This is a genomic window from Streptomyces sp. NPDC059679, from assembly GCF_042734105.1.
Lineage (GTDB): Bacteria > Actinomycetota > Actinomycetes > Streptomycetales > Streptomycetaceae > Streptomyces.
The window spans coordinates 1-54,792 of record NZ_JBHWES010000058.1 but is presented as its reverse complement, the minus strand read 5'-3'; the positions used below and the strand labels follow the sequence as shown (position 1 = coordinate 54,792).

Annotated in this window: 57 protein-coding genes, 2 tRNA genes and 1 pseudogene; 36 read left to right on the top strand and 24 right to left on the bottom strand. The window is 70.1% G+C overall.

Annotated features, from left to right (window positions below; translation table 11 throughout):
* Positions 1-166: 166 nt before the first annotated feature.
* From ACFV2X_RS41435 to ACFV2X_RS41415, 5 genes are all read left to right on the top strand, one after another.
* On the top strand, positions 167-1,267 hold the full coding sequence (locus tag ACFV2X_RS41435) for a tetratricopeptide repeat protein (protein WP_385626478.1): 1,101 nt from the start codon (positions 167-169) through the stop codon (positions 1,265-1,267).
* A complete protein-coding gene (locus ACFV2X_RS41430; RefSeq protein WP_385626477.1) occupies positions 1,264-2,379 on the top strand; it encodes a polyprenyl synthetase family protein in 1,116 nt (371 codons plus the stop codon). The genes ACFV2X_RS41435 and ACFV2X_RS41430 overlap by 4 nt, the downstream gene beginning before the upstream one ends.
* Before the next feature lie 117 nt (positions 2,380-2,496).
* The gene (locus ACFV2X_RS41425; protein WP_385626476.1) at positions 2,497-2,775 is read left to right on the top strand and encodes a ferredoxin; all 279 of its coding nucleotides are present in this window, start codon (positions 2,497-2,499) and stop codon (positions 2,773-2,775) included.
* Complete coding sequence (locus tag ACFV2X_RS41420) at positions 2,762-4,192, top strand: NAD(P)/FAD-dependent oxidoreductase (protein ID WP_385626475.1); 1,431 nt, start codon at positions 2,762-2,764, stop codon at positions 4,190-4,192. Before ACFV2X_RS41425 ends, ACFV2X_RS41420 begins: the two co-directional genes overlap by 14 nt.
* Before the next feature lie 30 nt (positions 4,193-4,222).
* On the top strand, positions 4,223-5,479 hold the full coding sequence (locus ACFV2X_RS41415) for a cytochrome P450 (RefSeq protein ID WP_385626474.1): 1,257 nt from the start codon (positions 4,223-4,225) through the stop codon (positions 5,477-5,479).
* Positions 5,480-5,501: 22 nt separating this feature from the next.
* Here the strand turns inward: ACFV2X_RS41415 and ACFV2X_RS41410 are convergent, their stop codons facing one another.
* Positions 5,502-6,917: a cryptochrome/photolyase family protein gene (locus ACFV2X_RS41410; protein ID WP_385626473.1), complete on the bottom strand. Its 1,416-nt coding sequence runs from the start codon at positions 6,915-6,917 to the stop codon at positions 5,502-5,504.
* 30 nt (positions 6,918-6,947) lie between these two features.
* The gene (locus ACFV2X_RS41405) at positions 6,948-8,480 is read right to left on the bottom strand and encodes a DUF2867 domain-containing protein (RefSeq protein WP_385626472.1); all 1,533 of its coding nucleotides are present in this window, start codon (positions 8,478-8,480) and stop codon (positions 6,948-6,950) included.
* Between the two features lie 179 nt (positions 8,481-8,659).
* Between ACFV2X_RS41405 and ACFV2X_RS41400 the strand changes: the two genes are divergently transcribed.
* The 4 genes from ACFV2X_RS41400 (at position 8,660) to ACFV2X_RS41385 (ending at position 10,792) form a co-directional block, all read left to right on the top strand.
* Entirely contained in the window at positions 8,660-9,016 is a 357-nt protein-coding gene (locus ACFV2X_RS41400) for a PRC-barrel domain-containing protein (protein WP_385626471.1), read from the top strand.
* 33 nt (positions 9,017-9,049) lie between these two features.
* Positions 9,050-9,217: a hypothetical protein gene (locus ACFV2X_RS41395; RefSeq protein ID WP_385626470.1), complete on the top strand. Its 168-nt coding sequence runs from the start codon at positions 9,050-9,052 to the stop codon at positions 9,215-9,217.
* 455 nt (positions 9,218-9,672) lie between these two features.
* On the top strand, positions 9,673-9,969 hold the full coding sequence (locus ACFV2X_RS41390; protein WP_003986294.1) for a type II toxin-antitoxin system VapB family antitoxin: 297 nt from the start codon (positions 9,673-9,675) through the stop codon (positions 9,967-9,969).
* A gap of 136 nt (positions 9,970-10,105) precedes the next feature.
* Positions 10,106-10,792 carry a LytR C-terminal domain-containing protein gene (locus tag ACFV2X_RS41385; RefSeq protein WP_385626469.1) on the top strand — a complete coding sequence of 229 codons (687 nt, stop codon included), beginning with the start codon at positions 10,106-10,108 and terminating at the stop codon, positions 10,790-10,792.
* Positions 10,793-10,857: 65 nt separating this feature from the next.
* Here the strand turns inward: ACFV2X_RS41385 and upp are convergent, their stop codons facing one another.
* Positions 10,858-11,493, bottom strand: coding sequence for a uracil phosphoribosyltransferase (upp, locus tag ACFV2X_RS41380; protein ID WP_385626468.1), 636 nt, complete (start codon positions 11,491-11,493; stop codon positions 10,858-10,860).
* A gap of 304 nt (positions 11,494-11,797) precedes the next feature.
* Between upp and ACFV2X_RS41375 the strand changes: the two genes are divergently transcribed.
* From ACFV2X_RS41375 to ACFV2X_RS41360, 4 genes are all read left to right on the top strand, one after another.
* On the top strand, positions 11,798-12,337 hold the full coding sequence (locus ACFV2X_RS41375; protein WP_385626467.1) for a hypothetical protein: 540 nt from the start codon (positions 11,798-11,800) through the stop codon (positions 12,335-12,337).
* Positions 12,338-12,362: 25 nt separating this feature from the next.
* On the top strand, positions 12,363-12,869 hold the full coding sequence (gene tadA, locus ACFV2X_RS41370; RefSeq protein WP_385626466.1) for a tRNA adenosine(34) deaminase TadA: 507 nt from the start codon (positions 12,363-12,365) through the stop codon (positions 12,867-12,869).
* A gap of 42 nt (positions 12,870-12,911) precedes the next feature.
* Positions 12,912-12,998: transfer RNA gene (locus tag ACFV2X_RS41365), tRNA-Ser, on the top strand.
* Between the two features lie 189 nt (positions 12,999-13,187).
* On the top strand, positions 13,188-13,895 hold the full coding sequence (locus ACFV2X_RS41360; RefSeq protein WP_385626465.1) for an RDD family protein: 708 nt from the start codon (positions 13,188-13,190) through the stop codon (positions 13,893-13,895).
* Positions 13,896-13,928: 33 nt separating this feature from the next.
* Here the strand turns inward: ACFV2X_RS41360 and ACFV2X_RS41355 are convergent, their stop codons facing one another.
* From ACFV2X_RS41355 to ACFV2X_RS41345, 3 genes are all read right to left on the bottom strand, one after another.
* On the bottom strand, positions 13,929-14,153 hold the full coding sequence (locus ACFV2X_RS41355) for a hypothetical protein (protein ID WP_385626464.1): 225 nt from the start codon (positions 14,151-14,153) through the stop codon (positions 13,929-13,931).
* Between the two features lie 52 nt (positions 14,154-14,205).
* The gene (locus tag ACFV2X_RS41350; RefSeq protein ID WP_385626463.1) at positions 14,206-15,438 is read right to left on the bottom strand and encodes an amidohydrolase family protein; all 1,233 of its coding nucleotides are present in this window, start codon (positions 15,436-15,438) and stop codon (positions 14,206-14,208) included.
* 154 nt (positions 15,439-15,592) lie between these two features.
* Positions 15,593-16,012 (bottom strand): Hsp20/alpha crystallin family protein, encoded by a 420-nt coding sequence (locus ACFV2X_RS41345; protein WP_385626462.1) that lies wholly within the window; start codon positions 16,010-16,012, stop codon positions 15,593-15,595.
* Positions 16,013-16,168: 156 nt separating this feature from the next.
* On the opposite strand from ACFV2X_RS41345, the gene ACFV2X_RS41340 reads away from it, so the two are divergent.
* Positions 16,169-17,047, top strand: a complete 879-nt coding sequence (locus ACFV2X_RS41340; protein WP_385626461.1) for a universal stress protein — start codon at positions 16,169-16,171, stop codon at positions 17,045-17,047.
* A gap of 29 nt (positions 17,048-17,076) precedes the next feature.
* Here the strand turns inward: ACFV2X_RS41340 and ACFV2X_RS41335 are convergent, their stop codons facing one another.
* Entirely contained in the window at positions 17,077-18,102 is a 1,026-nt protein-coding gene (locus tag ACFV2X_RS41335; RefSeq protein WP_385626460.1) for a 6-phosphofructokinase, read from the bottom strand.
* A gap of 153 nt (positions 18,103-18,255) precedes the next feature.
* On the opposite strand from ACFV2X_RS41335, the gene ACFV2X_RS41330 reads away from it, so the two are divergent.
* The 4 genes from ACFV2X_RS41330 (at position 18,256) to ACFV2X_RS41315 (ending at position 21,434) form a co-directional block, all read left to right on the top strand.
* On the top strand, positions 18,256-18,420 hold the full coding sequence (locus ACFV2X_RS41330) for a hypothetical protein (protein ID WP_179285724.1): 165 nt from the start codon (positions 18,256-18,258) through the stop codon (positions 18,418-18,420).
* A gap of 207 nt (positions 18,421-18,627) precedes the next feature.
* Positions 18,628-19,461 carry an RNA polymerase sigma factor SigF gene (locus ACFV2X_RS41325; protein WP_089514418.1) on the top strand — a complete coding sequence of 278 codons (834 nt, stop codon included), beginning with the start codon at positions 18,628-18,630 and terminating at the stop codon, positions 19,459-19,461.
* Positions 19,462-19,649: 188 nt separating this feature from the next.
* Complete coding sequence (locus ACFV2X_RS41320; RefSeq protein WP_385626459.1) at positions 19,650-20,480, top strand: RNA polymerase sigma factor SigF; 831 nt, start codon at positions 19,650-19,652, stop codon at positions 20,478-20,480.
* A 111-nt stretch (positions 20,481-20,591) separates the two neighbouring features.
* Positions 20,592-21,434 carry a hypothetical protein gene (locus tag ACFV2X_RS41315; RefSeq protein WP_385626458.1) on the top strand — a complete coding sequence of 281 codons (843 nt, stop codon included), beginning with the start codon at positions 20,592-20,594 and terminating at the stop codon, positions 21,432-21,434.
* 20 nt (positions 21,435-21,454) lie between these two features.
* Here ACFV2X_RS41315 and ACFV2X_RS41310 read toward each other — a convergent pair whose 3' ends face one another.
* Positions 21,455-21,664, bottom strand: a complete 210-nt coding sequence (locus ACFV2X_RS41310; protein WP_385626457.1) for a hypothetical protein — start codon at positions 21,662-21,664, stop codon at positions 21,455-21,457.
* A gap of 220 nt (positions 21,665-21,884) precedes the next feature.
* Between ACFV2X_RS41310 and ACFV2X_RS41305 the strand changes: the two genes are divergently transcribed.
* The 3 genes from ACFV2X_RS41305 to ACFV2X_RS41295 all read left to right on the top strand — a co-directional run bounded on the left by ACFV2X_RS41305 (position 21,885) and on the right by ACFV2X_RS41295 (position 26,199).
* Positions 21,885-22,370, top strand: coding sequence for a MarR family winged helix-turn-helix transcriptional regulator (locus tag ACFV2X_RS41305; RefSeq protein ID WP_385626456.1), 486 nt, complete (start codon positions 21,885-21,887; stop codon positions 22,368-22,370).
* Positions 22,371-22,377: 7 nt separating this feature from the next.
* Positions 22,378-25,017: an MFS transporter gene (locus ACFV2X_RS41300; protein WP_385626455.1), complete on the top strand. Its 2,640-nt coding sequence runs from the start codon at positions 22,378-22,380 to the stop codon at positions 25,015-25,017.
* 306 nt (positions 25,018-25,323) lie between these two features.
* Positions 25,324-26,199 carry a YceI family protein gene (locus tag ACFV2X_RS41295; RefSeq protein WP_385626454.1) on the top strand — a complete coding sequence of 292 codons (876 nt, stop codon included), beginning with the start codon at positions 25,324-25,326 and terminating at the stop codon, positions 26,197-26,199.
* Between the two features lie 16 nt (positions 26,200-26,215).
* On the opposite strand, the gene ACFV2X_RS41290 is transcribed toward ACFV2X_RS41295, so the two are convergent.
* The 6 genes from ACFV2X_RS41290 to ACFV2X_RS41265 form a co-directional block, all read right to left on the bottom strand.
* Positions 26,216-27,037: a TetR/AcrR family transcriptional regulator gene (locus ACFV2X_RS41290; protein ID WP_385626453.1), complete on the bottom strand. Its 822-nt coding sequence runs from the start codon at positions 27,035-27,037 to the stop codon at positions 26,216-26,218.
* A gap of 77 nt (positions 27,038-27,114) precedes the next feature.
* Positions 27,115-28,641: an MFS transporter gene (locus tag ACFV2X_RS41285; protein ID WP_385626452.1), complete on the bottom strand. Its 1,527-nt coding sequence runs from the start codon at positions 28,639-28,641 to the stop codon at positions 27,115-27,117.
* 179 nt (positions 28,642-28,820) lie between these two features.
* Positions 28,821-31,112 carry an ArnT family glycosyltransferase gene (locus ACFV2X_RS41280; RefSeq protein ID WP_385626451.1) on the bottom strand — a complete coding sequence of 764 codons (2,292 nt, stop codon included), beginning with the start codon at positions 31,110-31,112 and terminating at the stop codon, positions 28,821-28,823.
* The gene (locus ACFV2X_RS41275) at positions 31,109-32,449 is read right to left on the bottom strand and encodes a glycosyltransferase (RefSeq protein WP_385626450.1); all 1,341 of its coding nucleotides are present in this window, start codon (positions 32,447-32,449) and stop codon (positions 31,109-31,111) included. The genes ACFV2X_RS41280 and ACFV2X_RS41275 overlap by 4 nt, the downstream gene beginning before the upstream one ends.
* Positions 32,450-32,475: 26 nt before the next feature.
* Positions 32,476-34,089: a sensor histidine kinase gene (locus ACFV2X_RS41270; protein ID WP_385626501.1), complete on the bottom strand. Its 1,614-nt coding sequence runs from the start codon at positions 34,087-34,089 to the stop codon at positions 32,476-32,478.
* A 207-nt stretch (positions 34,090-34,296) separates the two neighbouring features.
* Positions 34,297-35,034 (bottom strand): response regulator transcription factor, encoded by a 738-nt coding sequence (locus ACFV2X_RS41265; RefSeq protein WP_385626449.1) that lies wholly within the window; start codon positions 35,032-35,034, stop codon positions 34,297-34,299.
* A 199-nt stretch (positions 35,035-35,233) separates the two neighbouring features.
* Between ACFV2X_RS41265 and ACFV2X_RS41260 the strand changes: the two genes are divergently transcribed.
* Both ACFV2X_RS41260 and ACFV2X_RS41255 read left to right on the top strand, forming a co-directional pair.
* The gene (locus tag ACFV2X_RS41260; RefSeq protein WP_385626448.1) at positions 35,234-36,196 is read left to right on the top strand and encodes an LLM class F420-dependent oxidoreductase; all 963 of its coding nucleotides are present in this window, start codon (positions 35,234-35,236) and stop codon (positions 36,194-36,196) included.
* A gap of 331 nt (positions 36,197-36,527) precedes the next feature.
* Positions 36,528-37,154: a hypothetical protein gene (locus ACFV2X_RS41255; protein WP_385626447.1), complete on the top strand. Its 627-nt coding sequence runs from the start codon at positions 36,528-36,530 to the stop codon at positions 37,152-37,154.
* A gap of 43 nt (positions 37,155-37,197) precedes the next feature.
* On the opposite strand, the gene ACFV2X_RS41250 is transcribed toward ACFV2X_RS41255, so the two are convergent.
* Positions 37,198-37,271: transfer RNA gene (locus ACFV2X_RS41250), tRNA-Met, on the bottom strand.
* Between the two features lie 235 nt (positions 37,272-37,506).
* Here ACFV2X_RS41250 and ACFV2X_RS41245 point away from each other — a divergent pair.
* Entirely contained in the window at positions 37,507-38,133 is a 627-nt protein-coding gene (locus ACFV2X_RS41245) for a hypothetical protein (RefSeq protein ID WP_385626446.1), read from the top strand.
* Between the two features lie 84 nt (positions 38,134-38,217).
* Here the strand turns inward: ACFV2X_RS41245 and ACFV2X_RS41240 are convergent, their stop codons facing one another.
* The gene (locus ACFV2X_RS41240) at positions 38,218-39,186 is read right to left on the bottom strand and encodes a zinc-binding alcohol dehydrogenase family protein (RefSeq protein ID WP_385626445.1); all 969 of its coding nucleotides are present in this window, start codon (positions 39,184-39,186) and stop codon (positions 38,218-38,220) included.
* Between the two features lie 147 nt (positions 39,187-39,333).
* Here ACFV2X_RS41240 and ACFV2X_RS41235 point away from each other — a divergent pair, with 147 nt between their 5' ends.
* Positions 39,334-39,948, top strand: coding sequence for a TetR/AcrR family transcriptional regulator (locus ACFV2X_RS41235; protein WP_385626444.1), 615 nt, complete (start codon positions 39,334-39,336; stop codon positions 39,946-39,948).
* A gap of 79 nt (positions 39,949-40,027) precedes the next feature.
* Positions 40,028-40,669, top strand: a complete 642-nt coding sequence (locus ACFV2X_RS41230; RefSeq protein WP_385626443.1) for an isochorismatase family protein — start codon at positions 40,028-40,030, stop codon at positions 40,667-40,669.
* Here ACFV2X_RS41230 and ACFV2X_RS41225 read toward each other — a convergent pair.
* The gene (locus tag ACFV2X_RS41225; protein ID WP_385626442.1) at positions 40,613-41,197 is read right to left on the bottom strand and encodes a class I SAM-dependent methyltransferase; all 585 of its coding nucleotides are present in this window, start codon (positions 41,195-41,197) and stop codon (positions 40,613-40,615) included. The genes ACFV2X_RS41230 and ACFV2X_RS41225 overlap by 57 nt on opposite strands.
* 212 nt (positions 41,198-41,409) lie before the next feature.
* On the opposite strand from ACFV2X_RS41225, the gene ACFV2X_RS41220 reads away from it, so the two are divergent.
* Positions 41,410-41,988 carry a hypothetical protein gene (locus ACFV2X_RS41220; RefSeq protein ID WP_385626441.1) on the top strand — a complete coding sequence of 193 codons (579 nt, stop codon included), beginning with the start codon at positions 41,410-41,412 and terminating at the stop codon, positions 41,986-41,988.
* 62 nt (positions 41,989-42,050) lie between these two features.
* On the opposite strand, the gene ACFV2X_RS41215 is transcribed toward ACFV2X_RS41220, so the two are convergent.
* On the bottom strand, positions 42,051-42,464 hold the full coding sequence (locus ACFV2X_RS41215) for a hypothetical protein (protein ID WP_385626440.1): 414 nt from the start codon (positions 42,462-42,464) through the stop codon (positions 42,051-42,053).
* 326 nt (positions 42,465-42,790) lie between these two features.
* Here ACFV2X_RS41215 and ACFV2X_RS41210 point away from each other — a divergent pair, with 326 nt between their 5' ends.
* The 6 genes from ACFV2X_RS41210 to ACFV2X_RS41185 all read left to right on the top strand — a co-directional run bounded on the left by ACFV2X_RS41210 (position 42,791) and on the right by ACFV2X_RS41185 (position 49,450).
* Complete coding sequence (locus ACFV2X_RS41210; protein ID WP_385626439.1) at positions 42,791-44,284, top strand: FAD-binding oxidoreductase; 1,494 nt, start codon at positions 42,791-42,793, stop codon at positions 44,282-44,284.
* Positions 44,285-44,484: 200 nt separating this feature from the next.
* The gene (locus tag ACFV2X_RS41205; protein WP_385626438.1) at positions 44,485-44,823 is read left to right on the top strand and encodes a hypothetical protein; all 339 of its coding nucleotides are present in this window, start codon (positions 44,485-44,487) and stop codon (positions 44,821-44,823) included.
* A gap of 150 nt (positions 44,824-44,973) precedes the next feature.
* The gene (locus ACFV2X_RS41200) at positions 44,974-46,110 is read left to right on the top strand and encodes a hypothetical protein (protein WP_385626437.1); all 1,137 of its coding nucleotides are present in this window, start codon (positions 44,974-44,976) and stop codon (positions 46,108-46,110) included.
* Between the two features lie 248 nt (positions 46,111-46,358).
* Positions 46,359-46,691 carry an Lsr2 family protein gene (locus ACFV2X_RS41195; protein ID WP_385626436.1) on the top strand — a complete coding sequence of 111 codons (333 nt, stop codon included), beginning with the start codon at positions 46,359-46,361 and terminating at the stop codon, positions 46,689-46,691.
* Between the two features lie 1,453 nt (positions 46,692-48,144).
* Positions 48,145-48,459, top strand: coding sequence for a hypothetical protein (locus ACFV2X_RS41190; RefSeq protein WP_385626435.1), 315 nt, complete (start codon positions 48,145-48,147; stop codon positions 48,457-48,459).
* A 301-nt stretch (positions 48,460-48,760) separates the two neighbouring features.
* A complete protein-coding gene (locus ACFV2X_RS41185; RefSeq protein ID WP_385626434.1) occupies positions 48,761-49,450 on the top strand; it encodes an HAD family hydrolase in 690 nt (229 codons plus the stop codon).
* Between the two features lie 11 nt (positions 49,451-49,461).
* On the opposite strand, the gene ACFV2X_RS41180 is transcribed toward ACFV2X_RS41185, so the two are convergent.
* The 5 genes and pseudogenes from ACFV2X_RS41180 to ACFV2X_RS41160 form a co-directional block, all read right to left on the bottom strand.
* Complete coding sequence (locus ACFV2X_RS41180) at positions 49,462-49,989, bottom strand: transposase (RefSeq protein WP_385626500.1); 528 nt, start codon at positions 49,987-49,989, stop codon at positions 49,462-49,464.
* The gene (locus tag ACFV2X_RS41175) at positions 49,986-50,525 is read right to left on the bottom strand and encodes a winged helix-turn-helix domain-containing protein (protein ID WP_385626433.1); all 540 of its coding nucleotides are present in this window, start codon (positions 50,523-50,525) and stop codon (positions 49,986-49,988) included. Before ACFV2X_RS41175 ends, ACFV2X_RS41180 begins: the two co-directional genes overlap by 4 nt.
* A 53-nt stretch (positions 50,526-50,578) precedes the next feature.
* Positions 50,579-50,989 carry a hypothetical protein gene (locus ACFV2X_RS41170; protein WP_385626503.1) on the bottom strand — a complete coding sequence of 137 codons (411 nt, stop codon included), beginning with the start codon at positions 50,987-50,989 and terminating at the stop codon, positions 50,579-50,581.
* 104 nt (positions 50,990-51,093) lie between these two features.
* A pseudogene (locus ACFV2X_RS41165) lies at positions 51,094-51,354 on the bottom strand (hypothetical protein); the annotation flags it as partial.
* Positions 51,341-51,829: a hypothetical protein gene (locus ACFV2X_RS41160; protein WP_385626432.1), complete on the bottom strand. Its 489-nt coding sequence runs from the start codon at positions 51,827-51,829 to the stop codon at positions 51,341-51,343. The gene ACFV2X_RS41160 and the pseudogene ACFV2X_RS41165, both read right to left, overlap by 14 nt.
* 21 nt (positions 51,830-51,850) lie before the next feature.
* On the opposite strand from ACFV2X_RS41160, the gene ACFV2X_RS41155 reads away from it, so the two are divergent.
* Both ACFV2X_RS41155 and ACFV2X_RS41150 read left to right on the top strand, forming a co-directional pair.
* Positions 51,851-52,072 carry a hypothetical protein gene (locus ACFV2X_RS41155; RefSeq protein WP_385626502.1) on the top strand — a complete coding sequence of 74 codons (222 nt, stop codon included), beginning with the start codon at positions 51,851-51,853 and terminating at the stop codon, positions 52,070-52,072.
* A 598-nt stretch (positions 52,073-52,670) separates the two neighbouring features.
* Positions 52,671-53,156 (top strand): DUF4231 domain-containing protein, encoded by a 486-nt coding sequence (locus tag ACFV2X_RS41150; protein ID WP_385626431.1) that lies wholly within the window; start codon positions 52,671-52,673, stop codon positions 53,154-53,156.
* 97 nt (positions 53,157-53,253) lie between these two features.
* On the opposite strand, the gene ACFV2X_RS41145 is transcribed toward ACFV2X_RS41150, so the two are convergent.
* The gene (locus tag ACFV2X_RS41145) at positions 53,254-53,766 is read right to left on the bottom strand and encodes an NUDIX domain-containing protein (RefSeq protein ID WP_385626430.1); all 513 of its coding nucleotides are present in this window, start codon (positions 53,764-53,766) and stop codon (positions 53,254-53,256) included.
* A gap of 285 nt (positions 53,767-54,051) precedes the next feature.
* Between ACFV2X_RS41145 and ACFV2X_RS41140 the strand changes: the two genes are divergently transcribed.
* On the top strand, positions 54,052-54,792 hold a 741-nt coding region (locus ACFV2X_RS41140; RefSeq protein WP_385626429.1), incomplete at its 3' end, for a replication initiator.

The following is a 54,792-nucleotide window of genomic DNA, read 5'->3' as shown; positions in this document are numbered from 1 at the left end:
GGTGGCGATCTTCAGCGCGGGCCGCGGGCCCAGGAGCGCAGCCCGGCCAGGGCGATGCCCGAGCCGAGCCCCCAGAACCATCTATACACTGTGTTTATACGCGCCGTGTATAGTCCGAGCCGTTCAGGACCACCCGGCACTGCCGGGGCGTCAGAAAGGCTCATCCATGTACGCCAAGGCACTAGCGCCCGAGTACCAGGGCGCCCTCAGTTCCCTCTCGGTGAACTCCTCCCTGACCGACGTCCTCGCCGAGGGCACCGACCGGCTGCGCGCCGCCGAGGAGGCGGGCTCCCAGCGGGAGGCCGCCCGTTCGGGGCTCGCCGTGGCGGAGGCGCACCGCCGCCTCGGGCACGTCGAGGAGGCCGACCGCGCCTGGAAGGCGAGCTATCGCGCCGCCCGCGCGGCCGGTGACGTCGGCGCGATGGCGTGGGCGGTGTGGAGCGGTGGCACGCTCGCCCGGCAGCGGGGCTCGCTCGCGCTGGCCCGCCGTCTGCTCGCCCTCGCCGCCGAGTTGGGCAAGCGCGGCGGCGATGTGGTGGCCCGGGGCTACTCGCTGGCCGGTCTCGCGGAGACCGGGCGCATCCAGGGCGACTACGAGGCCGTGCACACCCTCCATGAGCAGTTGCTCGCCGAGGCCCGCAAGCGCGGTGAGGCCCGGCACACCGTGTGGGCGCTGGAGGGGATCGCCCAGATCCACCGGAACACCGGCTCGTACGACACCGCCTTCGCGATGTTCGAGGAGGCCGCGACCATCGCGGCCCAGGCCGACGACCAGCGCGGCCGGGCGTGGGCGCTACGCGGCATGGCCGACATCGTGTCCCTGCGGGACAAGGACGTGGACCGGGCACTGGCGCTGCTGTCCGAGGCGGAGCTCGTCTGCCGCGAGATGAAGCTGACCAGCGCGCTGGCCTACAACCTCAAGATGCGCGGCAACGTCCTCTTCCGCGCCGGACGTTACGTGCCCGCCCGGGAGTGCTACGAGACGGCGCTGGCCGAATTCCGCGCCATGAGCGAGCCGCGCGGCACGGCACTGTCCCGTCTGGGGCTGGCCAAGACGCTCGCCCGGCTGGGGCAGGACCCGGCGCTCACCGCCGCGGAACTGGACGACCTGCGGGGAGAGCTGGACCGCATCGGGCTGCGGCACGCCCGCGAGATGGTCGACGCGGCGTACGAGGAGCTGGGCATATCGCGAACCGGCACGCACCGTGCATCCGCCGCGGCCGTGCCCAGCGCACAAGAGGACCGAGAGGCGGTGGCCGCCCGATGACCGCACCGCTCACCGCGCCCGCGCCCCTGCTCCCGCGCCCGACCACCACCCCACCCGTCCCCGCTTCCGCGGCGCAGACCCTCGCCCGCTGCCGAAGCCTCGTACTCCCCGCGCTGACCGCGGCCGTGGATCGGCTCCACCCGTACCCGGGCGAGATGGCCGCCTTCTCCTTCGGCTGGTGCGAGGTGGGCGGCACCCCGGCCGCCGGACGGCCCGGTGGCGGCAAGAGCGGCGGCAAGGGCGTACGCCAGGCCCTGGCCGTGCTCGGCGCGGAGGCGGCGGGTGCGCCCGGGGCGACCGCCGTCGCCGGGGCGGTCGCCGTCGAGCTGATCCACGCCTTCTCACTTCTGCACGACGACATCATGGACGGCGACGAGACCCGGCGCCGGCGCGCTTCCGTATGGAAGGCGTACGGCACCGGCCCCGCCGTTCTGGCCGGGGACGCGCTGTTCGCCCTCGCGGTGCAGACGCTCGCCGAGTCGCACGGCCCGCACGGCGGCGCGGCGATCCGGCAGCTGTCGGGGGCGCTGGGCGACTTGGTGCGCGGTCAGGCGGAGGATCTGCTGTTCGAGTCCCGCCCCTGGACCGGGCCCGACGCGGTCCGCACCGCCGAATACCGTGCGATGGCCGAGGGCAAGACCGGGGCGCTGCTGGGCTGTGCCGCGGCCCTCGGCGCCCAGCTCGCGGGCGCTCCGGAGCCGGTCGTCACCGCGCTGGACCGGGCCGGGCGCCACGTCGGGGTGGCCTTCCAGGCCGTGGACGACCTCCTCGGCATATGGGGCGATCCGCGGGTCACGGGCAAGCCCGTGCACGGCGATCTGCGCCGGAGGAAGAAGACGCTGCCCCTACTGGCGGCCCTGGCCGCGGACGGCCCGGCCGCCCGCGAACTCGCCTCACTTCTCGGCGCTGCCCTGGACACCAGCCCGGACGACGCGGCCGTCCACCGCGCCGCCGAACTCGTCGAGGAGGCGGGCGGGCGCGCCGCCACCCTGGCCGAGGCCCACCACCACCTGGACGCCGCCCGCGCCCAGCTGGCCTCCGTCCCGCTGGCCCCGACCGCCGCCGCCGAACTCCTGGCCCTGCTGCCGTTCCTCGTCGACCGCGCGCTGTAACGGTCCGGTGTGACGGGCCGCCACCCCTTTGGCCCGCTGTGCGCGCGGCGCCGGGCCGCCTCACCCATGCTGGCCGGGGAGAAGGCCGCTGAGCTGGTGTGGAAGGGACGGGGCCCGATGAGGCTTGTCGTCGATCTCAACCGATGCCAGGGGTACGCCCAGTGCGTCTTTCTGGCGCCGGACGTCTTCTCCCTGAAAGGGGAGGAGGCACTGCGGTACACCCCTTACGTCGACGACGCGCGCCGTGAGCAGGTGGCCGCCGCGGTGGCCGCCTGCCCGGTCCAGGCGATTCTGCTGGACGACCGAACAGACGACGTGATCGACGACGCAATGGATGACGTGGTCGACGGCATGACGGGCGACCCCCTCCCGGCGGCCTTCGATGTCCACCACTGACGAACGCGGCGCGAGCCGCGCCCACCGCCTCGACGACAGCCTGGCGCGGCTGCGCCGCGAGGGGCGGATCGTGATCGTCGGCGCCTCGCTGGCCGGGCTGCGGGCCGCGGAGACCCTGCGTGAGGAGGGCTTCGCCGGTTCGCTCACGATCATCGGCGACGAGCCCGACCGGCCGTACGACCGCCCGCCGCTGTCCAAGCAGGTGCTGGTGGGCGGCGCGGCCGCGGACCGCACCACGCTGCCCCGGCGCCGGGCGATCCGGGCCCACTGGCGCCTGCGGACCGCCGCCACCGGGCTGGACCTGACGGCCCGCCGGGTGCGCCTGGCCGACGGCGACAAGGTGCCGTACGACCGGCTGCTGATCACCACCGGCGCCCGCTCCCGCCCCTGGCCGCACCCCGCCGAAGCCGAGCTCGACGGCGTCTTCGTACTGCGTACCCGCCGGGACGCGGAACGGCTGGGGCGGCGGCTGATGGCCGGGCCCCGGCGAGTGCTGGTCATCGGCGCGGGCTTCACCGGCTCGGAGATCGCGTCCGCCTGCCGGGAGCTTGGGCTGCCCGTCACCGTCGCCGAACGCGGCCCGGCACCGCTGGTGGGCGCCCTGGGCGGGGTGATCGGCCAGGTCGCGGCGGAGCTGCAGCGGGAGCACGGCGTCGATCTGCGCTGCTCGGTCATGGTCACCGCGCTGGAGGGCGACGCGGCCGGGCGGCTGCGGCGCGCCCATCTGTCCGACGGCACCGCCCTCGACGTGGACCTGGCCGTGGTCGCGCTCGGCGCCGTACGCAACACCGAGTGGCTGGACGGGTCGGGGCTCGGCGCCGGGCCCCGGGGCGTCGCATGCGACGCCGGGTGCCGGGCGTTCGACGTCCGCGGCCTGGTCACCGACGACGTGTTCGTGGCCGGGGACGTCGCCCGGTCCCCGCATCCGCTCTTCGGCTATCAGTTCCTGTCCCTCGACCACTGGGGCAACGCCGTCGCGCAGGCCGAGGTCGCGGCGCACAACATGATCAGCCCCGGCCCGGACCGCCGCCCCCACCTGTGGGTCCCCGCCTTCTGGTCGTCGCAGTTCGGGGTGAACATCAAGTCGATCGGGGTGCCCTCGATGGGCGAGGAAATCCTCATCGCCCAGGGGTCGCTGGCCGAGTACAGCTTCGTCGGCGTCTACGGCTGTCAGGGCCGCGTCGTCGCCGCCGTCACCTTCGACCAGACCAAGTGGCTGGACTTCTACCGGCAGCAGATCGAGACGGCCGCGCCCTTCCCGCCGCCCTTCCGCTCCGTGGACCGCCGGCCCGACGGACTGCGTCCGGTGCCCGCCGAATTCCCCGACCCCTCCCTGCCGTCCCACGGGCCGACCGTGACCCTCAGCGGCTACTCGCCGACCGAACGGCGGATCGTCTTCACCCCCGCCCGGGCCTGACGGGCCCGCCACCCGGAAGGACTCTCCGTCATGACGCACGGCACATATCTGCGGAAGATCACCGACCCCGCCAACCGCGCCGACCCCTACCCCCTCTACGCCGAGCTGCGGAAGACGCCCGTGCTGCGGGACGAGGGCGGCCCGTACCTCGTCAGCACGTACTGGGAGATCCACGGCCTGCTGCACGACCCGCGGCTCAGCTCCGACCCCCGTAACCTCGACCCGGACGCCGCCGCCGCGCTCGCCGTGACCGAGGAGGCGGACGACCCGACCCTGCCGCCGAGCTTTCTGCGGCTCGACCCGCCCGAGCACGACCGGCTGCGCCGGATCGCGACGTACCCCTTCGGGCCGCCGCACACCCCGCGGCGGATCCACGACATGCGCGGCGAGCTCGCCCGGATCGTCACCGACCTCATCGACGACTTCGAGGGCCGGGACCGGGCCGACCTGGTCGACGACTTCGCGTACCCCTTCCCGGTGACCGTGATCTGCCGGCTGCTGGGAGTGCCCCGCGCGGACGAACCGCTCTTCCACGCCTGGGCCGACACCATGCTCGCCGGCCTCGACCCCGCCGCCGGGGACGCGAACATCGCCGACCGGCGCCGGGCCGTCCGGCAGGCCCGTGTCGAGCTGGGCATGTATCTGTCCGAGCTGATCGAGGACCGCCGCCGCGCACCGGGCGAGGACATGCTCTCCTCACTCATCCACGGGGACGGCCCGGACGGCCGGATGAGCCACGCCGAACTGGTCAGCACCGCCGTACTGCTGCTGATCGCCGGGCACGAGACGACCGTCAACCTGATCGCCAACGGGATGCTGACCCTGCTGCGCCACCAGGACGTCCTCAAGCGGCTGCACGACGACTCACGCCTGGCCGTCCCGCTGGTGGAGGAGGTGCTGCGCTACGAGCCCCCGGTCCAACTGCTGCCGCAGCGCACCCCGCTCACCGATATCGACATCGCGGGCGTCACCATCCCCAAGGGCGCGGCCATCTGGCTGGTCCTGGCCTCCGGCAACCGCGACCCGAAGCGCTTCCCCGACCCCGACCGGTTCGACCCGGACCGCAAGGACAACCAGCACCTGGGCTTCGGCAGCGGCATCCACATCTGCTACGGCGCGCCGCTGGCCCGGCTGGAAGGCCAGATCGCGCTGGCCGAACTCGCCCGCCGGCTGGAGAACCCCCGGCTGCTGGAGGACCCGCCCCCGTACCGCCACAACGCGGTGCTGCGCGGCCCGCGCCACCTGCCCGTCGGCTTCGACGGCGTACGCCCGGCCCGGGAGCCGTGAAGGCGCCGCTTGCGGCTGCGGTTCAGCCGCGGCCGCGTCTGAAACGGTCCGCCGCCTCGGCGAGGTCCACGATCGGCTCGGGGTAGGCGAGGGCGGCGCGCTCCGGGCCGGGCAGCCGCCAGGGGCGGTGCACGGCCGGGCCCTGGACGACGGCGAGTTCGGGCACCCAGCGGCGTACGTACTCCCCTTCGGGGTCGTGGCGCAGCGCCTGGGTCAGCGGGTTGAGGATCCTGCCCGGGCGGGTGTCGGTGCCGGTGCCGGCCACCCACTGCCAGTTGAGCTGGTTGTTCGCGATATCGCCGTCCACCAGCAGCGCGAGGAAGTGCCGCGCTCCGGTGCGCCAGTCGATGTACAGGGTCTTCGCCAGAAAGCTCGCCGCCACCAGCCGCGCCCGGCCCGGCATCCAGCCCTCCCGCATCAGCTGGCGCATCGCCGCGTCCACGACCGGATAGCCGGTCAGCCCCGCGCACCAGGCCGCGACCTCGTCCGCGTCATGGCGCCAGCGGTCGTGCCGCGGGCGGTAGTCGCGGTGAGCGGCGTCCGGGCGCGCGGCCAGCACCTGGTGGTGGAAGTCCCGCCAGGCCAGCTGACGTACGAACGCCTCGGCCCCCGGACCGCCCGCGTCCAGCGCCCGGCGCGCCACCTCCACCGGTGACAGACAGCCGAAGTGCAGATAGGGGGAGAGCCGGGACGTGGCGTCCCCGGCCAGGTCGTCCTGCCGCCCGGCGTAATCCGCCAGCGGCCCCGCCGCCCACAGCCGCAACCTGCGACGGGCCGCCGACTCACCCCCGGCGGGCAGATCGGGGGAGGCCGCGCCCGGGGCCAGGGACGCCGCGGTGGGCAGGGCGACGGACCGGACCGAGGGCACGCGAACCACGCGCGGCGCGCGGAGCGGGGCGCGCCACGGCTCGCTCCGCCAGCGGCGGTAGTACGGGGTGAACACCGCGAAGTGGTCCTTGCGCGGGGCTCCGCCCGGGGTGCCGCGGCCCTCGGCCGACGCACCGCGGCCGCTGCCCGAAGGCACGAGCACACCGGGCGCGACCACCGTCACCGCGCCCTCGTGCACCCGCAGCTCGCGCCGTTCACGCGCCAGCGCCGCGCGCAGCCGCGCCTCGCGCCGCGCCGCGTAACCGCTCGCGCCGCCCGCCACGTGCACCGCCCCGGCCCCGACGCGCGCCGCGACCCGGCAGGTCTCCTGGACCACCTCGCCCCGCCGGACCACCAGCCGTCCGCCGCGCGCCCGCAGCGCCGCGTCGAGGTCGGCGAGGCAGTCGGCGAGCAAGGCGGCCCTGTTGGGCACGGTGAAATCCGCGTCCCGTATCCCGGAATCGATGACGAACAGCGGCACCACGCTCTCCGTCTCCCGCAGCGCGCCGTCCAGCACGGGGTTGTCGTGCACCCGCAGATCCGCGGTGAACAGGGCGACGCTCACGCGCACCGGCACTCACCACCCCGCTCAACCGGGCGCTCAGCCGGGCACGGCCGCGTGCGCCTCGGCCCGGGCGGCGACGTTCCGGGCCATGCCGTCGAAGACCAGACCGCCGCAGGCCGCGCCGCCCCAGCCGCAGAGCCGGCCGGTCAGCCCGTGCGGCTCGAAGACGGCGTGCTGCCGGTAGACCGCGCCGCCCGCCCCGTCCTCGCCCACCGAGATCTCCAGCCAGGCCGGTCCGGGCAGCGGCAGTTCGGACCGCAGCCGCAGGCGCCGCCGCGGTTCCACCTCCTCGACCCGCCAGAAACGCAGCCGGTCCCCGGCCCGCAGCGGGGCGGCCTCCCGGCGGCCCAGGTGCAGACCCACCCGGCCGACCACCGTGTCCAGCCAGCCGCGCAGCGCCCAGGCGGGCGGCAGGGACTGCCAGCGTTCCCCGCGCGCGATTCCCTCCACCGCCTGCCAAAGTTCCTCCGGCGCCGCGTCCACCACCCGCTCGCGGTGGTCGACGCGGCGGCTGCCGCCCGCCCAGGGCGGGTCCGTCGGCAGCGGATCGCTCGGCTCGGGCATCGGCTCGCGCCGCGCGGTACGCGACCGCAGCGCCAGCCGTAGCGCCTGGTCCAGGGGGAGCGGACCATCCGAAGGGCAGTCCGGCAGGCCGGTCGAAGGACCGGCCGAAGGCATCGGCACATAGCGAGCGATATCCCCCTCTCCGCAGACCACTTCATGCCGCAGCGATTCCACCAGCGGGCGGGCGAGGGCGCCCGGTACGGGCGTCACCAGGCCGACCCACAGGCTGGAGAGGCGTGGGGTGAGCACCGGCACGGGGATCACCAGCCGCCGCGGCAGCCCGGCGACGGCCGCGTACCGCCGCATCATGTCGCGGTAGGTGACCACGTCCGGCCCGCCGATGTCGAAGGCGCGGTTCACCTCGTACGGCAGTCGGGCGCAGCCCACCAGCAGCCGGAGCACATCGCGGACGGCGATCGGCTGGGTCCGGGTGCGCACCCAGCGCGGGGTGACCATCACCGGGAGCCGTTCGGTCAGATGGCGCAGCATCTCGAACGAAGCCGAACCCGAGCCGATGATCACACCGGCCCGCAGTACGGCTGTGCGCACCCCCGACGCCAGCAGCACACGGCCCACCTCGGCCCGCGAGCGCAGATGGGGCGAGAGGTCACGCTCGGGCACCCCGGACGGGGTCAGCCCGCCGAGGTAGACGATCCGCCGGACCCCGGCGGCGCGCGCCTGTTCCCCGAAGTTCCGGGCCGCCCGGCGGTCGGTCTCCTCGAAGCCGGGGCCGGTCCCAAGCGAGTGCACCAGGTAGTACGCGACGTCCACGCCCTCCATCGCCGCCCGTACGGACCGCGCGTCCAGGACGTCCCCGCGCGCCTGCCCCACCCGCTCCGCCCAGGGCTGCCGCCGCAGCTTGTCGGGCGAGCGGACCAGACAGCGCACCGGATGCCCGGCCGCCAGCAGTTCCGGCACCAGTCTGCTGCCGATGTAGCCGGTCGCCCCGGTGACCAGGCAGCGAGGCGGCGGGGACGACGGGTTGAGGTTGCGGTGATCTGCCATGCCGGACTCCGTGGCTGCAAAGACTCCGTGACCGGTGACCGCGCGGCTGCACGGCCTCCCATGGCCTCCCCCAAGCCATGCTCCGAGCCTCCGCCGGGCGGCGCAACCGCCGGGCATGTGGAGTGGCCGCCCGCCGAAGTGCGTCGGAGGATGAGAGCAAGCGATGTTTGGAGGGCACGGTGTTCGAGGCCGACGACATCCGAAAATGGCGCGACCATGACGTGGTGGACAACTCCAGCCGCAAGATCGGCACGTTGGAGTCGATTTACGTGGACACCGCCACCGATGAACCCGCCTTCGCGACGATCACGGTCGGCATGCCGACCCGACGGCGGCTGGTGTTCGTACCGCTCGACGGCGCGAAGGTGGGCCCGGACTATCTCAAGGTCACGTATCCCAAGAACCTGGTGCGGGACGCCCCGTCCATCGGAACCGACGACGTGCTGCCCGCCACCGAGGAAGAGGCGGTCTTCAAGCACTACGAGCTGAGCTATCAGCCGGGCGCCGGCGGTGAGCGGCGGCTGGCCCGTCCCTGAGCACTCTGCGCACTTTGAGCAGGAGAGGGTGAGATGGCGCTGTTCCTGCTGCTGCTCCTGGTGGCGATCGCGCTCGGGATCACCGGGGCGGTCGTCAGCGGGCTGCTGTATCTGCTGATCATCGGCGTGGTCGTCTTCCTCGCCGACATGGTCTTCCTCGGAACGCAGCTGCGCCACAGCGGCAGGCGCCCGGTCCGCTGACGCTTCTCACCTCGCCGGACCCGGGCAGGACAAAACCTGCGAGGTGGGCTCCCTTCGCCGGCATTGTCCGGATCAGGTTTTGGAGGTCGCCTTCCGGTCTCCCCGACCTTCCGGCCTCTCAGCCCGACCATCTAGGACGCGTCCCCTCTGGAGAACCTCTCCGTTCCGAAGAACCGAAGTCCTTCTTCCTGGAGTACCGACGTTCTCTTTCCTGAACGTGTCTCCGGTCGAGCTCCCTCGCTCGCCCCGCAGGCTGTTATTCACGTTACTCCCGCACCTTCTGCGCGACTAGTCCCGGTCAGACATTTTTTCCCGATTTGCCTACTTTTTCGCTTCACTGCCCCCTCGGAGCACCCCCAGGAACGGGCCCGGCGCGGGCGCGGAGCGGGCGACAGCCATCCGGCACTCCGGCGCCTTGGCTGCGCCGGGTGCCGCTTGCCCGGTAGGCTTTCCGTGTGATCTTCAAGCGCATCGGAAACGGTCGGCCGTACCCCGACCACGGCCGGGAAAGCACCCGCCAGTGGGCGGATGTCGCCCCACGCCCGGTACGTCTTGACCAGCTGGTCACCACGAAGCAGCAGCTCGACCTCGAGACGCTGCTCGCGGAGGACTCGACGTTCTATGGGGACCTCTTCGCCCATGTCGTGAAGTGGCAGGGCGATCTGTATCTCGAGGACGGGCTGCACCGCGCCGTGCGCGCCGCGCTCCAGCAGCGCCAGGTGCTGCACGCGCGCGTCCTGGAGCTCGGCTGACCGGCCGACGACCACACGACGCCGCCCACTCGCCGCACACCTGTCCGACGGGTCCGTTGGCCCTTTCGGGTTGGGCTGTGCGGCAACCATTGATCATTTAGTAGGCATCGTCACCAAGCCGCACTACGCTGCGGCTATGAGCATGCTCACCCCACCCGGCATGGGCGGAAAGTACCGCATCACGGGCAACCGTTACCCGCGCATGCGCCGACCCCGAGGCCGCCGTCGGCTCGTATTCGCCGCGATGGGTACGGTCGTCGCCCTCGGCCTGGTCGGCTGGGGAACGCTCCAGCTCATCGACGTGTTCTCGGGCGGCGACGACGACAAGACGGTGCGCTCGGCGCGGAGCACGGCGGACTGCAAACGCGAGCCCGCCAAGGGCCAGGGCCAGAACAAGGCCGACAAGACAGGCAAGGCCGCGCGTACGGCCCAGCAGGCCCCGAAGTCGCTGCCCAAGCCCGCCGAGATCACCGTCAACGTCTACAACGCCACCCCGCGCACCGGGCTGGCCAAGGACACCGCCGACGAGCTGCGGAAACGCGGCTTCAAAATCGGCAAGGTGGGCAACGCGCCCGCCGCGTACGACAAGAAGGTCAAGGCCCCCGGCATACTGCTCGGCGCTCCGGCGGCCACCGACGGACCCTTCGACGTACTCGCCACACAGCTCGACGGCGCCCAGACCAAGAACGACGCGCGCTCGGGCAAGGACGTCGACCTGATCATCGGGACCACGTTCAAGGACCTGGTCAAGGAGAAGGACGCCGTCAAGGCGATGGCCGCCCTGGCCACACCGAAGCCGTCGTCCTCCGCCCCGACCTGCTGACGCCTCCCGGCCCGCCGTTCAAAAGGCTCACCGGCGGGCCGTGCCGCTCAGACCACTGAGGCCGCTCAGCCGGCCGTCCCGTACATCCGGTCCCCGGCGTCGCCGAGCCCGGGGACGATGTACCCGCTCTCGTTCAGCCGCTCGTCGACCGACGCGGTGACCACCGTGACGGGCGCGCCCGCCAGCTCGCGCTCCATGGTCTCCACGCCCTCGGGCGCGGCCAGCAGACACAGGGCGGTGACATCGTCGGCGCCACGGGATATCAGCTCCCGGATCGCCGCGACGAGCGTCCCGCCGGTCGCCAGCATCGGGTCCAGCACATACACCTGACGGCCGGAGAGGTCCTCGGGCATCCGCGTCGCATACGTCGACGCCTGCAGCGTCTGCTCGTCGCGGATCATGCCCAGGAAGCCGACCTCGGCGGTCGGCAGCAGCCGCACCATGCCGTCCAGCATCCCCAGGCCCGCCCGCAGGATCGGCACCACCATGGGCCGCGGATAGGACAGCCGCACCCCGGTCGTCGCCGTCACCGGGGTCTCGATGTCGACCTGGTCGGTGCGCACGTCCCGGGTCGCCTCGTAGGCGAGCAGGGTGACCAGTTCGTCGGCGAGCCGCCGGAAGGTGGGGGAATCGGTGCGCTTGTCGCGCAGCGTGGTGAGTTTGTGCGCCACCAGCGGGTGGTCGACGACATGGATCCGCATGGCATCGACAGTAACCGAGCGCCCCGACACCCACGCCGCCCGGCCGCGCTTCCGGCTCTCCCGGCGGCATGTCGGACAACCTCCCGGCGGTATGCCGGCCAACCCGGATGCACCAAGTGCCACACCTGCGAACCTTCCGCTGGTGAGGCCCGTAACAGTCCCCCTACCGGTCCGTTTCGGTCCGCGTGAGTTACATCTCTTTGGACTGGTGCACGACGCAGCGCGGAAGACCTCTCGCGAAGCGAAGGTTTCTGTCACGATGCCGATTGGGGTGGGGCACTGTCCCGCCCGCCCCAGCACGCCTATGACCAGTGGGAGAGTCACGGTGTACTTCGCCGCATTGCTCGCGCGCACCGCAGAAGGGTGGGAAGCGAGCGACACAGAGCTCGATGACGTGGAGACCCTGACAGATCTGATCGAACTGGCCCGTGAGGCCTCAGACGACGACACGGTGCTGGCCTTCATCGAGCACGAAGACGCGTGGTTCGGCGTCGTCCGTGTGGACGGCGAGGAGGACCCGCACATCTATGTATCGGACGCCGCCGCGGCCGCCCGCAGCTCGTACGGCCAGATGCTCACCGACGAGCTGCTCGGCCGGGGCGCCGACGAGGACTTGGACAGCCTCGTCGACCTGGACGGCACCGAGGACGGTGAGCCCGACGCGAACGACGACGAGGACGCCGACCCGGACGCGCCGGTCCCGGCGGGCCCGCTCGGCGACGCCGACATCCTCGCCGACCTCGGCATGGACGAGAAGGAACTGAAGGCCCTGGACGGGGACGCGCTCGAATCCATCGCCGACATGCTGGGCTGCAGCATGGAGGGGCTGGAGGCGGTGCGCTGACCGCTCCGTCGCCCACACTGGTGCCATGACCGATCCGCTGTCCGGCCTCCTCTCCGGTCCCGCCCCCGACCCCCTCCGCGACCCCTGGCGCGCACCGATGCGCCTCGCACTGGAGGAGGCGGCGCGGGCGCCGGAGACGGGCGACGTGCCGGTCGGCGCCGTCGTGCTGGGCCCGGACGGCTCCCCCCTCGGTCACGGCCGCAACGAGCGCGAGGCCCACGGCGACCCCACAGCCCACGCCGAGGTCCTCGCGCTCCGCGACGCCGCCGGCCGCCTCGGCAGCTGGCGCCTGACCGGCTGCACCCTCGTGGTCACCCTCGAGCCCTGCACCATGTGCGCGGGCGCGATCGTCCTGTCCCGCGTGGACCGCGTGGTCTACGGCGCCACCGACGACAAGGCCGGCGCCGTCGGCTCGCTCTGGGACGTCGTCCGCGACCGGCGCCTCAACCACCGCCCCGAGGTCGTCCCCGGCGTCCTCGCAGACCAGTGCGCCGCCCTCCTCACCGCCTTCTTCCGCGCCCCCCGCCGCTAACCGATTTCGGAGCACGGCCGACCGTCCGCTAAGCTCTCTCTCGGTAGCGTGTCCGAGCGGCCTAAGGAGCACGCCTCGAAAGCGTGTGAGGGGGCAACTCCTCCGTGGGTTCAAATCCCACCGCTACCGCTCTGAAGTGCAAAGACAAGGGCCCCGACCTGATCAGGTCGGGGCCCTTGTCGCGCTCCGTCTCGTTTTCCGTCCCAGAACCGTCCCATTACCGTCCCAGTCCGGGCCCTGCGAGCCGTTCTCCGGCCGCGACGCGGTGTCTCCTCCTACGCTGTGACCACCGCCACATCACGCTTCTGGGGGGAACTGATGCTCCGACGAGCGGTACCGACACCTGGGATCACCGAAGAGGGCGCGGCGCCTGCCCGCCCCCCGCGGACGCGCCGGCTGTTCGCCTGGGCGTTGGATTTCGCCCTGGTCGTGGCAGTGGCCGTGCTGCTCGGCTGGTTCACCTTCCACCGGATCAGCGCCGAAGTGAGCGACGTGACGAGCCTCGCCGAAACCAGCGCTTGGCAGGTCATCACCTCGAACGGCGACTTGGCGGGGGCGGGTCAGGGCGTCGGGGAGTCGCTGTGGCGGCATGCTGTGACGGCCGTCCAACAGGGCTTTACCGCGCTGGTCGTGTTCACCTTCGCCTACCACTTCCTCTCGCTGGCCGTACTGGGCCGCACCCCGGGCCAGGCACTGACGGCCCTGTGTGTCGTCCGGCGCCGTGGCGGCGGGCGGCCCGGGCGGGGCCAGGCCGGAATACGCGCCGCCGTGACCGCGCTGGTCGACGTCGGCTGGTACGCGCTGGCCTGCTGCCTGCTGGCCGACGGCATGGTCGCGCTCTCGGTGCTGTGCTGGGTCGTCGCCGTGGCCTTCTTCGCGCTCAACGCGGCGCTGGCGCTCATGGGCTCCCGGAGGTCGCTGGCCGACCGGCTGGGTGGCGTCACGGTCACCAGCGCCTGGCAGGTCCGCGCCGCGCTCACCCGGCTCGGCGGTGCGGTGCGGCGGCGCGGTCAGCCGGAGTATTAGACGCCGCCCTGCCCTCGGCACGCGGCTCAGGTGCTACGCCGCAGGCCAGTCGTCGGGGCCGCCGCCGTGCCACTCGATGAGCCGCGGGTCGTCGATGGGGGCGTCCTCCGTGATCAGGCCCGCGCGGCGCAGTACGCCGCGCAGTTCATCGGCGCTGACGACGACCCCGACGTCAGCGCCGTCGATCATGACGCGGCGGCGCCCGTCGAGCGGCTCGTCCACCACCACCCGGGGCCGGTCCCTGGTCTTGTCCTCCATAGGACCAGCGTCGCCATGACCGACGCCGTCCGCACCTCGAACCCCAGGAGCGTTAGCCCACCCGGGCCCGGTCCTTGTCGAAGTCCAGGTCGAGCATCCGGATCGCGTTGCCCCGAAGGATCTTGTAGACGGTCTCCGGCGGCAGCCCGGCCACATGGTCGGCCGCGACCCGCTTGGTGTGCGGCCAGGTCGAGTCGACGTGCGGATAGTCGGTCTCGAAGGTCGCGTTGTCGACGCCGACGGTGTCCAGCGAGGCGACGCCGTGCTTGTCGCGGAAGAAGCAGCAGAAGATCTGCCGGTAGTAGTACGTGGACGGCGGCTCCGGGATCAGATCGCGCACCCCGCCCCAGGCCCGGTGCTCCTCCCAGACGTCGTCCGCGCGCTCCAGGGCGTACGGAATCCAGCCCATCTGGCCCTCGGCGTATGCGAGCTTCAGCCGCGGGAAGCGCACCAGGACGCCGCTGAAGAGGAAGTCCATCATCGACGCCATGGCGTTGTTGAAGCTCAAGGCCGCCTGGACGGCCGGCGGGGCGTCCGGTGAGGCGGCGGGCATCTGGGAGGACGATCCGATGTGCATGCACACGACCGTGCCCGTCGCCTCGCACTCGGCGAAGAACGGGTCCCAGTAGCCGCTGTGGATGCTCGGCAGCCCCAGGTACGTGGGGATCTCGCTGAACGTCACGGCGCGCACGCCACGGCCTGCGTTCCGGCGGATCTCCTGGACCGCCAGCTCCACGTCCCACAGCGGGATCAGGCACAGCGGAATCAGCCGCCCGCCGCTGTCCCCGCACCACTCCTCCACCATCCAGTCGTTGTACGCCCGGACGCAGGCCAGGCCGACCTCCTTGTCCTCGGCCTCGGCGAAGGTCTGGCCGCAGAAGCGCGGGAAGGTCGGGAAGCACAGCGAGGCCTCGACATGGTTCATCTCCATGTCTGCGAGCCGGGCCTTGGGGTCCCAGCAGCCGCGCCGCATCTGGTCGCGGGTGATGCCTTCGAGGGTCATCTCGTCGCGCGAGAAGCCGACCGCCGCGATGATCCGCTTGTACGGGAAGAGCAGCCCCTCGTACCGCCACCAGTCGGTCGGCGGGCCGTCCGGGTCGGTGGTGATCCGGTACTTGCCGCCGATGTAGGCCAGCTCGCCGATTCCGGCGGTCATGGGCTTGGGGCCGCGGTCCCGGTACTTGGCGGGCAGCCAGGTGTCGAAGAGGTGCGCGGGCTCGATCACATGGTCGTCCACGCTGATGACCATGGGCAGTTCGGTTGCGCCGTTCGTCTCGCCAGTCATGCCGTCCTCTCCCCTGGTGTCCGGGCGGGACCGGACACCCACTCATCTGACGGTCCGTCAGCTGGAGGGTACGGAGTAAGGCATCAACCAGCAAGAGAAACAGCGGCTCCCTGCCTGCGGCTCGCTGCTTACGAGTCCCTGCCCACGGCTCGCCCTACGACTCGCCGCCGGTGATCTCGACGTGGCGGGGCTTGGCGACCTCCGCCTTCGGGACGGTCAGGCCGAGGATTCCGTCGGCCAGCTTGGCGCTCACCTTGCCGGTGTTCACATCGCCGGGCAGCGTCATACGGAACTCGAACCGCCCGGTGCGGCGCGTGCTGCGGCGCAGCACCCCGGGGCGCTCCGGCTCCTTCAGCTCACCGGAGACGGTCAGCTCGCGCTCGCGGACCTGGATGTCGATGTCCTCCCGGCGGGCGCCGGGCAGCTCGAGCTCGACCGTGTAGGCATCGCTGCCCTCGGCCACCTCGACCGGCGGCATCCACGCCCGTTCCGCCGCGGCGGGCAGCGCGGCACCACCGACGGCGGATTCCAGCAGCGTGCCCATCTGGTCGAAGAGCTCGTCGAACTCCGCCATTGGGTTCCGCCATCTGGAGAGCCGATGTTCGACCGGCAAACCGGCTCGTCCTCGTCGTACGGGCACGCTCATCCCCGGTCACCTTCCCTTCTCGGCCCACTATTACGAATATTTGCCCCATATCTAGACTAAGTGAGGTAGCAGGAAGGAGTCCCGATGAGTGGCGGCGGCCCCGTTGTGGCCGGAGTCGACGGTTCCGAGCCCAGTCTGGCGGCGGCGGAGTGGGCCGCCGGGGAAGCGCTGGACCGAGCGGTTCCACTGCTGCTTCTGCACGCCTCCCCGCCGCTTCCGCCCCGGGTCTCCCCGGTGCCGGGCGAGGACGCCTGGGGATACGTCGGCGAGCAGATGATCCGGCAGGCCGCGGCGGACCTCGCCGAGCGCCGTCCGGGCCTGGAGGTGACCGGTGAACACGTCGCCACGGCCGCGGACGAGGCCCTGCTCACGGCGGCGGGGAGCGCCGGGCTCATGGTCGTGGGGGCGCGCGGCTGGGGCGGCTTCGACGGGCTTGCGGTGGGGTCCGTGGCGCTGCGGGTGGCGACGGCCGCCGACTGCCCGGTGGTGACGGTTCGGGAGGGCCCCACGGACAGGGAAACGGACCGGGAAGCGGAGGTCGTGGCCGCCCTCGACGTACAGGGCCAGTTGGCCGAAACCGCCGACTTCGCCTTCCGCGCCGCCCTGGCGCACAAGGCCCGGCTGCGCGTGGTGCATGCGTGGGCACTGCCCGCCGCCGCCCCCTCCGCCTGGATGATCGGCGTCCTCGAGGAGGACCGCGGCATGTGGGAGGACCAGGAGAGCCAGGCGATGTCCGACGCCCTGCGGCCCTGGCGTACGAGATATCCGCAGGTCGAGGTCTTCCCGGACATCGTTCTGCTCAACCCGGCGCAGGCGCTGGTCAGATCGTCCGCGCGGGCGCTGCTGCTGGTCGTCGGCCGCCGTACGGCCGACCGGGTCGCCGAGCGGCACCTGGGGCCGATCGCCCACGCCGTACTGCACCACGCCCACTGTCCGGTCGCGGTGGTCCCGCATCCCGCCTGATACGACCCAATGCCCCAATGACATCGGCATCAGCCGAAGAAGACGCCGAACTCCGCATAGACGGCCGGGTCCACGCCCTTGGTCCCCACCGTGACCTCGGACAGCGGCACGCGCACGACGTCCGTGCCGCGCAGCGCGACCATCGTGCCGAAGTCCCGCTCGTACACCGCGTCGATCGCGCGCAGCCCGAACCGCGTCGCCAGCCAGCGGTCGAAGGCGCTGGGGGTGCCACCGCGCTGGATGTGTCCGAGGACGGTGGTACGGGCCTCCTTGCCCGTGCGGTCGGAGATCTCCCGCGCCAGCCACTCCCCGATGCCGGACAGCCGCACATGGCCGAACTCATCGAGCGAGGAGTCCTTCACCACCATCTGCCCCTCCTTCGGGACCGCACCCTCGGCCACCACGACGATCGGGGCGTACCGGATCTTGAAGCGGCTCTCCACCCATTCGCAGACCTGGTTCACGTCGAACGGCTGCTCGGGGATGAGGATGACGTTGGCGCCGCCCGCGATGCCCGAGTGCAGCGCGATCCAGCCCGCGTGCCGGCCCATGACCTCGACGACCAGCGTCCGGGTGTGCGACTCGGCGGTGGTGTGCAGCCGGTCGATGGCCTCGGTCGCGATGTTGACCGCGGTGTCGAAGCCGAAGGTGTAGTCGGTGCCGGCGACGTCGTTGTCGATGGTCTTGGGCACGCCGACCACGTCGATCCCCTCGCCCGCCAGCACCGCGCCGACCCCGAGCGTGTCCTCGCCGCCGATCGCGATGAGCGCGTCGACCCCGTACGCCTCCAGGTTCTCCCGCACCCGGGCCACCCCGTCCTCGCTCGCCAGCGGATTGGTCCGGGAGGAGCCGAGAATGGTCCCGCCGCGCGGGAGGATGCCGCGTACGGCGGGGATGTCCAGCGGCACGATCCCGCCCTCCAGGGCGCCGCGCCAGCCGTCCCGTACGCCGACGAATTCGAAGCCGCACTCCTGTACGCCCTTGCGGACGATCGCGCGGATCGCCGCGTTGAGGCCCGGGCAGTCGCCACCGCCGGTCAGCACACCGACCCGCATCTGAGCCCCCTTCCTCTTCGCCGCCCTTCTCTTTCCAGAATCCACCTTTATGCCGGAGACACGAATTGATTAGTAGGACTGATGAGACCACTGCGCCAAACGTGTGGATAGACTCACGCGACCATGCAAGGGCCGCAGGGGAGGCAGCACGAGATGGCACAGGCGAAGAAAGTCGCGCTCTACATGCTCATCGTCTTCGTGCTGTACACGATCATCAACAGCCCGGCGCGCGCGGCCGACCTGGTCCAGGTGGGCTTCGAGGGGATATCGGACGCCGCCAAGAGCGTCGGTGAGTTCATGACAGAACTGGTCAACTGACCGACGGAGCTCCAGGCCCCTGGCCCACCCCGCCGGGGGTCGCCGCATATCCGCGCACGCCCCGGCGCACACCCCCGCACCCACCCCACCCTTCGAACACCCGGCAACCCCACCACCAACACGTAGTAATGCGGTGCTTGCACACAGTGCACATGTCTTGTGATGCTATGACCGCTTTGCCGGGTGAGTACATCGTGAAGGGGTGGCGTGACCGTGTCGGCCCGTACCGCGCCCAGAACGCCGCCCCAGGGCGACGGCGGCAGCGACAGCGGCAGAAGCCGCGGGGCGGACGCCAGGGCGCTCACCCAGGTGCTGTTCGCCGAGCTCTCCTGCCTGACGCCCGGCACCCCCGAACACGCGCGGGTACGGGACGCGCTGATCGAGGCCAATCTGCCGCTGGTGCGCTACGCCGCGGCCCGGTTCCGCAGCCGCAACGAGCCGATGGAGGACGTGGTCCAGGTCGGCACGATCGGCCTGATCAACGCGATCGACCGGTTCGACCCGGAGCGCGGTGTGCAGTTCCCGACCTTCGCCATGCCGACCGTGGTCGGCGAGATCAAGCGCTACTTCCGCGACAACGTCCGCACCGTCCATGTGCCGCGCCGGCTGCATGAGCTGTGGGTGCAGGTCAACGGCGCGACCGAGGATCTGACGGTGCTGCACGGCAGATCCCCCACCACGGCCGAGATCGCCGAACGGCTCGGTCTCGGCGAGGACGAGGTGCTGGCCTGCATCGAGGCCGGTCGCTCGTACCACGCGACCTCACTGGAGGCCGCCCAGGAGGGCGACGGGCTGCCGGGGCTGGTCGACCGGCTCGGCTACGAGGATCCGGCGCTCGCCGGAGTCGAACACCGCGATCTGGTGCGGCACCTCCTCGTCCAACTGCCGGAGCGCGAGCAGCGCATCCTTTTGCTCCGTTACTACAGCAATCTGACTCAATCTCAGATCAGCGCCGAGCTCGGCGTCTCACAGATGCATGTCTCCCGGCTGCTGTCCCGCAGCTTTGCCAGGCTCAGGTCCGCAAACCGGATCGAGTCATAACCGGGACGGGGGAGCCCTCCCTCACTCCTTCCGGGCAGTAATGTCGACATGGCGCTACAGCGTGTTGCCGACATGTGACATTCTGCAGGAACCGCGTTTGCCGCGGCCTCACCTCCGGTATTCAGGGGGAGGCTGCGTTCGACGCAACGAGCGCAGCCGGGATCCGTCCGCGACCCAAAGGGGGTGGCATGTCCGTAGAACTGGGCAGCTCGAAGGTGCTCACCAACGACGCACCGCACGTGCTCGACGACGGCGACGCCATCGACACCCGCACCCTCTCCCGCTCCCTGTTTCTGCGGCTCGCCGCGCTCGACCGGGACAGCGCGGAGCGCACCTACGTACGTGACACCCTCATCGAGCTGAACCTCCCGCTGGTGCGCTATGCGGCGGCCCGCTTCCGCAGCCGCAACGAGCCGATGGAGGACATCGTCCAGGTCGGCACGATCGGTCTGATCAAGGCGATCGACCGGTTCGACTGCGAGCGGGGCGTCGAGTTCCCGACCTTCGCCATGCCGACCGTCGTGGGCGAGATCAAGCGCTTCTTCCGCGACACCAGCTGGTCGGTGCGGGTGCCGCGGCGGCTCCAGGAGCTGCGCCTCGCCCTCACCAAGACCAGCGACGAGCTGTCCCAGAAGCTCGACCGCTCCCCGACCGTCACCGAACTCGCCACCGCGCTCGGCGTCTCGGAGGAGGACGTGGTCGACGGGCTGGCGGTGGGCAACGCCTACACCGCCTCCTCGCTCGACTCCCCGTCCCCCGAGGACGACGGCGGCGAGGGGTCGCTGGCCGACCGGCTCGGCTACGAGGACAGCGCGCTCGAGGGCGTGGAGTACCGGGAGTCCCTGAAGCCGCTGCTGGCCAAACTCCCGCCGCGCGAGCGCCAGATCATCATGCTCCGCTTCTTCGCCAATATGACGCAGTCGCAAATCGGCGAAGAGGTCGGGATCTCCCAGATGCATGTCTCACGGCTGCTGACGCGGACTCTGGCGCAGCTGCGGGAAGGGCTCATCGCCGACTGAGACGCCGGTAACGCGTCAGCGGTGACGCACCGCTGACGCGCCGTCATCGGGCCGGTGCCCGGCTGCCGCACGACCCTGTACACCTGATGGGTCGTCAGCCACACTGGCCCGATGCGATATGCGTGGAGCCGGACAACGGGACGCCGGGGCACGGCGATCGCCTCCTCGGCGGCCGCGCTGTGCCTGGGCGCGCTGCTCAGCGGCTGCGCCGGCGGCGACGACGGATATCTCGCGGCCGAAGCGGCCGGGCCGAACGAACCCAGCGCCACGTCCGCACCGTCCGGGGGCGGTGTGAAGCTGGTGCCGCTCGACGGCGACGGTACGGGAGACGGCAAGGGAAAGAACTCCGGCCGCGACGGGAACGGGCGCTCCTCCGGGCCCGGGGACACGAAGACCTCGGGCGCGCCGGACGCCTCGTCCGGGCGGGACGGGGCCGCCGCGACGGGTAGGCCCGGCAAGTCCCCGGGGAGAACACCAGGGCGGACAGGCGCCGACGGCGGCGGCGACCAGACCGGCGGCGCCCATGACGGCACCGGCGGCGGAAGCGGCTCAGGCGGCTCCGGGCCCGCCGGCGGCTCCGGCGGTTCGGGAAGTACGGACGACCCTCAGTCCACGCCCGGCTCACCCTCCACCCCGACCGGCCCGGCCGTGCTGAAGATCGGCGATCTGGTGCGCGCGGCAGCCGACGACCGCTGGTGCGAGAAGGTGACCGTCGAGTTCCGCAACACCGGGGGCACCCCCGTGACCTCGGGAACGATCACCTTCGCGACCCACATCATCGACGTCCTCGGCATCGACTGGGCGACGATCGAGTCGAAGCGCACCCTGCCGGTGCCGATTCTGGCGGGCGGGAAGAAGGAGAAGACCTGGGAAGTGTGCGTGGACGACTGGCGGGTGCCGCTCGGCATGCACATCGAGACCCAGGACGCCTCCGTGAGCTGGCCCAAGGACTAGGCCGGGGACCAGTCCGAGAATTAGGCCAGGGCCAGCCAGGCGACCCCGGCGACGACCGCGATCGCGACGATCACACCGACGATCACACCGATGCGCGGGCCGCCGGAGGAAGAGGGAGCGGCCGCTCGCTGCTGCTGCCGCCCGCCCTCGTCATCGACAAAGGCCCGGAACATCTGGGTCGAGCCGGCCGGGTCGTAGTTGCCCTCAGGACCTTGGGGGTTGTTCGCCATGGCCCACGACCCTAGCGAATGAGCGCATTCCCGCACACCCCCGGGCCCCACCGCTCCCGAACACCCCGCCCGCACCACTGGCGGGCCCCTTGACCGCCCCCTGGGTGAGCCTTTGCGGGCAATTTACTCAGCGAAGCCCGATTTAATTTGCCTGCAGCAACTAACCACCCCTATGGTTGCCCTAAGCAACCGATAGCCTCCGACAGCCCCTGGAGTCGCCATGGCCGCACCGAGTCAGTACGAGGAGCTGGCACGGCAACTCAGCGCCATCGGCACCGTCAAACGAGGGCTGTCGCGCGTCCTCCCCCCTGACTGCGCTGCCGGCTCGGCCATCGTCCTGATGCTGCTCAACCGCTTCGGCGAAATGCGCATGAGCAAACTGGCCGAGCTGCTCGACATCGATATGTCGGTCACGAGCCGCCATGTCGCACACGTCGCCGAGCGCGGCTGGATCGACCGGAAGCCGGATCCACAGGACCGGCGGTCCCGGCTGCTGAGCCTCAACGCAAGCGGCGAGAAGCTGCTCAACGAGGTGTCCGAGCGCTATACGCAGGCCCTCGCCGCCTGTCTGAGCGACTGGTCCGACGACGACGTCGGCCGCCTCAACGAACTACTCGCCCGGCTGCGGACGGATTTCGGCGACACCAGGTCCCGGGTTCCCCAGCTCTTGGACGAGAGCACCACCCGTACACCAACGCAACGATAGGAACTCCATGGCAACGACCACACCGGACGGCGGTGTGCGGGGACCCGCGGGGCACCCCGCCCATGCCAAGCCTGGAGGCGGAGGCCACCGCGGTCACCACGGCCACGGCTCCGACTCGACGGCTCCGATGACCCACCGGCAGATCATGGAGGCGCTGTCCGGGCTGTTGCTCGGCATATTCGTCGCGATCCTCTCCTCGACGATCGTCTCGAACGCCCTCCCGGAGATCATCGCCGACCTGCACGGCAGCCAGTCCTCGTACACCTGGGTGGTCACCGCCGCCCTGCTGTCGATGACCGCCACCACCCCGCTGTGGGGCAAGCTCTCCGACCTGTTCAGCAAGAAGCTCCTCGTCCAGATATCGCTGGTCATCTATGTGGCCGGCTCCGTGGTCGCCGGGCTCTCACAGAGCGCGGGCATGCTGATCGCCTGCCGTGTGGTGCAGGGCATCGGAGTGGGCGGTCTGTCGGCCCTCGCCCAGATCGTGATGGCCGCGATGATCTCCCCGCGCGAGCGCGGCCGCTACAGCGGCTACCTCGGCGCGACCTTCGCGGTGGCGACCGTCGGCGGTCCGCTGCTGGGCGGCGTGATCACCGACACCTCCTGGCTCGGCTGGCGCTGGTGCTTCTACGTCGGTGTGCCGTTCGCCGTCATCGCGCTGATCGTGCTGCAGAAGACCCTGAAGCTGCCGGTCGTCAAGCGTGAGGTCAAGGTCGACTGGGGCGGTGCCTTCTTCATCAGCGCCGCTGTCTCACTGCTGCTGATCTGGGTGACCTTCGCGGGTGACAAGTACGACTGGATCTCCTGGCAGACCTACGCCATGGTCGGCGGCTCGATCGCCCTCGGACTGATCTTCATCCTGATCGAGAGCAAGGCCAGCGAGCCGATCATCCCGCTGCGGCTGTTCCGCAACAAGACGATCGCCCTGGCGTCGCTCGCCTCGCTGTTCGTCGGTGTCGCGATGTTCGCCGGGACCGTCTTCTTCAGCCAGTACTTCCAGCTGGCGCGGGACAAGACGCCGACCATGTCCGGTGTGCTGACCATCCCGATGATCGGTGGTCTGTTCATCTCCTCGACCGTCTCGGGCCAGGTCATCACCAAGACAGGCCGCTGGAAGGCGTGGCTGGTCACCGGCGGTGTGCTGGTCACCGCGGGCCTGGGGCTGCTGGGCACCATGCGGTACGACACGCCGTACTGGCACCTGGCCATCTTCATGGCGCTCATGGGCCTCGGCATCGGCATGATGATGCAGAACCTGGTCCTGGCCACCCAGAACCAGGTGGCCCCGCAGGACCTGGGCTCGGCCAGCGCCGTCGTCACCTTCTTCCGCTCCCTGGGCGGTGCGGTCGGTGTCTCGGCGCTCGGCGCGGTGCTCGGCAACCGCGTCACCGACTACGTCAAGGACGGCCTGACCGAGCTCGGCCCCAAGGGCAAGGCGCTCGCCCAGAGCGGCGCCGGTGGCGGCGCGATCCCCGACCCGGACAAGCTCCCGGAGCCGCTGCGCACCATCATGGAGAGCGCGTACGGACACGGCATCGCGGATGTCTTCCTGTACGCCTCGGGGGCCGCGCTGCTGGCCTTCTTCGTCACGCTGTTCATCAAGGAGGTCCCGCTGAAGACCCGGTCGGGTGCGCAGGCTTCTTCCGACGAGGCCGCCCAGGCCGCGGCCCCGGCGGACCAGGACCTGGCGGCGAGCGCCACAAGCCCCGAGGCCGCCACAGCTGCCACGGCCGCCATGGAGCAGCTCGAGCCCGCGCTCGTGGGCGCTCCGGCCGCGGACTCGTCCGACCCCGCGTCGGAGTACGCCCTGGCGGACGCGTCCGCCACGCAGCGGCTCGCCGCGTACGCCTCCGCCGGAGACGGCGGCGCCGGACATCACCCCCGGCAGGGCGTGCACGGCTTCGTCCGGAACGCCGACCGCAGCGCGGTCCCGCGCGCCGCGGTCACGCTGATCTCGCTGAACGGCCGGCAGCTGGGCCGTTCCGTGGCCCACGTGGACGGCTCGTACGCCCTGGACGCGCCGGGCTCCGGCACCTACGTCCTGATCGCGGCCGCCGACGGCCACCAGCCGCAGGCGTCGACCGTGGTCGTCGGCGACGAACCGCTCGCCTTTGACGTCGTACTGGCGGCGACCAGCGGCCTGGCGGGCAGCGTGCGCGGCGCCGCCGACGGGCTGCCGGTCGAGGCGGCGATGGTCGTGGTCACCGATGTCCGCGGCGAGGTGCTGGCCACCGGGAAGACCGGTGAGCAGGGCGACTTCAGCTTCGAGGAGCTGGTCCCCGGGACCTTCACGGTCGCGGTGAACGCCGCCGGCTTCCGGCCCGCCGCGCTGCCCGTCGAGGTCGGCGCCCAGGGCCTGACCCGGGTCGAGATCGCGCTGCAGGCCGGTGCGCGGGTGCAGGGCGTGGTACGGGCCGGGGCCGACCGGCGGCCGCTGCCGGACGCGCGGGTCACGCTGGTGGACGCCGCCGGGAACGTGGTCGCCACCGCGACGACCGGGGAGGACGGGGCGTACGCCTTCACCGACCTGAACGCGGGCGACTACACGGTCATCGCGAGCGGCTACCCGCCGGTCGCGGGCGCGCTGACGGTCCAGGGGCAGGGAGTCGACGGACACGACGTCGAGCTCGCCCATCCCCTCGACTGAGGGGCCCGAGGGGCCCGAGGGGCCTGAAGGAAAGACCCCCGGGGCCGGGGCGCGGCAGAGCGGAGACGCGCCCCGGCCCCGGCCGGGACGGCGCCGGAGCGCCGGTCCTGGAACCCGGATCCCGGCGGCGGTGTATAGCAGGTGAGAGCGAGCCTGCCAGGCAGGGGACGGCCTGACACCGCCGCCCGGGGTCCGGCGCACGACCACAGGACACACAGGCCACGAACCACACAAGCCACAAACGCAGACGGCACAGACGAGACAGCCCCGACAGAAACGGGAGCGGGAGCGAGAGCGAGAGGCGGCATGACGACCACTGCAGCAGAAACGGGCGGAAGCGCGAGCGGAGGGCTGCGCGCCCGGATCCGTACGCGCGACGGCTGGGCGGTGCAGCACGCCGTTCTGACCGTCACGGATATGACGGGCGCTCAGGTGCTGCGCGCCCAGGCCGACGAGGACGGCGCGGTGCGCACCCACGAGCCGCTGGCGCCCGGGCCGTACACGGTCATCGCCACCGCCGTGGGCTATGCCCCCGCCGCCTCGACCGCGATCGTCACGGCCTCGGGGCGCGTCGAGCTCGGCACGGTGGTGCTGGCCCGGCAGGGCGGGGTGGAGCTGCCGCCGCCCGGCGCATGGACGATCGACCCGGCGCATTCGACGGTGGGGGCCGTCGCACAGCATCTGGGCATCTCCAGCGTGCACGGCAGGTTCGCGGAGTTCAGCGGGCGTATCGACATAGCCGAGGACATTGAGAAGTCCGGCGTCGAGGCGGTCATCCAGGCCGCGAGCATCGACACGGGAAACGGTATGCGGGACGGCCATCTGAAGTCGGCCGACTTCCTGGACGTGGAGCGCTTCCCGGTCCTGACGTACCAGAGCACGGGGCTGACCCCGGCCGGTGCCGACCGCTGGACGGTGCACGGCAAGCTGTCCCTGCACGGCGTGATACGGGAGGTCGACCTGGACCTGACGTATTTGGGGACGGGCCCCGACCCATGGGGCGGGGTGCGGGCGGCCTTCCGCGCGACGGCGCAGCTGCGGCGCGAGGACTTCGCGATGAACTACAACCAGGTGGTCGCGGCGGGCATCGCCGCCATCGGCACGACGCTGCGGGTGGAGCTGGACATACAAGCAATTCAAGGGGGCCAGGCGGTGCAGGGCACGGAGCTGCCGGGCGCCTGAGGCGGGCGCGCCAGCCTCAGTCCTCGCCGTCTCCGCCGTCGCGGAGGGCCTCGATGCCGGCGATCGCACAGTCCAGGGCGAAGGTGAAGTCCCGCTCGCGCATCTCCTGGACGGTGCCGCCGCATCGGGCCTCCATGAGCGCCCGTGATTCGTCGAACTCCGGGCGGCCCTCGATGGCCGCCATCGTCTCGGCGAAGAGCTCGTCCTGGCTCATGCCCACGGCCCGGGAGCGGGCGGCGAAGCGGCCCTCGATGGTGCTGAAGCCGTAGACGAACTGGAAGACGAGGGCCAGCGCGCCCGGCACCTGCGACGCGGGCAGGCCGCTGTCGCGCACCACGCGCTGCACGGCGGTGGAGAAGACCATGGCGTTCGGCCCGATGTTCATGTACTCGCCCATCAGCGGGGACAGCCAGGGGTGGACGACCAGCAGCCTGCGGTATTCGGACGCGATCTGGCGCAGCTGATCGCGCCAGTCCCGTGCTCCGGTCTCCAGGTGCTCATAGCCCTCGACGTCCAGGTGCTCATAGCCCTCGACGGGTCCGAGGCTCCCCGCGGGGAGCGACATCTCGCCCATCGCCGCGTCGAGGGCGAGTTCGAGAAGTTGGTCCTTGGTCTCGACGTACCAGTAGACCGACATGGCGGTGACCTCCAGCTCGGCCGCCAGCCGGCGCATCGAGAACCCGGCCAGCCCCTCGGCGTCCAGCAGCCGGACCGTGGCCGCGACGATCTTCACATGGTCGAGCCCGGCCGGCTGCTGCTCCGCCTTGCGCTTCGGGGCCTTGCGTTCGGAGAGCCAGATGCTGGTCCGCGGACGGATGACACGGCTGCCTGTTGCCATGGCGCGCTCTCCTTCTTCCCTGCGCCAGGGCCGCGCGGCGTCAGACGCGCGGCCGGTGGCGTCTTACGTACCCGATGCTATGCCGCCACCCCTGTCTCCTGTGATCGTTCGGCCCGGCGCAGCAGTACCGCCGTCAGCACACCGCCCGCCAGCACGGCCGCCGAGCCGACCAGCTGGCTGGTCTGCACGCCGGAGGCGAAGGCGTCCGCGACGGAGGCCCGGTCCGCTTCGCTGTGCGCGGCGGCGTAGGCGGCCGGGAGCGAGCCGGCCCCGGTGGCGGCCGCGGGCAGCAGAGCGCCGAACCGGGAGTTGAGGATGGCGCCGAGGACGGCCACACCCAGGCCGTTGCCGAACTCGGTGAGCGTGCCGTTGACGCCCGCGCCCACCCCCGCCTTCTCCGGCGGGATCGCCGACATGATGGCCGTGGCCATCGCGGGCATGGAGACCGCGATGCCCGCCCCCATCACGACCAGTCCGAGGAACATCCCGCCGTAGCCGTCGGCACCGAGCGTGGCGATGAGGGCCAGCCCCACCGCCAGCAGACCCATTCCGCAGAGGATGGTGGCCGGGGTGCCGAGCTTGGTCAGCAGCCGGGCGCCGACGCCCGAGAGATTCAGCACGACGACCACCACCGCGAGCGGGGCGGTGCGCAGACCCGCGCCCAACGCGTCGTATCCGAGCACGAACTGCAGATGCTGGGTGAGCAGGAAGAGCGAGCCGCCCATGCCGAAGGCGACGAGGATGCCGCCCCCGACGGCCCCCACGAAGCGGCGGTCGCGGAAGAAGTGCATATCCAGCATCGGGTACGGGATCCGGCGCTCCCACAGCGCGAAGCCGGTCAGCACCACCACGCCCACGAAGGCCGACAGCAGCACCCGCTGGGACGTCCAGCCGTGCTCGGGCCCCGAGATGATCGCGAAGACGACGCCGGTCATGCCGATCGTGGACAGCAGCGCGCCGAGCAGATCGGGCCGGTCGCCGGTCGGGTTCTTCGACTCCGGCACCAGCCAGACGACCGCGGCGAGGCCGAGCAGCGCCACCGGGAGGTTGATCAGGAAGATCGAGCCCCACCAGAAGTGTTCGAGGAGCGTGCCGCCGATCAGCGGTCCCGCGGCGAACCCGAGCGAGCTGACCGCGCCCCATACGCCGATGGCCTTGGGGCGTTCCCCCTCGTCGAAGACCTGTACGACCACGGCGAGCGTGGTGGTCATCAGCAGCGCCCCGCCGATCCCCATGCCCGCGCGGGCGGCGATCAGCTGCTGCGGCCCCTGCGCCAGCGAACCGGCCAGCGAGCCGATCCCGAACAGGGCGAGCCCCGCGACGAGCATCTTCTTCCGGCCGTAGCGGTCGGCGGCGTTGCCCGCGGTGAGCAGCAGCCCGGACTGGACGAGCGAATAGGCGTTGATCATCCACTGGATGTCGGCCGTGGAGGCGTCCATCTCCTCGGTGAGGGAGGGGATCGCGACGTTGAGGATGGTGTTGTCGAGGAGCACGGTGAGCTGGGCGAGGCAGATGACGCCGAGAATCAGCCAGCGCTGGGGGTGTCCGCCGGTCTGCCGGCTGGGCGGGGTATCGGACATGGGGTCGGCGGTCTGCGCCGTCATGACTCTCCTTGCGCGCTTATACGGTGTACGGGCCCGGGGCGTCGTACACCGTACAGCGCTTCCCCTACGGCGTACAGGAGATTTCCGGAGAGGAACGCGAACGGGCCGGTGGCGGTGGGAATTCCTCCGCCACCGGCCCGTTGACCTGCGATGTTCAGCCGATCATCTGGGTATCCGGGTCACTTCGATGCCTTCTGGGTCAGGTCGTAGAGGGTGGTGCCGTCGACCGTCACCTTCTTGAAGTTGGCCTGGACCCACGAGCTGATCTTGGACGAGGTGCCGTTCCCGCCACCGGGGCCGCCGCCCATACCGCCCATGCCGCCCGAGCTGATGAAGTAGTGGATCTTCCCCTGCTTCACATACGCCTTGAACTGCGCGAGGGTCGGGGACGGGTCGCTGCCGTTGAAGCCGCCGATGGCCATCACCGGGTCCTCGGTGGCGAGTTGGTAACCCGCGGCGTTCTGCGAGCCGATCGCCGCGGCCACCCAGGTGTACGCGCCGGCGTTCTTCTCCAGCGCGGCCTTGACCTTGGAGCTGACGCTCGGGCCGTCCAGCAGACCGCCCATGCCACCGCCGCGCCGGCCGCCTTCGCCCATGCCGCCGGGCATCATGCCCTGCCGGTTGCCCTGCTGGCCTTGGCCGGTCTGGCCGTTCTGCTGGGACTGGCCGCCACCCGGGAAGCCACCGCCGGGGAAGCCACCGTTCTGACCGCCGTTCTGGCCGCCCTGCTGGCCGCCGGGGATCACGCCCTGCCGGCCGTTCTGCCCCGTACCGTTCTGCCCCGTACCGTTCTGCCCCGTACCGTTCTGCCCCGTACCCGTACCGTTCTGGCCCTGGGTGTTGCCGTTCCGCATCCCCGGCGGGCCGCCGTTGGCCCCGCCCGGGAAGCCGCCCGGACGGCCGCCGCCGGGGCCGCCCATGCCGCCCGACACCGCGGGACCGGCCGTGACGATCGAGCCGCCGTGCGGTGTGTCGACCGTGTTGAGCGTGTACGCGATGGGCCCGGCCAGCGACGCCGCGAGGCCGAGGCCCGCCACGCCCAGCGCCAGCCGCCCGCCCAGCCGCGACGCGACCAGCAGCCCGGCCGCCGCCGCGAGCCCGGCGATCAGCACCGCCCAGCGCAGCCAGGGGTGCCAGTCGGAGGAGCGGTTCAGCAGCACGTACGACCAGATGGCCGTCACCGCGACCGTGGCGGCGAGCACGATCGACGCCGCGGCGGTGGACCGCCGCTCCCACAGCATCGCCGCGCCCATGCCCACGATGGCCGCGATATACGGCGCGAGCGCGATGTTGTAGTACTGGTGGAAGATCCCGGACATGAAGCTGAAGGTGGCGAAGGTCATCAGCAGCGCCCCGCCCCACACCAGGAACGCCGAACGCCGGGTGTCCGTGCGCCTGGCCCGCCAGGTCAGCCAGATCCCCGCGAGCAGCAGGATGAAGGCCGCGGGCAGCAGCCAGGCGATCTGACCGCCCATGTCGGAGCTGAAGAGCCGGTCGATACCGGTCTCGCCCCACTGGCCGCCGCCGTTCCGGCCGCCGCCACCACCGCCGACGCTGCCGGTCTCGTTGCCGTTGATCCGGCCCAGGCCGTTGTAGCCGAAGGTCAGCTCCAGGAAGCTGTTGTCCTGCGAACCGCCGATGTACGGGCGCGAGGACTTCGGCCACAGCTCGACGATCGCCACCCACCAGCCGCCGGCGACGACCATCGCGAGCCCGCCGAGCAGCAGTTGGCCGATCCGCTTCCCGGGCTTCGCGGGCGCGCACACCGCGTACACCAGCGCCAGCGGCGGCAGGATCAGCCACGCCTGCAGCGTCTTGGTCAGAAACCCGAGCCCGAACCAGACCCCGGCCAGCACCAGCCACTTGGTGCGGGCGTCCTCCAGCGCGCGCAGCACGCAGTAGACCGCCGAGACCATCAGCAGGCACAGCAGCGCGTCGGGGTTGTTGAACCGGAACATCAGCGCCGCGACCGGGGTCACCGCCAGGGTCGCCGCCGCGATGAGCCCGGCGGCCGCGCTGAACCGGCGCCGTACCGCCGCGTAGAGCACACCGACCGTCGCCACGCCCATCAGCGCCTCGGGGACCAGGATCGCCCAGGAGCTGAGGCCGAACACCCGCACCGACAGGGCCATCGGCCACAGCGCGGCCGGGGGCTTGTCGACGGTGATGGAGTTCCCGGCGTCGGAGGAGCCGAAGAAGAACGCCTTCCAGCTCTCGCTGCCCGCCTGCACGGCGGCCGAGTAGAACTGGTTCGCATAGCCGGACGCGCCCAGGCTCCACAGATAGAGCACGGTGGTGACGGCCAGCAGACCCCATAGGGCGGGCCGCGCCCAGCGCGGGTCCTCGGGCCGGCCGCGCCACGCCCGGGCCAGGCGCGAGCCCTCCGGGGCCGCCGGCCGCGCGGGGGTCGCGGCCGGGGGAGCCGGGGGCGGCGGCCCCGCTGCGCGGAAGCCCTGGTCGTACGTCGTCATCGGGTGTTCCTAGAGTCGTGGTCGGTCAGGTTGAGGTCGCTCAGGGCGAGGTCGACGGCGGTCCCGTTCTGCTGGCTTTCCGAAGGGAAGACCCAGGCCCGGAAGAGCAGGAAGCGCAGGACGGTCGCGGCGAGGTTGGCCGCGATCAGGACGGCGAGTTCGGTGCTGTGCGCCGGGGTGCCGGAGGCGGCGGCGTCCAGCGCGGCCAGGGAGCCGCTGGTCAGGGCGAGGCCGATGCCGAACACCACCAGCCCCTGGGCCTGGTGACGCACCGCCCGGTCCCGGCCGCGTACGCCGAAGGTGAGCCTCCGGTTGGCCGCGGTGTTGCCGAGCGCCGACAGCAGCAGGGCCAGCGCGTTGGCGATCTGCGGGCCCGTGCCCAGCCGGAAGAGGGAGTAGAGCAGCAGGTAGACGAGCGTGCTGAGCGCGCCCACCACGCAGAAGCCGACCAGTTGCCGGGCCAGTCCGCCCGGGACCCCGCTCAGCCCGCGGTCGCGCGGATCGTCCCCGAAGGGGCGGCGCAGCCGGTCCAGCGGCAGCGCGCCGGTGGCCAGCGCGCGCCCCACCCGCCAGACGCCCTTGAGGTCTTCGGTGGCCGTCTTCACGATGTGGACCGTGCTGTTGGGGTCGTCGACCCAGTCCACCGGCACCTCGTGGATGCGCAGCCCGGCCCGTTCGGCCAGCACCAGCATCTCGGTGTCGAAGAACCACCCGGTGTCCTCGACCAGCGGCAGCAGCCGCTCGGCGACGTCCTTGCGGATCGCCTTGAAACCGCACTGGGCGTCGGAGAAGCGGGCGGCCAGGCTGCCGCGCAGGATGAGGTTGTACGCGCGCGAGATGAACTCCCGCTTGGGGCCGCGCACCACGCGCGAGCTGCGCGCCAGCCGCGACCCGATCGCCAGGTCGGAGTGGCCGGAGATGAGCGGGGCCACCAGCGGCAGCAGCGCGTTCAGGTCCGTGGACAGATCGACGTCCATGTACGCCAGCACCGGCGCCTGCGACATCGACCAGACCGTACGCAGCGCCCGCCCGCGGCCCTTCTGCTCCAGCCGGACCGCGATGACCTCGTCGATGGCGTCGTCGAGGTAGGCGGAGATCTCCGGGGTCCGGTCCGTGCTGGCGTTGTCCGCGATGGTGATGCGGAAGGCGTACGGGAAGGTGCGGGCCAGGTGGTCGTGCAGCCGCCGCACGCACCGCTCGAGGTCGGCCTCCTCGTTGTACACGGGGACCACGACGTCGAGCACCGGCTGGCTCCGGCCGACCGTCACATGCGCGCGAGCGGGCAAGGTCTGCAGGGGTGTCTCGGGCGGTGCCTCGAGAGGTGTGTGAGTTCGCATGGGGACGACATTCGCGAGCGGCGCTGTCATGGCTGTGTGGTCAGCCTGTGCCGTGGCTGTGAGTGGGTTACGGAGTGGTGAACGGGCTGGTGGACGGACCGGTGGCCGGACAGGTTGACGGCCTGGCCGACCGGCGGATCGACGGGCAGGTGGACGCCGAAGACGGTGCGGCCCGGCACGCTGTCCACCGTCACCTGGCCGCCGTGCGCCATGACCACGGCGTGCACGATGGCGAGGCCGAGCCCCGTGCTCCCGGCGCCACGCGCACGCGAGGCGTCGCCGCGGGCGAAGCGTTCGAAGACATGCGGGAGGAGGTGCGGCGGAATGCCCGGTCCGTCGTCCTCGACCTCCAGCGACACACAGGGCACGGAATACGCGGCTGGATACGAGGCGGCTGGGTACGGCGCTCCGTACGGGCCGCGCCACAGCACGCGCGCGGTGACGGTCGTCCCGGGAGGAGTGTGCGTACGGGCGTTGGCGAGCAGGTTGACCAGGACCTGGCGCAGTCTGGCGTCGTCGCCGTAGACGACCGCGGGGTCGTCGGGCAGCTCCAGGCGCCACTTGTGCTCCGGCCCGGCCGCCCGGGCGTCGCTGACCGCGTCGACGACCACGGGCGACAGATCCACCTCCGCGCGCTCGACGGGACGGCCCGCGTCGAGGCGCGCCAGCAGCAACAGGTCCTCGACCAGGCCGGTCATCCGCGCCGCCTCGGACTCGACCCGGCCGAGGGCGTGGCGGGTGTCGGGCCCGATCTCCTCGCGGCCGCGTCTGGTCAGCTCGGCGTAGCCGCGGATCGAGGCGAGCGGGGTGCGCAGCTCATGGCTGGCGTCGGCGACGAACTGGCGTACCCGCGTCTCGCTCTCCTGGCGGGCCGCGAGCGCCGACTCGACGTGCCCGAGCATGCGGTTCAGGGCCGCGCCGACCTGGCCGACCTCGGTGCGCGGATCGGCCTCGGACGTCGGCACCCGTTCGTGCAGGGCCACCTCGCCGCTGTGCAGCGGCAGTTCGGAGACGCGGGTGGCGGTGGCCGCCACCCGGCGCAGCGGGCGCAGCGAGATGCCGACCATGGCGGCGCCGGCGATCCCGACGGCGACCAGCCCGGCGGCGGTGACGCAGATCTCGGCGAGGATGAGGGTGTCGACGGTGTTCTGCGCCTCGGCCGTCGAAATGCCGACGAGGAAGTCGCCGTGGCCTCCGACGACGTACTTGACGCGGTACTCGCCCTTGCCGGGGATGTCGACGGTGTGCTCGCCCCCGTCCCGCGGGACCTCACCCAGCGCCTTCAGTTGAGCGGCCGTCAGATGGCTGCCGGAGATCTTGGGCTCGCCCGTGCTCGACTCGTGCTGACGGCTGATCGCGCCGTCGCTCAGCACGCCGCCCTCGACCTCCGCGGCGACGGTCCCCATCGGCTGGCCCGGCCCGGCGACGACATCGCGGATGTCCTCCCGCCCCTGGCCACCGAGGCGCGGACCCTTGATGTCGTCGAAGGGCGGGCCGGCTACGCGCATGGCGACGCCGGAGAGCTGCTTGTCCACCTGGTCGTACAGATAGGTGTGGAGGGCGATCGTGGTGACCGCGCCGATGACGGCGCAGACGACGGCGATCAGCCCGACCGCGGAGACGACCAGCCGGGTACGCAGCGACCACGGCCTGCGGCGACGGCGCGCGGCCCGCCTGCCGGACGGCGAAGACGCGGGGGACGGCTGCGGTCCAGAGCAGGAGTGAGGCCCGGAAGGCGCCTGGGGCACGGAAGACGCCTGAGGCACGGGGGGCGGCTGAGGCACGGAAGACGCCTGAGGCACGGCGGGCACACCGGCGGCAGGGGAGAACGCCACGATCCGGCTCGCCTACTCGCCCGGCTTGATCAGATACCCCGCGCCGCGCCGGGTGTGGATCATCGGGCTGCGGCCGGCGTCGATCTTCCGGCGCAGATAGGAGATATAGAGCTCGACGACGTTGGCCTGGCCACCGAAGTCATAGCTCCACACCCGGTCGAGGATCTGGGCCTTGCTGAGCACACGGCGCGGATTGCGCATCAGATAGCGCAGCAGCTCGAACTCGGTCGCGGTCAGATGGATCTCCTGACCGGACCGCGAGACCTCGTGGCTGTCCTCGTCCAGGACCAGGTCGCCGACGGTCAACAGCGACTCGCTGCGCGCCGCCGCGGCCCCCGACCTGCGCAGCAGACCGCGCAGCCGGGCGACGACCTCCTCCAGGCTGAAGGGCTTGGTGACGTAGTCGTCGCCGCCCGCGGTCAGCCCGGCGATCCGGTCCTCGACCGCGTCCTTCGCGGTCAGGAAGAGCACCGGCACCTCGGGAAGCTCGTTGCGGACCCGCCCCAGCAGCGTGAGCCCGTCCATGTCGGGCAGCATGATGTCCAGGAGGACGGCGTCCGGGCGCAGCTCGCGGGTGATCCGCAGCGCCTCCGCGCCGTTCCCGGCCGTCCGCACCTCCCAGCCCTCGTAGCGCAGCGCCATCGAGAGCAGGTCGGCGAGGGCCGACTCGTCGTCCACAACCAGCACCCGGACGGGGCTCCCATCGGGTCGGAGCAGTTCGGAACGCCCATGGGGCGAGGTCGCCTTCATGGTTCTCACCTTCGGGCGGGCGCCTGAGAGCTCCCTTTCGGCTGTCTGTGAATAGCCTGAGAATCCTGTGGGGTCCCCGTATGGCCGGTGAGGCCGCATCGGACCCGCTCAGACCCGCTCAGGTGAGAATCCCGTGCCGAATCGACGTACGGCCGCGCGGCGAGGAACAACCGGATGCCACCTCCGGTTGAATGCCTCCATGGCCTCTCACGACGCACAAGGAAATACGCCGGGGACGACGTCCAGCACGCCACCCAGCACCACGCCCGGGACGCCCGGCAGGGCGCTCGCCACCACGCTGGGCAGGACGGGCATCTGGACCGGTGCCCTCCGCACCACCGACCCCGCCGACCACGGTGCGATCGGGGACGCCGCGGCCGAGGTGGACGAGCTGGGGTACGGAGCGCTGTGGCTCGGCGGCAGCCCCTCGCCGGACCAGGCCGCCTTCCTCCTGGAGGCGACCTCCCGGACCACGGTCGCGACCGGCATCCTCAGCATCTGGGACCACGAGGCGGCCTATGTGGCCGAGCGCCACGCCGCCCTCGACGCGGCTCACGGCGGCCGCTTCCTGCTCGGCCTCGGGGTGAGCCACGGTCACATGGTCAAGCAGTACGCCCGCCCGTACACGGCGATGCGGGAGTACCTGGACGGCCTCGACGCCGCGCCGGCCCCGGTCCCCGCCTCCCGACGGGTGCTGGCCGCCCTCGGCCCGAAGATGCTGAGGCTGTCCCGCGACCGCGCGGCCGGCGCCCATCCGTACCTGGTCACACCCGAGTTCACCGCCGAGGCCCGCGAAATCCTTGGCGACGGCCCCCTCCTCGCCCCGGATCTCAAGGTCGTCCTCGAACCGGACCTCGACCGCGCCCGCGCCACCGCCCGCGCGTATCTCTCCCACTACCTCCCGATGCCCAACTACACCAATAACCTCCTTCGTTTGGGCTTCACCGAGGACGACTTCCGCGACGGCGGAAGCGACCACCTCGTCTCGTCCGTCTTCGCCCTGGGCGACACCGAGGCGATCCGCCGCCGCGTCGACGAGTACCTGGCGGCGGGCGCGGACCACCTGGCGGTCCAGGTCGTGACCGACGACCCCATGAACAACATCCCACTGGCCGAGTGGCGCACCCTGGCCGAGGCCCTGCCGCTCGGCCACGGCGGCTGAAGCCCGCCCCGGCCGGCACACGGTCGGGTTTCACGGCCGGGGCGGGCCCACCCCCGTCGGGCCCGCCCCGGCCGCCGCCGGGTCAGTGACGACCACTGTGCAAGCAGCATCGCACCCGCCACTGACAATCGCCCCGACCTGCGACTTCACCGCGCCCAAGGCCGGGCACCCGGGCAGCGCGTCACGGCCCCGTCTCAGGCCTGCTGCGGGTTGGTATCGGCACCCAAGACGTCTTTTGTCGCGACCATGATGATCTGCAATACAAGATCACCGCGTTCTTCTCGACGACGAACCGCGGCCGGCAATCGACCACCGCAAAGGGACCGTCCACGTGCTCAACCGCTCCGCCCTTCCCCGCCTCACCGCCCTCGCCTGCGCGGCCGGCCTCGCCCTCCTCGCCATCGGCTGCGAGGACGACGACGCCTCCGGGGAGGCCGGGCGCGGGCCGGGACCCGCGACTTCGGCGGACGGAGCGCTGAACGGCGACGGCGGCAGGGCCCTCGCGCTCGGCAGGGCCACCGCGATCACGTACAAGGGCGGCTCGGACAACGTCCGGGGCACTCTGAAGGTCGCGGCGGAAAGCGTGGTGAAGGGCTCCCGGGCGGATCTGCCCAAGGCTTCGCTCCAGGGTGCGGAGCGGCAACTCCAGCCGTACTACGTCACCATGACCTTCAAGAACATCGGCGACGCCTCCATCCACTACCCCTTCCTGAACACCCCCACCAGCCTGGAGGACAGCGGTGGCGCGTCCCAGGAGGTCCTGATCACCGAGGACGACGGGGTGAAGCGGTGCTCCGGCAAGGACCCCGACGACTTCGGGACGGGCGACACCGCGACCCTGTGCAAGGTCTTCCTGCTGCCCAAGGGCGCCACCCCGGCCACCGTCACCTACGCCGCGGGGGACGGCACCGAGAGGCCCGCGTCCTGGAAGGTCCCGCGGTCATCCGCTCGGTCGTGAACGGCCGAGGGCCCGGCACTGATGTGCCGGGCCCTCGTATGAGTAGCGGGGACAGGATTTGAACCTGCGACCTCTGGGTTATGAGCCCAGCGAGCTACCGAGCTGCTCCACCCCGCGTCGGTAGGTGTAACCCTACGTCATTCCGAGCGGCCAGGGAAATCCGTTACCTTCCCCGGTTACTTTGCAACGACGTGGTCTCAGCCTCGCTTCGAGTGGATCATCGGCTCTGGCCTGGTGCTTTGTCACGGTCATGATGTGTGCACGGCACAACGAGGGCCCGGCCCACCCGGCCCGCCACGACGACATCAGCTCAGACGAACTCAGACGATTTCAACTCAACGGGGACCGATTTATGCGTATCCGATCCACGCGTAACCGCACCGCCGTCGCCGCTCTGTGTGCGGCCGGCTTCGCTCTCGTCGCGACCGGCTGCAACGACAACCTGGCTCAGGACGGCGGCAGCACCGAAACGCCCTCCAAGGCCCCGGCGAAGCCATCCGCCTCCGCCAGCAAGGCGCTCGACTCCGACGCGGGCAAGACCCTCGCCCTCGGGGAGTCCACCCCGATCACGTACAAGCGCTCGGACAAGACGGGCACCTTGAGGATCACGGCGAAGAGCGTGGTGAAGGGCGCCCAGTCCGACCTGGACAAGGTGGCTCTCAAGGCCGAGGAGCGGAAGCTGCAGCCGTACTACGTGACGATGAGCTTCAAGAACATCGGCAAGGACTCGATCCACTACCCCTTCCTGATCAGCCCCACCAACCTGCGTGACAGCCGCGGCGAGGACGGGAAGTCCCTCGTCACCCTGGACGGCGACGTCGCCAAGTGCCCCGGCGAGGACCCGGACGACTTCAACGCGAACGACACCGCCACCCTCTGCAAGGTCTTCCTGCTGCCCTCGGGTGAGACGCCGTCGGTCGTCTCGTACACGGGCGACTTCGACAAGGAGCCGGTGTTCTGGAGGGCGAAGGAGGACTGACGGGCGCAGCAACTCCGAACCCGTGGGAGGGCCGGCTCCGGACACCGGAACCAGCCCTCCCGCGCGTCACGGGCACCAGGGGTGTCAGGGCACCATCAGCACCCGGCCGAGCTGAGCCCGCTCCTCGATCATCCGGTGGGCCGCGGCCGCCTCGGCGAGCGGGAATTGCGCGTGTACGACGGTGCGCAGCCGCCCCGCCGCGAAGTGTTCGGCCACCTCCGCCATGTCCTCACGCGCCAGCTCGGGGCGGGCCGCCCGCCAGGCCAGCAGGGAGAACCCGGCCACCTGCTTCAGCGCGACCAGCGCCATGACCCCGACCTCCCCCAGATCCCCGCTCGCCGCCCCGTATTCGACGTCCCGACCCAACGGGGCCAGCAGTTCGACGGTCTGATGCAGGATCGGCCCGCCGACCGACCCCACGGCCAGGTCCACACCGCCCGGTACGGCCTTCCGTACCTGGTCCGGCCAGTCGTCGTCGGTGTAGTCGACGACGACATCGGCGCCCAGCTCCCGGACGAAGTCGAATTTGGCGGGTGAGCCCACGGTGGCCACGACCGTGCCGGCCCCCAGCACCCGCGCGAGCTGTACGGCGAGATGGCCGATGCCGCCGGCGGCCGAGTGCACCAGCACGCTCTCGCCCTCCGCGAGCCGCCCCAGGCGCAGCACCCGCAGGGCCACCGGCGCCCCCATCGGCAGCATGCTGGCCGCCCCCACATCAAGCCCCTCGGGCACCGGGGCCAGCCAGGCCGCGTCGGCGACGACCTGCTCCGCGAACGCGTCCTCGACGAGCGTCGCCACCCGCTCTCCCACCCGCCCCTCGTCGACCCCGGGCCCCACCGCCTCGACCCTGCCCACCACATCCCCGGTGACCGTGCCGGGCAGCGGCCATGTGAAGATCCCCCCTCCTCCGCGCCGGAACTTGGTGTCGACGAAGTTGGCACCGATCGCCTCGACGCGGATGAGCACCTGCCCCTCACCCGGAGCGGGAGTGTCCGCTTCCTCGATCCGCAGCACCTCGGGACCGCCGTACTCGTAATAACGCACACGTCGCATGCTGAAGCCCTCCCCAGAGAACTGGACCGCTGGTCAACTTATCCAGCATCGCGACCGTACTGGACCATCGGTCCAGTTGTCCACGCGGGACACGTGACACCATGCGGGACAGGCCGGAAACACGGCCGTGCGAGAGGAGAGGACTCAATGACCGGGGGCCGTCGTGAACGCGCGGACGCCGCACGGAACCGGCGGGCCATCCTGTGCGCGACCGAAGAGCTGCTGGACCGGTACCGGCCCGAGCAGATCTCCATGGAGCAGGTCGCCGCCGCGGCGGGCGTCGGCAAAGGCACCGTGTTCCACCGATTCGGCAACCGCATGGGCCTCATGCGCGCCCTCATGGAGGAACGCGCCCTCACCCTCGGCGAGTCCGTCGCCACAGGCCCGCCGCCCCTGGGCCCGGGCGCGCCCCCGCGCGAGCGCTTGCTGGCCTTCCTCGACGCCATGGTCGACGTCGTCACCCGCAACAAGGGCCTCATCGCCGCGCTCGACCACGCCATGACCACCGCACCCAAGCCCGCCGAGGACTCCCCGGCCGACCAGGACGCGCACCCCGTCTACACCGCCTGGCACCGCCACATCAGCACCCTCATCGCCGAGGAACGCCCCGATCTGGACGCCGAACTCCTGGCCCACATCCTCCTGAGCGCCCTGCACAGCGACCCGATCCTGGCCCTCCTGCGCCGGGGCGAAGGCCACCGCCTCACCGCGAGCCTCCACACCCTGGCCACGGCCGCCCTGGACGCCGCGCCGCGCCCTTGACCCGCGCACCACGCCGAGCCCCGGGCCGCGGCCCCCGAGCCCCGAGCCCCGAGCCCCGAGCCCCCGGGATAATCCCCACATGACCGCCCTAGCGCCGCCCGCCCAGGCCCTGATCGTCGTAGATGTCCAATCAGCCTTCGTCTCAGGTCCGGCCGCGGTGCCTGACGCGCCGCGGGTGCTTGAGCGCATCGAGGACCTGACGGCCAGGGCACGTACGGCGGGCACGCTCGTCGTCCACCTTCAGAACGACGGTCCGGCAGGCGCGGCCGACGAGCCGATGACACCGGGCTGGGAGCTGTATCTGCCGGTCCGCGAGTGCCAACAGGAGGTCGTGATCCGCAAGTCGGAGGACGACGGCTTCGAGGACACGCGCCTCGGCGAACTGCTCACCGGCATGGGGATACAAGCCCTGGCCGTATGCGGGGTGATGTCGGAGATGTGCGTCAGCGCGACCGCGCGTACGGCACTGGCGCTGGGATACCGCGTGGTCCTCCCGCACGACGCCCATGCGACGTACGACATCCCGGCGGCGGCGGGCATCAGCGATGTGGTTCCGGCCGCGATGGTGTCGCGGGTCGCCGAATGGGCGTTGGGCGACGAGGTCGAGATCGTCCCGCACGCCGCCGACGTCGCGTTCGAGCGCCCCGCGCGCGAGCGCTCGGCCTCACTGAGCCCGGTACACCAGCAGATACCGCCAGAACAGCAGCCGGCGCAGCGTTGAACCCGGCAGCAGGCGGGCGGATTCGCGGCGGGTCTCGGCGTACGTCAGCGGGGGCGGCCAGACCATCGGGATCTGCACGGACGGGGCGGGGTGGCGCCGGTCGAGGAGTCGGTTCACCTTGAGGACGGACATCGCGGGAAAGGCCCATACGGCGTCGGCCGCCGATCTGATCGGATAGAGCCCCAGCACCGCCAGCACACCCCCGGGCGCGAGGGCCTTCCGTAACGTCAGCACGGAGTCGAACGGCATGTGGTGGAGGCTGGCGATGCACGAGATGAAGTCGTAGCGCGCCTCGGGTAACTGCGCCTCGCGCACATCGACCTGCCGGTACCACGGCCCACCCCCGGCCGCCCGCGCCGCCTCGACGACATGCGCGTCGGCGTCCACCCCCTCGACGTCCAGCCCCCTCTTTGCGAGCGACCGCGCGAACCGCCCCGTCCCGCACCCGACGTCCAGCGCCGCCCGCGCCCCGCTGGGCACTTGTTTCAGCAGCAGCGGGTGGTAGTGATCGTTGTAGTTCACATTCATGCGGCTCACTCCCTCATCAGACGCCCCTGGGGACCGAAACGGCTCACCCCCACCTCCATCCCCACCCCCGGCAGCCGGAACCCGTTGGGGCGCGGCCCGACCGGGTGGCGCCGCGCGCGAACGGGTGATTCGGGTGGTTTTCCCGTTGTCGGGTGGAAGGAAAAAGGTGGCATTCATGCGCGAACAGGACGCATGAGCACCAGGGAGGAAAGATGCCGATACACGCGAGCGCATTCGTGCGCGGCGGTGCCGTCCTGGCCACCGCCGCGGCGACCGTCGCCATGCTGGCCACCCCTGCCCAAACCACCGAAGCCGGAGCCCACGGAGGAGGGACGGGCGGCGGGAAAGAGGCCGAGACCAAGCAGATCGCGTCCTCGGTCCTGGACGCGGACGAGAACATCAAGTTCACCCTGACCGCGATCCGGTCCACCAAGGACCCGCTGAGGGCCTCCGTCCGTCTGAAGGCGTTCGTCCGGGAGCACGGCCAACTCGTGCTGTCGGACGAGGTACGGGTCGGTGAGGTGGACGGCTGGTTCTGGTTCCCGGTCACCGGCCCGCACGCGATCTGCGAGTTCTCTACGGCGAGCACCAACCCCGCGCCCATCACCACCAGCCTGCTGATCACCCCGGCGATCGGCTGCTCACCGCCCCAGCACTTCGAGCTGGAGGACGGCAAGTTCGAATCCGACGACCACGGCACGCGGACCCCGCACGGCGGCGTACGCACCGGCGCCGGCGGCATGGCCGAACACCCCGCCGCTCACCTGAGCCAAGGCGTGTCGGGCCGCTGACCCAAGGTCCGGCTCGGCAGCTCTTTTTCCCCCGAGCCGGACCTCGTCCGCACCCGACCGGTTCAAAGCTCCGGGAAGGGCCGCGGATTCTCCATGGCCCACAGCAACTTCCGTGCTGCTTGAGCCTCTTCCGGCCGTACGGATGAGGCAATGCCCTCGACGACCGGCCGCCCCGCGCACACCGCTGCCCTGGCGGCCTTCTCCCAGCCGGGCTGTTCCTGGAAGCTCGTACCCTTCGGGCCGTGCACCGCTGCGGCTGCGGAGTGCCATTGCCCGGTTCGGCAGATGCTCTCCAGCGGATCCAACAGCTCGGCCTTGCACGGCACATACGGAGCCCCGGCCAGTTCAAGGAGAAAAGGGACCGTCGCGGCCGTCGCCTCACCCACGACGAACCCCAAAGCACAGACGAGGTCACCGAGTTCGTCGATCGCGAGACGGGCGGTGTCCTCACCTCCGTACGCAATCCGTGAGAGCAACGGCGGAATACCGACGGCGGGCCTCTGCTGTGCGTCGCTCAATTCTCCCCAGCGGACCCCCAAGACCCCTTTCAAGACACTTCCCATGTGCCGCCCCCCGTCGCCCCGATCCACCCGGCTGGGCTAAATCATACCCACCCGCACCTGTCCTCTTTCGGCAAATCGCCATTGCACTCGATTAGCGTGTCGGGCAACGCCGCCAAGGTCACCCTCCTGTTACTCTGCGGCTCCCAGAGATCGCCCATAAAGGATTGAATGCGCCAGATGGCAGACAAGATTTGCCTTGGTTGAATGCTGGCGCGGCCCCGGTCGGGAGGACACGGACTGTGCAGGATTTTCCTCGTCGCGGACTTCTCAAGGCGACGGCGGCCGCCGGCGTCGGCGCCGTCGTTCTTCCAGGCATTACGACCGCAGAAGCCCCGAGCGCGAGCGCCGCAACCAACGGAATCACCGGCACGAAATGCAAGCCGGCCAAACTGACCGGCCGCATCGTCCGTCCCAACGACCCCGGGTACGCCGATGCGAGCCTCGGCTGGGACGAGCTCTTCGTTCACTATCCGCTGGTCATCGTCTACGCCCAGAACACCCGGGACGTGGTCAACGCCCTCACATGGGCGCGCCAGCACGACGTCGCGCTGCGGGTGCGGAGCGGCGGCCACAGCCTTGAGGGCTGGTCGAATGTGGACAACGGCATCGTGATCGACGTCAGCGAGTTGAAGTCGACCCACATCGATACCGGTTCGTGTACCGCGACCGTCGGCGCCGGGCTCAACCAGTTGGAAGCGGTGACCACGCTCGCGAAGAAGGACCTCGCCGTAACGACCGGAACGGAGGGCAGCGTAGGTCTGTCCGGCGCGACGCTCGGCGGCGGCTTCGGCTTCCTCACCCGCTATCTCGGCATGGCCTGTGACAGCCTGATGGGGGCTGAGATCGTTGTCCCGTCGGGTGCCGACTGCGCCAAGGTGATCCATGCGGACTTGCACAACCACTCGGATCTCCTCTGGGCACTCCGCGGGGCGGGAAACGGCAACTTCGGGATCGTCACCTCACTCACCTATAAGGTGGCTACGCTGAAGAGCGTCGCTTATGTGACGGCAACATGGGACGGCCTGAAGGACCTGCAGAGGATCTTCGACGCATGGCAGCGTACGGGACCGAGCGCCGACAACCGCCTCGGAACCCAGCTCGAGATCCACAGAAACCAGATCCTGCTGTTCGGGGTTCTCGCGGACGGCTCGGCGGCAAAAGCGAAGGAGCTGCTGGCCCCGATCCTGAAGATCGGCAAGCCCGAGGTCTCGGTGCAGGTCGGTAACTGGGGCGACGTATATGCGGGATTCCAGATTCCGATCGAGGATGAGCCCGCCAACTGGAAGTTCTTCTCGCAGTTCACCACCGAGCCGTTCCCGAAGAAGGCGATCAGCCTGATTTGCTCATTCATGCGCGACGCTCCCACGGACGACAGCAACTTCTTCACCCAGGCATTCGGCGGAGCGGTGAAGAAAGAGCCCCGCGGCGGCACGGCGTTCCCGCATCGCAACGCACTTTTCTATTCCGAGCCCGGTGCGGGCTGGGGAACTCGCGGAGAGTCGGGCAGCGGCGACAAGCTCACCCCGGTGGCTCAGGCATGGATCGCCGAGTTCAGCCAGGCGCTGCGGCCCTACGTGAATGGCGCCTACGTCAACGTGCCGAACATCGGAATGCAGGATTGGGAAACCGCCTACTGGGGATCCAACTTCGACCGATTGCGCAAGATCAAGGCGAAGTACGACCCGCACAACGTCTTCCAGTACGAGCAGAGCATCCCGCCCGCGTCACGCTGACCGACACTCTGCCGCGACTTCACCCAGCCCAGAGGCCCCTTCCGCTGCCCGGAAGGGGCCTCTGGGCTGGGGCGCGCTCGGCGGCCAGTCCGACCTCGGACGTTAGGGGGACGTTAGTCGTACGGCGGCAGATCATCAGCGGCGGCCGACAACCTTGTTCTCACGCACCTGAAGCACCACGTCGAGAAACGGGGAAGAACATGTCGCACCGCACCACCCTCCGCCACGCCCGCAAGGCCGCCGCCGCCATGTTGATCGCCGTCGCCGCGTTCGGGCTCACCGCCTGCCAGGACGGCGGCACCAACGCCTCATCCTCACCATCCGCCTCCGCGAGCGCCCCGCAGTCCCCCACGTCCACAGCCAAGCCCGCCCAGGACTCCACCACGGACTCCACCAAAGGCACCCCGTCGGGTACCCCCAAGAAGCCCGACACGAAGTGCACGGATCAGATCAACTACGCGGGGGACCCCAGGCCCAACGCCGACATCAACTCCATCGGCGAGGAGACCGGCTACTGCCCGCCAGTCCAGCCTCAGTGACTTCTCGCAGTGTCTGCATGGCCGAGTCACGCATCCGGCTCTGCCTGACGTGCGCCGCCTCATCCAGTCCGGTTTCGTGATGGTTGGCAACTTTCTGTGACCGTCGTGGGGCCGCAGGACGGCCGCACGACGCCGAGGAGGTACGACCTGATGAGGCTTGTTTCCGCTTCGCGTCTCGCGGCGGTGGCCGTGGCCGCAGCGACAGCGATCATGACGGTGAGCCAGACGGCATCCGCCTGGCCGGCGGACAGGGACGGAAGACCATTCCTCGGGCCGCTGCACACCGTCTCGACCGTCGCTTCGACGATTCCGGCCAACGGCGACCTGAACCCGTACGGCACCGCCCTGGTCAAGAAGAGCACCGGCGACCTGCGGCGCGGCAACGTACTGGTCAGCAATTTCAACAACGCCGCGAACGAGCAGGGCACGGGGACCACTCTCGTGCAGGTCAGCCCCAAAGGCACGACCAGACTGTTCGCCGAGATCGACCCGGACAACCTCCCGGGGCCGTGCCCGGGAGGCGTGGGGCTGACCACCGCACTGTCCATCCTGCCGGGCGGCTGGGTGGTCGTAGGCAGCCTGCCCACGGCCGACGGCACATCCGACACGGCGAAGGCCGGGTGCCTGCTCGTGCTGGACAAGCACGGAAAGGTCCGGGAGACCTTCAGCGGCCAGGGGATCAACGGCCCCTGGGACATGACCGCGAAGAGCCAGGGCGACAAGACCGATCTGTTCGTCACGAACGTGCTCAACGGCACGGTCGCCGGCGGCGGCGACATCGTGCGGCGCGGCACCGTGCTGCGGATCACCCTGCGCACCCACGGCAACCGGCCGCCGACCCGGATCGCCACAACCAAGATCGGTTCGGGCTTCGCCGAGAAGACCGACCCGGAAGCCCTCGTGATCGGACCGACAGGCGTCGGCCTGCGCGACGGCACGCTCTACGTGGCGGACACCGTCGACAACCGCATCACCGCCATCCCGGACGCCCTGACCCGCCACACCAGCGCCGGCACCGGCCGAGTGGTCACCACCGACCGGCACCTCAACGGCCCGCTCGGAATGGCGATCACCCCGAAGGGCAACATCCTCACCACCAACGGCGGCGACGGCAACATCGTGGAGACCACCCCCCGCGGCCATCAGGTGGCCGTCCGCACCCTCGACACCAGCGGCACCCCGCCGGGCGCGGGCGCACTGTTCGGCCTCGCGATCGCCAAAGACCCCGACCGGGTCTACTTCGTCAACGACGCAACCAACACCCTGAACCTGCTGAGCCGACCCTGACCCACTTGCGCGGGGCTGATCCAGCCCCGCGCAAGCCCAGGCTCACCGCTCCGCAGGACTGATGTCAGCACACACGTCAGAGGCCGCTTCCGATGACCGGAAGGGGCCTCTGAACTGGGGCGCGCTCGGCAGGATTCGAGCGTGCGCAGCTTGGTGCTGTGTCAGTTCTCGGAACTCCTACCCCCACACGAACCGGGATTTGGCACCACTGCGAACCCTGCTCCGGAGCGGCTGGATAGCATCCGGCCATGGTTCAAAAGATTGTGACCCTTTTCTCGGATGACCTCACCGGTACGGAATCGGACGAGGTCAGCACGCACAGGTTTTCCCTGAACGGCGTGAACTACGAAATCGACCTCACCCCGGAGAACTACGACAAACTGGATGACGCGCTCCGGCCGTTCATCGAGAGTGGCCGGAAGGTGGGCCGGACGAAGGAGACAGGTCGGGCACGCAGGGGCGCCGTCGACGGTCCCAGCGCGGAAGAGGTTCGTGCATGGGCCCGCGAGAACGGCTATGAGGTGAATGACCGCGGTCGCGTCCCCAAGGAAGTCCGAGACGCGTTCGAAGCCTCCCGCTGACCCACGAACGATCGGCCCCGGCGCAATGCCGGGAAGTCGAAGTACGCGCGCACGCCCGGGCTGGCGCGGGACGGGAAGCTGACCGCTGAGCAGGAGCGCTTCAGACGGGCCAACAATGACTGGTACGAGGCGGCCTATCCTGACCCCTCCTGCGTCGATCCGACGGTCTACGACCGCGAGCTTCACCCCGGGGCAGCGGCCTGGTTCAAGTCCACGTCGCAGGACCTGATCAAGCGAGTGGACGGCTACCTGGAGATCCTTGCTGTTCACGGGATCGGGTGCCACATGATGCGATCGTCAGATCCAGGGAAGATCCTCTACGAGGACGAGTACCAATCGTCGTCGTTCCGCATAAGCCCTGATCTGACCAGCCGAGTTCGGCGACCATACGGGACGCGTAGCGAGCCTACGGCTGGTAACCCCCGGCCCGGCTACTGATCTCGGATCATGTGTGCGACATAGCTCGGCAATGCCCGCGCCGTTCTCGCCGACGTCATCTGCACCGACGGTGTACCACGACCAAGCCGTGGCCGAGCGCCGTACTGCCGCAAGTCATGGATGTGGGCGGAGTGGGTGCCTCCTGGAGATCGTTTGTCAAAGTAGTTGCGCCAGATCAAATACTTTGAACAGGGGCACCGAGAAGGGCCGCGTCGGAGTCCGCCGCCACCACGGACCAGCCACGCCAGAGGCCCCTTCCGATGATCGGGAGGGTCCTCTGAGCTGGGGCGTGCTCGGCACAATTCGAACCTGCAACCTCTTGACCCGTAGGGTCGGGCACGTGCCCGGTACGGGCTTTGGTAAGCGTCTGACGTACTGCTCAAGGGTGAGCCCTCGACAGGCGTCGTCTGCTCACGTTGCCGTCAGCGTTGTCGTCAGAAAACTCCCACCGCTAGACGGTCTTCGTGGATCCTCCAGGCCACTTGACCTCCTGGCAGTAGGCCGCTTGCTCGATACAAACCGATCCGGGCCATTGCCTCATAGAGCATCGTTTTCTTGCCATACCTGAAAGAGCGAACGCCACCTCTCCGGCGACTACATTTCACCAGGCCACCGACCTCCCTGTGCGCCATTTGGGCAGTTCACCTCGCTTTTTCGTCGTAACCATTATTCATTGCACGTGTAGTGAATAATTGCAGGTCAGAGGGCTGAAGGCACGCCTGAATCCATCTGTACAGGTGCGGCTGAAAGCCTACGCCTGCTATCACTGGACGAGCGGTGAAGGCGCCTTCCATACGACTCCCATCGCCGACAAGACGCCTCATTGAGCGAATTCTCGACCACTCGACAAGGGGATAACCACGTGTGTCAACTCTGCTTGGGTCTGTTGCTGCTGTGATCACAGCGACCAGGAACCAGAGGACATGTCCGATGGATCATTCCGGTTTCTCGCGGCCCTTCCAGGGAACGATCTGTACACATTGTGAGAGGATTTCAGCGAGACGGGGGGCTGCTCATGAGCGGCACGTCACGGTCACATCAGAACGGCGCGGAGGCATTGGACGCCGCGCCTGAGCCGAAGCGCCACAAAGTGAAGCAGATCGCCCTCAGACCCCCCTCCCCGGGACCGCTGCCCGAGCGCGACCGCGAGCGTTTCGGCGACGAGCACCCCGACCCCCTCGCCTCGCTGCTGGACAAGGTCAACAACGGAGAGGCAATCCCGACTCCTGGAAGCAGGGCGGACAGCGAAGACCGCGACATCCACGAGGAGGAGTGGCGGGCACACGATCGCCACGGCCCCTATGGACAAGGGCGTCGCCGCAGGAATTGACGCAACTTGGCGTCTGCCGTTCGCCGACGCCGCCACCGGCCCCTAGCCAGGCAAGTTCACCCCACGGGAGGCCGGACAATAATCAGCGATGTTTGCACTCCTCCACGCCTTGGCGAGAGCTTAACGACCCGGGCCGACTCGCTTCGCTGTCAGACGCACATAGTGGCTGAACGGCCATACCTCGACTACTGAACTTGAAATCGTGATGTCGGGCGAGGTGGGCGGCGTCTGGCGCTGCTGAGGCAGACCGGCCGGCTACTGCGGATCGACAGGGCGGCCCCGTGGCCGTGAGACTGGACAGATGACGAGACGATCTCCCGGTTCCGGGGATGTTCAGGCCATTCTCTTCGACTCCGGTGGTGTACTGATGCGTCCGATCGGAGGCCGGTGGAACCCGCGTGCGGACTTCGAGGAGACGGTCCTCGCTCACGATCCGTCGATCACGAATGATCGGTTCGCCGCGGCGATCGCCGCCGGAGACCGGTTCTTCGCCGCCTTGTCCTCGACCCCCGACTACGACGACTACCACCGCGTGGTGCTACGCCACCTCGGGATGGAGGCCACCTCGCAGCTCCTGGCCGATCTGCGCCGTGAAGTCCCCGCGGACAGAGTGCTGGAGCTGTACCCGGACGTGAGGAAGACCCTGGAGGAGCTGAGCCAGCGGCAGGTGCGGATGGCCGTGGTCTCCGATGCCTGGCCCGACCTGCCCGGCCTGCACGCGGCACTGGGCATCCACCACTTCTTCGAGGCGTACGCGATCTCCGCCGAGTTGGGCTGCAACAAGCCGGATCCGCGCATGTATCACCACGCCAGCACCGCGCTTGGCCTGACGCCCACGCAATGCCTGTTCATCGACGACGATCCCGACCTGGTCCAAGCGGCCATCGACCTCGGTTACGCGGGGCGTGCGATCCGCCGGGACTCCCCGCTCCCGGACGTTCCTCCCGTCCCGTCCATCGCAACTTTGACGGAACTGCTGGAGCTTTTCTGATCAGGCTTCGCTCAAAGGTCCAGAGTGAGCCCGGTAGCAGCGAGGCAGCCGTCGACCAGGTCAGAGCGGTACTGGATCTTCTTGAGCCGGCGCTTGACGGCCGTCGTGATCTGGGTGAGGTCAGCGGCGGCGAGGTTGCCGACGTCGCGCTTGATCATCGACCAGATGCCCTCTTGCGGGTTGAGGTCAGGTGCGTAGGTCGGCAGCTGGAACACGGTGAGCCAGTCGGCGTTCGCCGCAATGAACTCCCGTATTCCCGCCGTGAGATGGAGCCGGACGTTGTCCCAGACCAGAACGACCGGGCCGCCGAGCTGGGTGCGGGCTCGGACGATCAGGTCTCGGAAGTCCCGCCAGCCGAAGCCTTTCGGTTCGTCCTTGCGGCCCCGATACTCCCGGACCGCGTAGATCAGCCGGGAACGCTCGCCGGGCTTGTAGCAGGTCATGCCGGCCATCGACACCCGCCCAGAGCCGCGGCCCCGTACCCGCACCACTGGGGTCTGCCCGATCCGGCCCCATGTCCTGGCGCGCGGCGGAGTCATCGACTGCCCGGCCTCGTCCTCGAAGACGATCCAGGCGTCGCGCTCCGCCGCGATGCTCTTACCCGCGGCCAGGTCTCCTTTTTCCACACCTCGACCGCCTCGTCGTCCCGCTCGATGGCCCGCCGGGCGGGCTGCTGCCACGACCAGCCGTGCCGCTTCAACAGCTGCCAGGTGCCCTCGACCGTGTACGAGACGTGGAACAGTCGGCCGATCAATGTCTTGATCCGCGCCAGCGTCCACCGCTGGTCCGTCCACCCGTGGACGAGCGGACCACGCTCCAACTCACGCTCCAAGCGCGCGATCTGGGCTTGGCCGAGTCGGGGCCTTCCAGGAGAGCCTTTCGAGAGCAGCCCGGCCTCGCCTCGCTCACGCCAGGCCCGGCGCCACCGTTCCACGGACCGCTCACTGACCCGCAGTGCAGTCGCGACCTGCTGGTTCTTTTGTCCGGCAGCAAAGCGTTCCACGGCCTCGAGCCGTAACCGCTCCCTCGCGGCCCTCTCAGCATCGGTCAGCCCGCCACCCTGCGCGTACCTCACAGGCACAGGGCTACCAGCACCGACGGCCAACTGTCAGGCGAACGGCGCCGACATCACTCAATCAAGTTCAGTAGTTGAAGTCCTCCAGGGATCGACTCCGCCCCCTGCCCGCCTGCTGCGGTCGGTCCGAATGACGGCGGAGTACCAGGTATGTCGATGATCACGCGGTCCACAGCGTCGGCGAGCAACCGCGCCGTTTCGTTGGATCTGTCTTCGATCAGGACCGTACGCGCCCCCGCCTCGGCCAAGGCATCCGGAGCTTTCGCGGGGCCGTCGCCAAGCGGGGGCAGTGGGACGCTGAAGGACACGACCTGGTCGTCGTGGTCTTCGTCGGCACCGAGGGTGTACGCCCAAGTGATGTGCGGCCTTCCCGTGCCCAGTGAGTGCAGCCATGGCCCGAGGACGAGCAGCACTTCCTGCTCCAGGACGCCGCGCTCTGCCACGGTGCCGGCGTGTTCCAGCACCGCCGCGCCGCCCTCCCCGCGTCGCGTGACGTGGGGTCCATGACGGCCATCAGGACGCGGGACACCTTCGCATCGATCAGTGCCTGTCGGCACGGCGGGGTCCGGCCGTGGTGGTTGCAGGGCTCCAGCGTTACGACGGCCGTGCCACCCTCGGCGCGCTCCCCCGCTGCAGCGAGCGCTTTGACCTCCGCGTGGTGGTCTCCCTTGCGGAGGTGGTATCCCTCGCCGACGGTACGCCGTCGCGGTCGAGAATCACGCACCCAACGGGTGGGTTCGGGCTCGTCGTCCCAAGTCCTAGGGCAGAGATGGCGATTGCTCGCCGCATGGCCGCTAGCTCGTTCGGCGTGGCCATCAGAACCCCGCATTCTCCCTGACTGCGACGAGTAGGTCTCGCACGGCTGGAACACTCTCCGCCGCAAGAGCGTTGATCGCCGTGACTGCCTCTTGCAGAGTGCGACCGGAGCCGGAACCGCGGGCCACGTCGAGAACCACTGACGCCTCGGCTGCGGCCTGCTCGTAGTCCCGGATTCCCACATAAGCCAAGGCAAGGCGTGCTTGCGCGAAGCCTCGGTCTCGCTGGTAGACGTCCGGAAGCTCAGCCAATGCGGTTTGGAAGGTGGCTACCGCACGGTCCGGGCGCGATAGGTTGAGCCAGCAATTCGCGCGCTGGATCTCGATATAGCTGGGCGTGCAAAAATCACCATACCCGGATCGCGCATCGCCGGATGAGTCAACGGAAGCGGCGAATGCGTGCGCCTCGTCCATTTTTCGATGACATGCGACTTCATCACCGTCGAGCGCCAGGCCCTGCGCTTCCTGCTGGATGGCTGCTGCTCTCATCGGCCTGGTGAGAGCCCGTTCATGGCGCTGCACCGCCTGCGCCAGGCCGATCGCCTGACCCGCGTCCCGCTTCCCCGCTGCGAGCTGGCTCCGACGAAACAGAGTCCACGACAACATGGCCTCGTCTCCGGCTTCCATGAGCTGACCACCGTCGGCACGTACACCGAGATGGTGTCCCGCCTTGGTGAGCCGGTCCTGCTCGGTCTCGCCGCCCTCGCCATCCGCGGCCGGGTGAAGCGGTAGCCAGCCGGGCCCGAAGGACACGTACCCGCGGTCACTCGCACTTTGGTGAGCTATGGGACAAGGCTTGGGCGAGCGTCCTTTTTGGGCAGGAGGCCAAGACGCCCTCGGCGTAAGTGCCTTACTCGCTCCGGCACGCCCGGGTATCTGTGGATCAAGTGAGGGCTGGAACCGTCGAGGTCGCCCGCCGGGCCGGCCATAGCATCGCGATCCTGTTCAGCTTCTGCGTCAAGATCCTGCATGGCAAGCAGTCGCACTCCAGTCGGCCTTCTGATCCGGCACTTTGATGATCTGGGCGGAGGCTGTGGGATTTGAACCCAGGGGGAAATCGCTGCCACGACGGTTTTCAAGACGGTGGTGGCTACAGTCAAGATCGTGGCCCTGACCTTCACGTATGCGGCTTCTCGCTGCTCGCTCAGGGTCCATGGTCCACCAGGGGTCCACCTCCTGTGTCATCGCACCTGGACCAGCGAAGCTTGACCGCCTTGCTTGACTCCCTTAGCCAGGTGGCTTTCGAGCCGCGACGCCAGAGAACCGCGCATTCGCGGGGCTGCGTCTGCCGGGGCGAGCTGTAGGGTGGCGACAGATCTTTGGGGGCGGAGTGCAGCCGGACAGCGGACCAGGTGTCGGTCTCAGCCCGAGGGAGACAGCCGCCCTCCTGCTGAACAAGATTCGTCAAGGCAACGACTACGCACGCGACAAGAAACAGAGGTTCCGTCGAAGCGCTTCGGCAACCAAGATACTCACGCTCGCGCTGTCCGCCGCGTCCACCATCATTCTGGGCCTGCAAAGTCTCAACACATGGGCTGGTGTGGCCTTTGCCCTTGTGGCCCTGGGGACGTTGCTGGGGGCCGTCGAACCGTTCTTCAACTGGCGCTCCCGATGGGTACTCATGGAGGAAACGCAGTACCGGTTCCAGCGGCTTGCCGATGACCTGGAATACCTTATGGCATCCACGGCCGCCGACAGCCTCACGCATGACCACCTTGGGGAGATTTTCGGTAGATACCAAACGATCTGGGACGACCTAAGTCGCACGTGGCTGGAACAGCGCCGGGAGCCTGCGCCGTCGACCAATGCCCAGTAGCGCACGCCCCCACATGCAGGCAGCGTGTGCTGTCGCCAGTGTGTGCCTGCGCTGCAGGGCCGAACAAGGTTCAGTGGCAAGAGTTCAAGGTTCGGTGTCACAGGGCAGTCCACAAGCACTGTGACGTCAGACGGACTCCTCGGCAGGCGGTTCGCCATACTCCAGGTGCACCGGCCCCCTGGACCCTCGCAGTTAGGGCTCGCTTCACTCGGCGGGCGAGTCGCGGGATCAGAAGTTGATCTAGGCCTTCCGCCATGTGGAACTCGGCGGCCAGCAACTCGTCAGACGCAAGCTTGATCGACGCTGCCGTTTCCGGGCTCAGCTCTCCGCCGTCGAAGAGGTACAGGACCTTGTCGCCCTCGGTGTCGTTCGGCGCCCAGTCGACCACCAGCAGGGAGCCGATGGACGGAGTGATGCCTAGCTCCTCCTCGACCTCGCGGCGGCATGCGCTCAGGGGCGACTCCCCCGTCTCGATGTACCCGCCCGGAACCTCCCACATGGGCTTGTACGAGGGGCGGACCAGCAAGACACGGTCTTGGGCATCGCAGAACAGCGCAACCGCTGCCATGCGCGGCCGTGCCATCCGCTGGACCTGCCCCTTCTCGGGCATGTCATGACCCTACTGGCCGTGGTCCTGAAGGGCTGAACGTGGTCTCTGTGTCTACCGGGGTGCGACTCAGCATGTGATCGCCGCTCCGAAGACTCAACGCTCGGCCCGTCGGATAGCCCTGCCCGCTGAATGCGTGAGTGCCCTCCGGGCTCGCCGGGCCCAGCAGCGCGGAGACAGGCTTGCGGCCGGCGACAGGTGGAAGGGAGCTGACAGCGATCTTGTCTTCACCACGAGGAACGGAACTCCGATCGAGCCGCGCAACCTGAACCGCGCCTTCACCCTCCTGTGCGACACGGTGTCCGCACACACCCCCGAGTCTTCGTCACCCTCACCGCGCCGTCGTTCGGGCCGGTCCACAACCGCCGCACCACCGATGCGGGGGAGAACCTGGCCTGCCGCTGCGGCACCCGTCACCCGGCTGATGACCCGGCCCTCGGTACGCCGCTGTTCCCGGCTACGTACGACTACGCGGGGGCCGTGCTGTGGAACGCCCATGCCGGAGCGCTGTGGGCTCGCTTCACTACCTACCTGCGGCGTGAGCTGGCTGCGCACCTCGGCATGACGCAGAAGGCGCTGAATGCAGCGTTGCGTGTCTCGTTCGCCAAGGTGGCTGAGTACCAGCGGCGCGGCCTGGTCCACTTCCACGCCGTGATTCGCCTCGACGGTCCGGAAGGCAGCAACCAGGCCCCGCCCGCCTGGGCCACCACCGACGCACTCACCCACGCGATCAAAGCGGCGGCCGGGCGTGCCGTGCTCACGGTGGTCTCCAAGGCGGTCGGGGAGCGCGAGCTGAAGTGGGGCGATCAGCTCGACATCCGGGAGATCGCCGCCCTGGGCGATGGCGAGCTGACCGATCAGAAGGTCGCCGCCTACGTCGCCAAGTACTCCACTAAGAGCGCTGAGGACGCCGGCACCGTGGACCGCTCCCTGCGCTGCGCCCACTGCGCCGGACGCGGCTACCAGCACGGCCCCGATGGCTTCCGGGACCTGTGCGAGTCGTGTGAGGGCAGCGGCCAGTCCGAACCC

Bases quoted from the DNA above. Each gene is read 5' to 3' on its own strand.
- ACFV2X_RS41435 (WP_385626478.1), top strand. From the start codon at position 167: ATGTACGCCAAGGCACTAGCGCCCGAGTACCAGGGCGCCCTCAGTTCC.
- ACFV2X_RS41160 (WP_385626432.1), bottom strand. From the start codon at position 51,829: ATGAGAGCAGCAGCCATCCAGCAGGAAGCGCAGGGCCTGGCGCTCGAC.
- ACFV2X_RS41290 (WP_385626453.1), bottom strand. From the start codon at position 27,037: ATGGCAACAGGCAGCCGTGTCATCCGTCCGCGGACCAGCATCTGGCTC.
- ACFV2X_RS41420 (WP_385626475.1), top strand. From the start codon at position 2,762: ATGTCCACCACTGACGAACGCGGCGCGAGCCGCGCCCACCGCCTCGAC.
- ACFV2X_RS41305 (WP_385626456.1), top strand. From the start codon at position 21,885: ATGGCCGCACCGAGTCAGTACGAGGAGCTGGCACGGCAACTCAGCGCC.
- ACFV2X_RS41340 (WP_385626461.1), top strand. From the start codon at position 16,169: ATGAGTGGCGGCGGCCCCGTTGTGGCCGGAGTCGACGGTTCCGAGCCC.
- ACFV2X_RS41145 (WP_385626430.1), bottom strand. From the start codon at position 53,766: ATGCCCGAGAAGGGGCAGGTCCAGCGGATGGCACGGCCGCGCATGGCA.
- ACFV2X_RS41320 (WP_385626459.1), top strand. From the start codon at position 19,650: ATGTCCGTAGAACTGGGCAGCTCGAAGGTGCTCACCAACGACGCACCG.
- ACFV2X_RS41275 (WP_385626450.1), bottom strand. From the start codon at position 32,449: ATGCGAACTCACACACCTCTCGAGGCACCGCCCGAGACACCCCTGCAG.
- ACFV2X_RS41240 (WP_385626445.1), bottom strand. From the start codon at position 39,186: ATGCGACGTGTGCGTTATTACGAGTACGGCGGTCCCGAGGTGCTGCGG.
- ACFV2X_RS41385 (WP_385626469.1), top strand. From the start codon at position 10,106: ATGAGCATGCTCACCCCACCCGGCATGGGCGGAAAGTACCGCATCACG.
- ACFV2X_RS41355 (WP_385626464.1), bottom strand. From the start codon at position 14,153: ATGGAGGACAAGACCAGGGACCGGCCCCGGGTGGTGGTGGACGAGCCG.
- ACFV2X_RS41345 (WP_385626462.1), bottom strand. From the start codon at position 16,012: ATGGCGGAGTTCGACGAGCTCTTCGACCAGATGGGCACGCTGCTGGAA.
- ACFV2X_RS41155 (WP_385626502.1), top strand. From the start codon at position 51,851: ATGGCGCTGCACCGCCTGCGCCAGGCCGATCGCCTGACCCGCGTCCCG.
- ACFV2X_RS41395 (WP_385626470.1), top strand. From the start codon at position 9,050: ATGGCGCTGTTCCTGCTGCTGCTCCTGGTGGCGATCGCGCTCGGGATC.
- ACFV2X_RS41225 (WP_385626442.1), bottom strand. From the start codon at position 41,197: ATGAATGTGAACTACAACGATCACTACCACCCGCTGCTGCTGAAACAA.
- ACFV2X_RS41295 (WP_385626454.1), top strand. From the start codon at position 25,324: ATGACGACCACTGCAGCAGAAACGGGCGGAAGCGCGAGCGGAGGGCTG.
- ACFV2X_RS41285 (WP_385626452.1), bottom strand. From the start codon at position 28,641: ATGACGGCGCAGACCGCCGACCCCATGTCCGATACCCCGCCCAGCCGG.
- ACFV2X_RS41185 (WP_385626434.1), top strand. From the start codon at position 48,761: ATGACGAGACGATCTCCCGGTTCCGGGGATGTTCAGGCCATTCTCTTC.
- ACFV2X_RS41180 (WP_385626500.1), bottom strand. From the start codon at position 49,989: ATGACTCCGCCGCGCGCCAGGACATGGGGCCGGATCGGGCAGACCCCA.
- ACFV2X_RS41360 (WP_385626465.1), top strand. From the start codon at position 13,188: ATGCTCCGACGAGCGGTACCGACACCTGGGATCACCGAAGAGGGCGCG.
- ACFV2X_RS41415 (WP_385626474.1), top strand. From the start codon at position 4,223: ATGACGCACGGCACATATCTGCGGAAGATCACCGACCCCGCCAACCGC.
- upp (WP_385626468.1), bottom strand. From the start codon at position 11,493: ATGCGGATCCATGTCGTCGACCACCCGCTGGTGGCGCACAAACTCACC.
- ACFV2X_RS41315 (WP_385626458.1), top strand. From the start codon at position 20,592: ATGCGATATGCGTGGAGCCGGACAACGGGACGCCGGGGCACGGCGATC.
- ACFV2X_RS41330 (WP_179285724.1), top strand. From the start codon at position 18,256: ATGGCACAGGCGAAGAAAGTCGCGCTCTACATGCTCATCGTCTTCGTG.
- ACFV2X_RS41195 (WP_385626436.1), top strand. From the start codon at position 46,359: ATGGTTCAAAAGATTGTGACCCTTTTCTCGGATGACCTCACCGGTACG.
- ACFV2X_RS41200 (WP_385626437.1), top strand. From the start codon at position 44,974: ATGAGGCTTGTTTCCGCTTCGCGTCTCGCGGCGGTGGCCGTGGCCGCA.
- ACFV2X_RS41375 (WP_385626467.1), top strand. From the start codon at position 11,798: ATGACCAGTGGGAGAGTCACGGTGTACTTCGCCGCATTGCTCGCGCGC.
- ACFV2X_RS41190 (WP_385626435.1), top strand. From the start codon at position 48,145: ATGAGCGGCACGTCACGGTCACATCAGAACGGCGCGGAGGCATTGGAC.
- ACFV2X_RS41300 (WP_385626455.1), top strand. From the start codon at position 22,378: ATGGCAACGACCACACCGGACGGCGGTGTGCGGGGACCCGCGGGGCAC.
- ACFV2X_RS41350 (WP_385626463.1), bottom strand. From the start codon at position 15,438: ATGACTGGCGAGACGAACGGCGCAACCGAACTGCCCATGGTCATCAGC.
- ACFV2X_RS41205 (WP_385626438.1), top strand. From the start codon at position 44,485: ATGTCGCACCGCACCACCCTCCGCCACGCCCGCAAGGCCGCCGCCGCC.
- ACFV2X_RS41260 (WP_385626448.1), top strand. From the start codon at position 35,234: ATGGCCTCTCACGACGCACAAGGAAATACGCCGGGGACGACGTCCAGC.
- ACFV2X_RS41245 (WP_385626446.1), top strand. From the start codon at position 37,507: ATGCGTATCCGATCCACGCGTAACCGCACCGCCGTCGCCGCTCTGTGT.
- ACFV2X_RS41280 (WP_385626451.1), bottom strand. From the start codon at position 31,112: ATGACGACGTACGACCAGGGCTTCCGCGCAGCGGGGCCGCCGCCCCCG.
- ACFV2X_RS41235 (WP_385626444.1), top strand. From the start codon at position 39,334: ATGACCGGGGGCCGTCGTGAACGCGCGGACGCCGCACGGAACCGGCGG.
- tadA (WP_385626466.1), top strand. From the start codon at position 12,363: ATGACCGATCCGCTGTCCGGCCTCCTCTCCGGTCCCGCCCCCGACCCC.
- ACFV2X_RS41310 (WP_385626457.1), bottom strand. From the start codon at position 21,664: ATGGCGAACAACCCCCAAGGTCCTGAGGGCAACTACGACCCGGCCGGC.
- ACFV2X_RS41405 (WP_385626472.1), bottom strand. From the start codon at position 8,480: ATGGCAGATCACCGCAACCTCAACCCGTCGTCCCCGCCGCCTCGCTGC.
- ACFV2X_RS41230 (WP_385626443.1), top strand. From the start codon at position 40,028: ATGACCGCCCTAGCGCCGCCCGCCCAGGCCCTGATCGTCGTAGATGTC.
- ACFV2X_RS41220 (WP_385626441.1), top strand. From the start codon at position 41,410: ATGCCGATACACGCGAGCGCATTCGTGCGCGGCGGTGCCGTCCTGGCC.
- ACFV2X_RS41425 (WP_385626476.1), top strand. From the start codon at position 2,497: ATGAGGCTTGTCGTCGATCTCAACCGATGCCAGGGGTACGCCCAGTGC.
- ACFV2X_RS41335 (WP_385626460.1), bottom strand. From the start codon at position 18,102: ATGCGGGTCGGTGTGCTGACCGGCGGTGGCGACTGCCCGGGCCTCAAC.
- ACFV2X_RS41430 (WP_385626477.1), top strand. From the start codon at position 1,264: ATGACCGCACCGCTCACCGCGCCCGCGCCCCTGCTCCCGCGCCCGACC.
- ACFV2X_RS41265 (WP_385626449.1), bottom strand. From the start codon at position 35,034: ATGAAGGCGACCTCGCCCCATGGGCGTTCCGAACTGCTCCGACCCGAT.